General features: G+C 49.7%; 38 protein-coding genes, 1 tRNA gene, 1 pseudogene and 1 riboswitch (1 of these 41 cut by a window edge). Of the genes and pseudogenes, 6 read left to right on the top strand and 34 right to left on the bottom strand.

The window, feature by feature from the left end; all coding sequences use genetic code 11:
- The 3 genes and pseudogenes from CLFS41_RS04725 to gcvT all read right to left on the bottom strand — a co-directional run.
- Positions 1 to 853, bottom strand: a pseudogene (locus CLFS41_RS04725) (aminomethyl-transferring glycine dehydrogenase); the annotation flags it as partial.
- Positions 854 to 890: 37 nt separating this feature from the next.
- Positions 891 to 1,271: a glycine cleavage system protein GcvH gene (gcvH, locus tag CLFS41_RS04720; RefSeq protein WP_007862338.1), complete on the bottom strand. Its 381-nt coding sequence runs from the start codon at positions 1,269 to 1,271 to the stop codon at positions 891 to 893.
- A 25-nt stretch (positions 1,272 to 1,296) separates the two neighbouring features.
- A complete protein-coding gene (gene gcvT, locus CLFS41_RS04715) occupies positions 1,297 to 2,403 on the bottom strand; it encodes a glycine cleavage system aminomethyltransferase GcvT (protein WP_045091616.1) in 1,107 nt (368 codons plus the stop codon).
- A gap of 170 nt (positions 2,404 to 2,573) precedes the next feature.
- Positions 2,574 to 2,686, bottom strand: a riboswitch (glycine riboswitch).
- A 407-nt stretch (positions 2,687 to 3,093) separates the two neighbouring features.
- Here gcvT and CLFS41_RS04710 point away from each other — a divergent pair.
- The 4 genes from CLFS41_RS04710 to CLFS41_RS04695 all read left to right on the top strand — a co-directional run bounded on the left by CLFS41_RS04710 (position 3,094) and on the right by CLFS41_RS04695 (position 5,494).
- Complete coding sequence (locus CLFS41_RS04710; RefSeq protein WP_007862344.1) at positions 3,094 to 3,972, top strand: DUF3881 family protein; 879 nt, start codon at positions 3,094 to 3,096, stop codon at positions 3,970 to 3,972.
- A gap of 78 nt (positions 3,973 to 4,050) precedes the next feature.
- Positions 4,051 to 4,124: transfer RNA gene (locus CLFS41_RS04705), tRNA-Arg, on the top strand.
- A 125-nt stretch (positions 4,125 to 4,249) separates the two neighbouring features.
- Positions 4,250 to 4,891 (top strand): YcxB family protein, encoded by a 642-nt coding sequence (locus tag CLFS41_RS04700; RefSeq protein ID WP_045091615.1) that lies wholly within the window; start codon positions 4,250 to 4,252, stop codon positions 4,889 to 4,891.
- 30 nt (positions 4,892 to 4,921) lie between these two features.
- Positions 4,922 to 5,494, top strand: a complete 573-nt coding sequence (locus tag CLFS41_RS04695) for a YcxB family protein (protein ID WP_007862457.1) — start codon at positions 4,922 to 4,924, stop codon at positions 5,492 to 5,494.
- Here the strand turns inward: CLFS41_RS04695 and CLFS41_RS04690 are convergent.
- From CLFS41_RS04690 to CLFS41_RS04595, 19 genes are all read right to left on the bottom strand, one after another.
- Positions 5,484 to 6,029, bottom strand: a complete 546-nt coding sequence (locus tag CLFS41_RS04690) for a hypothetical protein (RefSeq protein WP_045091614.1) — start codon at positions 6,027 to 6,029, stop codon at positions 5,484 to 5,486. The two genes, CLFS41_RS04695 and CLFS41_RS04690, sit on opposite strands and share 11 nt — an antisense overlap.
- 1,147 nt (positions 6,030 to 7,176) lie before the next feature.
- Positions 7,177 to 8,889, bottom strand: coding sequence for a hypothetical protein (locus CLFS41_RS04675; protein WP_045091612.1), 1,713 nt, complete (start codon positions 8,887 to 8,889; stop codon positions 7,177 to 7,179).
- 32 nt (positions 8,890 to 8,921) lie between these two features.
- Positions 8,922 to 10,589 carry a hypothetical protein gene (locus tag CLFS41_RS04670; RefSeq protein ID WP_045091611.1) on the bottom strand — a complete coding sequence of 556 codons (1,668 nt, stop codon included), beginning with the start codon at positions 10,587 to 10,589 and terminating at the stop codon, positions 8,922 to 8,924.
- A gap of 5 nt (positions 10,590 to 10,594) precedes the next feature.
- On the bottom strand, positions 10,595 to 12,274 hold the full coding sequence (locus CLFS41_RS04665; RefSeq protein ID WP_242849215.1) for a hypothetical protein: 1,680 nt from the start codon (positions 12,272 to 12,274) through the stop codon (positions 10,595 to 10,597).
- Between the two features lie 104 nt (positions 12,275 to 12,378).
- Positions 12,379 to 13,461, bottom strand: a complete 1,083-nt coding sequence (locus tag CLFS41_RS04660; protein ID WP_007862468.1) for a tripartite tricarboxylate transporter substrate binding protein — start codon at positions 13,459 to 13,461, stop codon at positions 12,379 to 12,381.
- 33 nt (positions 13,462 to 13,494) lie between these two features.
- Positions 13,495 to 15,018, bottom strand: a complete 1,524-nt coding sequence (locus CLFS41_RS04655; protein ID WP_007862474.1) for a tripartite tricarboxylate transporter permease — start codon at positions 15,016 to 15,018, stop codon at positions 13,495 to 13,497.
- Positions 15,019 to 15,031: 13 nt separating this feature from the next.
- Positions 15,032 to 15,496 carry a tripartite tricarboxylate transporter TctB family protein gene (locus CLFS41_RS04650; RefSeq protein WP_007862475.1) on the bottom strand — a complete coding sequence of 155 codons (465 nt, stop codon included), beginning with the start codon at positions 15,494 to 15,496 and terminating at the stop codon, positions 15,032 to 15,034.
- Positions 15,465 to 16,046 (bottom strand): hypothetical protein, encoded by a 582-nt coding sequence (locus CLFS41_RS04645; protein WP_040416070.1) that lies wholly within the window; start codon positions 16,044 to 16,046, stop codon positions 15,465 to 15,467. The genes CLFS41_RS04650 and CLFS41_RS04645 overlap by 32 nt, the downstream gene beginning before the upstream one ends.
- Before the next feature lie 17 nt (positions 16,047 to 16,063).
- Entirely contained in the window at positions 16,064 to 16,831 is a 768-nt protein-coding gene (locus tag CLFS41_RS04640; RefSeq protein ID WP_045091609.1) for an SDR family oxidoreductase, read from the bottom strand.
- A 4-nt stretch (positions 16,832 to 16,835) separates the two neighbouring features.
- Positions 16,836 to 17,813: a calcium/sodium antiporter gene (locus CLFS41_RS04635; RefSeq protein ID WP_007862478.1), complete on the bottom strand. Its 978-nt coding sequence runs from the start codon at positions 17,811 to 17,813 to the stop codon at positions 16,836 to 16,838.
- Positions 17,814 to 17,856: 43 nt separating this feature from the next.
- Positions 17,857 to 18,930 carry a LacI family DNA-binding transcriptional regulator gene (locus tag CLFS41_RS04630; protein ID WP_007862481.1) on the bottom strand — a complete coding sequence of 358 codons (1,074 nt, stop codon included), beginning with the start codon at positions 18,928 to 18,930 and terminating at the stop codon, positions 17,857 to 17,859.
- Positions 18,905 to 19,081, bottom strand: coding sequence for a hypothetical protein (locus CLFS41_RS30020; protein ID WP_156200010.1), 177 nt, complete (start codon positions 19,079 to 19,081; stop codon positions 18,905 to 18,907). The genes CLFS41_RS04630 and CLFS41_RS30020 overlap by 26 nt, the downstream gene beginning before the upstream one ends.
- A 308-nt stretch (positions 19,082 to 19,389) precedes the next feature.
- Positions 19,390 to 22,743, bottom strand: coding sequence for an EAL domain-containing protein (locus CLFS41_RS04625; protein WP_045091608.1), 3,354 nt, complete (start codon positions 22,741 to 22,743; stop codon positions 19,390 to 19,392).
- A gap of 110 nt (positions 22,744 to 22,853) precedes the next feature.
- Positions 22,854 to 23,684, bottom strand: coding sequence for an AraC family transcriptional regulator (locus tag CLFS41_RS04620; RefSeq protein WP_045091607.1), 831 nt, complete (start codon positions 23,682 to 23,684; stop codon positions 22,854 to 22,856).
- Positions 23,662 to 23,919, bottom strand: a complete 258-nt coding sequence (locus tag CLFS41_RS04615) for a hypothetical protein (protein ID WP_045091606.1) — start codon at positions 23,917 to 23,919, stop codon at positions 23,662 to 23,664. The genes CLFS41_RS04620 and CLFS41_RS04615 overlap by 23 nt, the downstream gene beginning before the upstream one ends.
- A 75-nt stretch (positions 23,920 to 23,994) precedes the next feature.
- Entirely contained in the window at positions 23,995 to 25,437 is a 1,443-nt protein-coding gene (locus tag CLFS41_RS04610) for an aspartate ammonia-lyase (RefSeq protein ID WP_007862492.1), read from the bottom strand.
- A 340-nt stretch (positions 25,438 to 25,777) separates the two neighbouring features.
- Positions 25,778 to 26,392, bottom strand: coding sequence for a manganese catalase family protein (locus CLFS41_RS04605; RefSeq protein WP_007862493.1), 615 nt, complete (start codon positions 26,390 to 26,392; stop codon positions 25,778 to 25,780).
- Positions 26,392 to 26,694, bottom strand: a complete 303-nt coding sequence (locus tag CLFS41_RS04600; RefSeq protein ID WP_007862494.1) for a spore coat protein CotJB — start codon at positions 26,692 to 26,694, stop codon at positions 26,392 to 26,394. Before CLFS41_RS04600 ends, CLFS41_RS04605 begins: the two co-directional genes overlap by 1 nt.
- On the bottom strand, positions 26,687 to 26,902 hold the full coding sequence (locus CLFS41_RS04595) for a spore coat associated protein CotJA (RefSeq protein ID WP_007862498.1): 216 nt from the start codon (positions 26,900 to 26,902) through the stop codon (positions 26,687 to 26,689). The genes CLFS41_RS04600 and CLFS41_RS04595 overlap by 8 nt, the downstream gene beginning before the upstream one ends.
- 245 nt (positions 26,903 to 27,147) lie before the next feature.
- Between CLFS41_RS04595 and CLFS41_RS04590 the strand changes: the two genes are divergently transcribed.
- On the top strand, positions 27,148 to 27,642 hold the full coding sequence (locus tag CLFS41_RS04590) for a hypothetical protein (RefSeq protein WP_227161904.1): 495 nt from the start codon (positions 27,148 to 27,150) through the stop codon (positions 27,640 to 27,642).
- Between the two features lie 123 nt (positions 27,643 to 27,765).
- A complete protein-coding gene (locus tag CLFS41_RS04585) occupies positions 27,766 to 29,175 on the top strand; it encodes an MATE family efflux transporter (protein WP_045091605.1) in 1,410 nt (469 codons plus the stop codon).
- A gap of 58 nt (positions 29,176 to 29,233) precedes the next feature.
- Here the strand turns inward: CLFS41_RS04585 and CLFS41_RS04580 are convergent, their stop codons facing one another.
- The 12 genes from CLFS41_RS04580 to CLFS41_RS04525 all read right to left on the bottom strand — a co-directional run.
- Positions 29,234 to 30,097 (bottom strand): LysR family transcriptional regulator, encoded by an 864-nt coding sequence (locus tag CLFS41_RS04580; protein ID WP_045091604.1) that lies wholly within the window; start codon positions 30,095 to 30,097, stop codon positions 29,234 to 29,236.
- A gap of 176 nt (positions 30,098 to 30,273) precedes the next feature.
- Positions 30,274 to 31,734 (bottom strand): FAD-dependent oxidoreductase, encoded by a 1,461-nt coding sequence (locus tag CLFS41_RS04575; protein WP_045091603.1) that lies wholly within the window; start codon positions 31,732 to 31,734, stop codon positions 30,274 to 30,276.
- A 15-nt stretch (positions 31,735 to 31,749) separates the two neighbouring features.
- The gene (locus CLFS41_RS04570) at positions 31,750 to 33,183 is read right to left on the bottom strand and encodes an FAD-dependent oxidoreductase (RefSeq protein ID WP_045091602.1); all 1,434 of its coding nucleotides are present in this window, start codon (positions 33,181 to 33,183) and stop codon (positions 31,750 to 31,752) included.
- 32 nt (positions 33,184 to 33,215) lie between these two features.
- Positions 33,216 to 34,277: an alcohol dehydrogenase catalytic domain-containing protein gene (locus CLFS41_RS04565; RefSeq protein WP_045091601.1), complete on the bottom strand. Its 1,062-nt coding sequence runs from the start codon at positions 34,275 to 34,277 to the stop codon at positions 33,216 to 33,218.
- Between the two features lie 20 nt (positions 34,278 to 34,297).
- Positions 34,298 to 35,596 carry a TRAP transporter large permease gene (locus tag CLFS41_RS04560; RefSeq protein ID WP_052665618.1) on the bottom strand — a complete coding sequence of 433 codons (1,299 nt, stop codon included), beginning with the start codon at positions 35,594 to 35,596 and terminating at the stop codon, positions 34,298 to 34,300.
- A 2-nt stretch (positions 35,597 to 35,598) separates the two neighbouring features.
- Entirely contained in the window at positions 35,599 to 36,213 is a 615-nt protein-coding gene (locus CLFS41_RS04555) for a TRAP transporter small permease (protein ID WP_045091600.1), read from the bottom strand.
- A gap of 91 nt (positions 36,214 to 36,304) precedes the next feature.
- A complete protein-coding gene (locus CLFS41_RS04550) occupies positions 36,305 to 37,411 on the bottom strand; it encodes a TRAP transporter substrate-binding protein (protein ID WP_045091599.1) in 1,107 nt (368 codons plus the stop codon).
- 10 nt (positions 37,412 to 37,421) lie between these two features.
- Positions 37,422 to 39,125 (bottom strand): hypothetical protein, encoded by a 1,704-nt coding sequence (locus CLFS41_RS04545; protein ID WP_045091598.1) that lies wholly within the window; start codon positions 39,123 to 39,125, stop codon positions 37,422 to 37,424.
- Between the two features lie 275 nt (positions 39,126 to 39,400).
- Complete coding sequence (locus CLFS41_RS04540; RefSeq protein ID WP_045091597.1) at positions 39,401 to 40,276, bottom strand: LysR family transcriptional regulator; 876 nt, start codon at positions 40,274 to 40,276, stop codon at positions 39,401 to 39,403.
- 30 nt (positions 40,277 to 40,306) lie between these two features.
- Positions 40,307 to 41,209, bottom strand: coding sequence for a helix-turn-helix domain-containing protein (locus CLFS41_RS04535; RefSeq protein WP_045091596.1), 903 nt, complete (start codon positions 41,207 to 41,209; stop codon positions 40,307 to 40,309).
- Between the two features lie 73 nt (positions 41,210 to 41,282).
- A complete protein-coding gene (locus CLFS41_RS04530) occupies positions 41,283 to 42,374 on the bottom strand; it encodes an NAD(P)-dependent alcohol dehydrogenase (protein ID WP_045091595.1) in 1,092 nt (363 codons plus the stop codon).
- A 31-nt stretch (positions 42,375 to 42,405) separates the two neighbouring features.
- Positions 42,406 to 42,948, bottom strand: partial view of an SDR family oxidoreductase gene (locus tag CLFS41_RS04525; RefSeq protein ID WP_048929207.1) — the 3' portion only. It continues 288 nt past the right edge of the window; 543 of the gene's 831 nt are visible here — the last part of the coding sequence; the start codon falls outside the window, past its right edge — the gene reads right to left on this strand; the stop codon is at positions 42,406 to 42,408.

Below are 42,948 nucleotides of genomic sequence, written 5' to 3'. Positions count from 1 at the left end.
TGGCGGCTGTGGCCGCCATGAATCCAAGATAGGGACCGCCGAACGCAAGGGGCATTCCAAGGGGCTGTCCGTCCCCCACTGCAATGTCAGCGCCATATTCAGCCGGCGTCTTCATCACTGCCAAAGCCATGGGATTACAGGACATGATATATTTGGCTCCGGCTTCATGGGCAATACGCCCCAGACCTTCCCCGTCCTCCAGGTTGCCGTAATAGTTTGGCTGCTGCACGTAGAAGCAGGCTGCCTGGGGATCTGCCTTTATCATATCCTCCAGGGCCTGTGTGTCCGTGACCCCGTCCTTTTCCGGTACAATGACCACTCTGGTATTGCTGCCAAAACAATATGTCTTGATCACTTCGATCGTTCCCGGACTGGCTGCGGCGGAAACATACGCAGTGCTCCTCTTCCTGTCCCTGCACATGGCCACAGCCTCCCCCGCCGCGGTGGCGCCATCATACACCGATGCATTGGAAGCATCCATTCCTGTCAGCTCACAGATCATGGTCTGATATTCAAATATGGATTGCAGGATCCCCTGGCTGATCTCCGCCTGGTAAGGCGTGTATGCTGTTACAAACTCCTCCTTGGAGATCACGCTGGAGACAATAGCGGGTATGTAATGGTTGTAGGCCCCCGCTCCCCTGAAAATATGCCGGAACACCACATTCTTTTCCGCCATCTCCTCCATCCTGGACATTACCGCCTGCTCATTGAGGCCGGAGGGGATCTGAACGCCGTCCTTTAACATCACCTCACCGGGTATATGGGAAAACATTTCCTCAAAACTGTTAAATCCTATCTCATGAAGCATTTCCTGCTGTTCCTGCTTCGTATTCGGCACATAAGTACCCATGATATTACACCCCATTTCTAATGGAATAAAGATGCTTTTATTCCAGAGTCTTTACATATGCTTCATACTCAGCAGCGCTCATCAGCTCTTCCGTATCCGTGACACTTCCGATCTTCACCAGCCACGCATCATAGGGAGACTCATTGATGGACTCCGGCGCGTCCAAAAGCGCCTCATTCACCTCTTCCACCGTGCCTGTCACCGGTGAATACACATCAGAAACAGCCTTCACGGATTCCACATCTGCAAATGCCTCCCCTGCCGTCACCTCGTCCCCTGCTTCCGGCAGGTTAACAAACACCAGGTCTCCCAGGGCATCCTGGGCATAATCCGATAATCCTACCAAAGCGGTGTTCTCATCCACCATCTTGACCCACTCATGTGACTTTGAATACTTTAATTCCTCCAGAACATTCATCTCAATACCTCCTGTTATATGATACTCAACGTTTATAGAAAGGCAGCTTCACCACTTCTGCGGCCACCCGCCGTCCTCTTACCTCAACCTCCAGCACAGTGCCCGGTTCCTTATATCCAACATCCACTAAAGCCATTGCCACCGGATATCCCAGATAAGGACAATGAGTGCCGGAGGTGGTGATCCCAATCTGCCTGCCGTCCGCATAAACCGCCTGATGTTCCCTGATGATTCCCCGTCCCGTCACCTTTAAGCCGATCCGTCTCCTGGTCAGGGGGCCTTTATCCACCAGCGCCTGCTTTCCGATAAAATCCTCTTTATCCATTTTTACAAATATTCCCAGCCCGGCCTCCTTGGGTGAAATGGTATCGTCCATCTCGTGTCCGTACAAAGGCATGGATGCCTCCAGTCGCAGGGTGTCCCTGGCCCCTAACCCGCATGGGATCAGCCCCTCCTCCTGTCCTGCCTCCATGAGCATCTCCCACATGGCCGGCGCGTCCTCCGGGGCCAGATAGATCTCCACCCCGTCCTCACCCGTGTAACCGGTCTTGGAGATAATGCATTTGATATTCCCGATCATACGGTCAAAGAGACAAGTATAATATTTCTCCGGTATATCCTCCTCCTTTGCCAGTTTCCTGAGGATCTCCATGGCCTTCGGTCCCTGCAGCGCCAGCTGCGCCACTCTGTCTGAAATGTCCTCAAATTCCGCGTCCCCAAACTGGTGGGCCTTCATCCACTGGAAATCCTTATCCTTATTTGCTGCATTTACCACTATAAAATAGCAGTTGTCCCTTACCTTGTACACGATCAGGTCATCCACCACACCGCCATCTTCATTGCACATGGGGCTGTAGCGGGCCTGGCCATCGGCCATGACCGTATAGTCATTGGTCAGGATCATGTTCAGGTTCTTTTGTGCATCACTGCCTCTGCAGATGATCTCCCCCATGTGTGAAACATCAAACAGGCCGCACTTGGTGCGCACTGCCATGTGCTCCGCTATCACACCTGTGTCATACTGCACCGGCAGCAGATAGCCTGCAAACGGCACAATCTTCCCCTTGTACTTTACATGTGTGTCATAGAGCGGTGTCCTTAATTCAGTGCCGCCAGTTACTTCTGTGCCCATAAATCATTACCCTCCTTCATATGCTGTCCAGTGTCCCAAAATGCGCAGACATTTAAATCCGCGCTGAAAGACTGTTAAAAAAGCGCATGAACAAATAAACATGTTCATGCGCTCTGTCTTTGGACCTGAAAGATTTGGCTTCGTCGGTGCTCATCGCTTTCCAGAGTATCGTCCGGTATCCGGTCCTTTTGCCTGAGAGTTCTCCGCTTCCCCTTCGGCGCTGCCCTAAGTCACTGCCGGATCATCACTCCAGCCCCCGGACAGTCTCTCCCGAATCCATCATCCGATGATATGCAGTTGTCCGCAAACGTATGGCTCACCGCCCCGCCCTTGCTAAGTTCATACTAACACAGGTGATGTTTTCAGTCAATAGATAAAGGTTGTTTATAATTTAACGATAATTCAGCCTGATAAGATTGGGAATACTTGGAAGTATGAAGCTATACTGGACAGGGAACAGGTCTTTTCCTGCTCCGGCGCCGGGAACCGGATCGTCTTATATGAACGTTCTCTGAAGTAATCTATACAATTAACGAATAAATTAGCCTGTCCAAAGAAAAAATACTGGTAATCTGATATAAAGTAGTATATAATGGGCAAAGATGATGAGGCGAAGGTGTTCCTTTTGCCTCATTGTTGTCTGATAAAAAATACGGCTTATGATAATAGATTAGGAAAGAAGGTGACCACATGCATAAGTTTATGCGGACCATTGGGTTTAGCATGTACCAGAAGAAACAGGATATGGAAAAACTGCTGCGGCGTCTTGCAAAAGAAGCCAGGGAGAACGGACAGTTGTCCGAACGGGAAGGCAGTACGTTCTGTGAACTGCGGGTAGAGACCGCTCCCGGCATGGGTGTTGCCATGGCTGGTGAGATGAGTCCAAAGGGAACATTTAACCGCGAATATTATTTCCCCTATGTGAAAAGCACGGATATAAGTTCGGATGCGGAATGCTCCATCCAGCGTCACACGGAGCGGGAAACATTTGCCGGACTGCTGGATGAATACAGAGTGGGCATCTCTCTTATCTTTTATATAGAAAACTCCATGGAATACCGGCTCCGCAAAGCCGGCCATAAGCCTGTAAAACCCTTAGGCGCCGCCCTTTCGGGCCTGTGCGTGCAGGGCAGGATCCTCCTTCCCATACAAAAGACAGAAAAACAGGCCGAGGATTCCAGAATGGCTGCCAGAAAGAGGAGCAATCTGCTGGAAGCAGCCAAACGCGGGGACGAGGATGCTATTGAAACACTGACCATTGAGGACATTGACCTTTACTCCATGGTTTCCAGGCGGATCGCCCATGAGGATGTGTATTCCATTATTGAGACCTGCTTTATGCCCTGCGGCATTGAATGCGACCAATACTCCGTAATAGGGGAGATCACCGGAATTGAGCTGAGTGCCAACCGGATTACCAAGGAAGAGGTTTATGACCTGACCCTGGACTGCAATGACATGATCTTCCATGTTGTCATCAACCGCCAGGACCTCCTGGGAGAGCCAAAAGTAGGCCGCCGATTCAAAGGTCAGGTATGGATGCAGGGAACTGTGCAATTTGAGGCTTGATTTTTTTCCCAAGATAGGTTATTATATAATGCGGACCGTGTGATACGGTTCGCAGATATCAATGATACAAATTGATGTGTTTCTGTAGCTCAGCAGGATAGAGCGTCCGCCTCCTAAGCGGAAGGCCAGCGGTTCGAATCCGCTCAGGAACATTAGAACTTACAGCTCGAAAGTCTGACAGAATCAAGGCTTTCGGGCTGTTCCTATATCTATAGAGAAGTCGAATTCACAACAAAAAGAGTTGTTTTTGATTAGCAAATTATAACGGAGAAAGCGCTTGAATCCAGTCGCATGGGATGCTGTAATCATATTAACTCCGCAGGTAACACGGCTTATCGGAATTACGGATAAACTGTTGGAGGTACGCGTGGATATGGAACCGATTTTTAGAATCGTTATCAATGAGGATAATTCAAAACAAAAAGAGCAATTTATGCGTATATCTGATATGCTGTATTACCAGAAGCAACGGCGTTCCATCGGAAACTGGGTGTTTCTGGTCTGGTGGGGTATCGTTGTGATAAGCTCTATTCTCATGCCTGGCGAGTTGGGAGCCATTCTCTTTCTGATGGTAGCAGTATGGTTTCTTGCCTTGTCTGCGCGCCTTCGCCGCAAGGTGTTGCTGAACACCGGTTTGATTATTGGAAGGATTTTCCGGAAATTGAGAAAGACGGAGCTGGTTCGCAGCCAGATCGATTTTTTTGAGAATGATTTTACATATTATCCCAGTAAAGAATCACTGGTCTGGAAATATCCGGCTGTAGATAAGCTGGCAGAGGACCCGCAGGCCTATTACATATTCTTTGCAAAAGATCAAGGGATGTATTTTGCCAAACACTGCTTTACAGTCGGTGATTCCCTGAATTTTAAAGAATTCATTATGCAAAAGACAGGAAAAGATATGTCGCTAATGAAGTAAACATCAGCAGTTTAAGGGGGGAACCGGGATATGACACCGTTATTCCAAGTTACAATAGCCAGGGATGCCCAATCCCTTTATGAACTGGCAAAGTATCAGTTAGAACGCAGATACAGTGGAAAACGGCTGAGTCTGGATATAGCTGTACTGCTGGTTGTCATGGCGCTGCACTATTTTATGTACAGGCAGCTGTTCCGCACGCTAATCATAGGATGTCTGCTTCTTTTCATATTTATATGGCCTTATTTTAGCATCAGACGGGTAAGCGTGAAACACAAACAATGCCAGAAACAGGCGGAAAAACTGAAACAGCAGGCCAGCCTTGGTATTCCCTGCGAAAAGGCAGTGTATCAATTTCTGAAAGATAACATCCGTTGGGAAACCAGCTGCGTCAGCGGATATATGGAATACTCCCAGATCCGCAGTATAGAGGAATTTCCAATGTATTTTTTTGTAATCACAACGTCAAAACAGGCATTGATCATCTGGAAAAACAGTTTCACTGAAGGATGCCCCGATCAGTTTCTGCATTTTATACGGCAGAAACAGCAATCCGGTCCGGCTGTTCCCACCTCCACAGCGGGGGCTAAACTTAAAGGTTGAAACCGCCTCTTTTAACAGTCACGGTTTCCGATGGCCCTTCACATTCAATCTTTTTGGCGCGCAGGTTATTGTAGACATCCTCCGACTCGCATTCTTTTATATTGCAGAATTCTTTTTCAAATTCCAACAGATCCCTGTGTAAAGATCCCATTTCTAGATTCGACAGCATGATATCCTCTTCGGTACTGTCATTTCCTTCTATTTCAGCATATGTCAGGGAATTGCCGATTGTCACGTTGTTTACGGCAGTGCCGATTGACCTTATCATGCATTCATCGTCCATACTGTTCTCGATTTTCAGTCTCACGCTTTCCGGTACTATGTTGCCTGCGCCATCCAGTTCTGATACAAGTTCCAGCCTCAGACCGTCCTCTTCATAAGTATCCATTTGTTTTCCCACGCTGTTCTCCCCATCCTCTGTACCGTTTGGCAAGCTCTGTGTGATACCGGCCGTATCTTTAACGCTGTCCCCTGCCGTATTTGCACATCCGGTTAATGCCAGAAGAAGTATGATTAATCCACTCTTTTTCCACATTTTATTCTCTCTATATTGTAATGCTTAATAAAGTGTCACTGTTAGTTTGCTTCGCACCCAACCTATACATAGTCTTCGATTTTTTGGAAGTATATGCTTTTCATTTTCTTCTTTTCTAATATGTTTTTAACTTTTTCTGTGACTATGACATGCCCCCATACTAAATTCGTATAAAAGCAGATATCAGAGCCATCCCATTCATTTAAATCCACGCCATATCCATCCCGTTCTTCGCTGCGCCACAGTCTTACACAGATCACAGCTTTTTATTAATTCCTGCCTTTTGTTTCTCATATATCCGCAACGCCCCGTTATCACGAGTTCTTTATAATCATCGATATTTTTGTCTAAACGTATTTTGCCATTGCCGTTGTACCATCCTGATAATTCGATCTCCTTTACCATATTGCCTGTAGCTGAAACTTCTGACAGAGCGTTTAGAAATTTACTGCTGACTATAATCCCATTTCTGGAAGATAAATAATCATATTCATATTTTCCCAAATTTCGTACTATATAAGAGTAGGGAAATTATCCCCTATTCTTATTTTTTGTTATGATGAGTTTGATTGGTTAACGGCACAAATATGGGACATAGTTCCCGAAACTGAAAGTGTTAACCATCACTCATTATCTTTTATTCGATTAAGCAAGTTGGGATTCGCTCCCGGGTAACTAACGAAAATGAATAGATAACCGAGTGCTGGACCCAATCATATTAATTCGCAAAGGAGGATCCCCCCTATATGTTAGCTGTAGGTATCGATGTATCTAAATCCAAAAGCACCGTTGCAATTATCCGATCTGATAGGACTGTTCTATCAAAGCCATATGACTTTTCCCATACTATCAGTGATATCGCTCAGCTCACCGATCTGATCCGTTCATACCAAGAAGAATCTAAAATAGCTTTTGGATTCGCGGTCTAATCTGCAAAATATGCGTTCTTTTTATCTGGCCTATCAGAAATGCCGGTCACTGACTGGCAAATTGTCATGGACAAATGGAAAACAGGAAGCGCCGGATCGTGTAATGGATCCAGCGCTTCCTGTTTTTTCCCAAATTTTTCCTCTAAAACGTTTCTTTCCAAAGACAGCTGCCAGGTAACCGGCAGCTCAGTCTCCCGACAATTCAGTCTCCCGGCACTTCATTCTCCCGGCAGCCGGGCGTTCAGTTTCCGGTACAGGCAGTCCAGACGGTCCGGGTCCAGCAGGGTGTAGATCACATGGGGTTCATAATCCGTTTCCCGGAAAAGCTGTGTAAATTCCCCTTTCATCCGGCTTACGGCCAAAAGAGCCTGCCTGGCCCCTTCCAGGGCGCTCTGCCAAAACTCTTTATCCTGTTCTTCTGTCTCCGTCACATAGCGGGTCAGCAGGATCGCCTCCGTCCCGCAACGGTACATGTCCACATACCGGGCATTAAGCGCCAGACGCTCCTGAAACCATTTCACCTTATCCTGACTCAGCCCCTCCGGGTATTCCCCCGCCTCCTCGCAGAGGGCGCTGATCTTTTTAAATGCCTCCTCCTTTTCCCGGATCGCAGGCTCCAGGGATGACCTTCTGGGAGAAACACAATCCTGTTTTTGGGGGTCCCAGTCCTTTAAAGAGTTCTTTTCCTCCGAGAGCCATACCGCGTGCTCCAAAGAAATGGGAAGCACGCTGGAATCCGAGAATACACAGTCATTTACAAACACGGTCCCGGCTGTAATCTCCCATGTTTTCTTCATGATATTGCCGAACCATTTTGCCTGACGGCTGATACATCCAGTATCCTCTGACCATCCTTCCTCCAGAAGGAATCTGCGGTATATTTCCTGGTCCGGGGTATCCAGATCCCTGGTAAGGGCAGCCCCCGCATAAACATTGATCTTGTTGGGTGTAAAAAAGGAGGAATGTCCGTCCAGGCTTTCCCAGTCCAGGCGGAAAACTGCCCCTGATGCTCCCTTCTGCCTGGCGTCTGACAGTCTGCGCCGGTAGTCCTCTGTCAGGTCCGCGATCCCCACGCCCCATCCGAAATACTGTCCCATGGTATCAAACTCAATCCACTGCTCATGGTCTCCCACATGACCGATCCTGGGATTTGCCGGAAATGTGGGATAGTAATCATGGGGCGTATTCTTCAGGGAAATGATCACATCCGGCGGCAATTCCTCCATCACTGCGGATATCTCCTTCTGGGAAGCGGAATCAAACACAAAGTCACGCACAATCAGTTTTCTGCCAGCCTGGCGGATGGGTTCATACATGGATGTCAGTACCATCCGGTACCAGTCCTCCCTGGCGGCGGACTTACACCTGCCGCAGGTACAGCGGTTGGACTTGATGGAAACACGGCTCTCCCCTGTGGCCGGTGAGGTGATGATCCCCGCCACCTGGGGAAACTCCCGGAAAAACTCCCTGTATTTAACTCCTAAGAACTCCTGCCAGAAGGGGTCCGTGGCACACACATGACCGTCATGGACCAGGTGCGGGTAAAATTCCAGGATAATATCAGGGAAATACAATTCCTTGTTCTCAATATAGACCTGGATTCCCCTTCTGCCCGCCTCTTCCAGTACTCTTTTTAAAAAGGACCTTCTCTGGTAGGGGCAGGAGCGCCGCGTAGGTGTATACTGGTACAGCTTCCTGAAGATCTGGCTGTAGATATCAAATATGGAAGAATCACCCTCCTGTTCCTTATACCCGAAATAGGCTCCCGGGTATACGATCAGGTCCACAAAATCATTCCGGTGGAGTACCAGCGTGTTCATACCGTGCTTTTCAATAAAATCCAGGGCCTTGACCACCCACGGATAGTCCCAGGCATACAGGCTGTGCAGTTCCAGCCCCCGCACTTCAAAGTCCGCTTTTGCTTGGTCCATGATTTTCCTCCCTTCCCTGCCGTCTGTCTTTGTCAGATTGCGTCCAATACCCTGCTGACATCTGCTTTAAAGCGGATCAGCCGGTCTCCGTCCAGCATATATTCCACCACATGGGAATATCCCTTGTTTCTCACCAGGCTGTCATAGCGGGACGCCAGTTCTTCATACCCCGCCAGTGTCTCCCTCGCCTTCTGTACATCCCCGGGATCCTGTGAGATCTCCGCTTTCTTTGTATAGACCGTGGAAATGAGTTCCAGGCGAAAGCCCTCAATATAAGCCGGAAATCCCTCTGCCACAAATTCAAGATATGTCTTTACATTGTGGTTGACACCCGGGCTTGCGGCGGCGATCATGTCCCTCAGCTTCCGGGCCATGGCCAAAGCCTCATCCTTTTCCGCTATCATGACCGGAATATTCTCCCCGGTTGGTTCCACCCGCTTGGATGCATTAGGTTCCCACTGGTCCCGGCTGTGGAACACGGTCATAATATTGTAGGTCAGGTCGTACCGGTCAAAGATCTGGCAGTTCCTGTTAAACACATGGCCCCGCACATGGATCCCCTTTTCAAGGATCTTCCAGCACAGCTGCATCATTTCCCGGAACAGTTCCCGGTCCTTACCTTCCGTTATCTTACAGGGGATTTGGCTGTAGCTGTCCGGGATCAACGGGGACACCAGCCCATGATCAAACCATGCATCATAGACCGCATCCATGTCCGTGTTCACATCAAAGGAAATCATGGCGCCTGCAATCAGGTTTAACATATTAAAACCGCAGAACACACTGGACTGGGTCATATTTTCCCAGTCAGTCCTGAGCATGATTCCGGTTGCCCCCTTATCCAGGTACCGCTGCATCCTTCCTCTCATATCCTCCGATACGCTGCAGGGAAATACTCCCAGGCCAAAGAACTGTCCCCAGGTATCAAACTCCACCCACTGGTTCAGCTTTCCGCAGTTTCCAATGGCAGGATTGTCCGGGAACACCGGATAATAATCATGGGGAACCTTTTTCATGGACATGGTGATGTTGTCGGACACGCTGCCCGCCGCATCCACCATGGCGTACTGGTGGGCCTTGGTATAAGAAAAATCCCTGACAATCAGCTTCTTTCCGGCCCCGTCAACGGCCCGGTGCATGGCTGCCAGCAGACTGCGGTACCATTCATCCACATCATAGTCCCTGCAGCGCTGGCAGGTACAGCGGTTGGCTGCAAAGGACACCATGCTCTCCCTTGTTCCGGGGCTGACAATGATGCCTGCCACATCCGGAAACATTGCAAAGAACTCCCGGTATTTTTCCTCCAGGAACTCCCACCAAAACGGATCCGTGGCGCACAGTGCGCCGTTCTCTCCCCGCAGCTGGGGATATTTTGTGATCAGGTCATTGTGAAAATAGATTTCCTTTACTTCCCCGTAAAATTCCAGCCCATTTTCCCGGCACTTGTCCAAGACCGAACGCAGATAATAGCGGTAATTCTTAGTGACGCTGTTCCTGACCGGATTAAAACTCAGCAGCTCGTCCTTATCAAAATATTTATCCGGAAACACCACCTTGTCAATAAGCTCATTGCAGTGGAAGATAATTCCCGTAAGATTGCAGCTCTTTGCAAACCGGATCGCCCGGTCCACATGAAAGGTGTTCCACATATTGATCCCATGGATCTCCAACAGCCTGTCTTTGTAACTTGGTACACTCATTTCCTTCAGCCTCCCAACTCATCCAGTGTCCTGGAGCAGTCCTCTTTGAACCGCCTTATCCGCTCCGGATCCATCACATATTCCACATTGTTGGAGTAACCCCTGCCAGACACCACTGCGGCCAGGCGGTCCGCCAGCCCGTCATATTCTGCCAGGGTCTCTCCTGCGCTCCTTCGATCCTCCGCGCTGCAGCTTTGCTCCGCCTTCCTGATCCAGGCAGCGGTACGGATCTGGGCATCGAAGATCTCCACATAGACCTCATATACATCCAATACAAAGTTCAGGTACTTTTCAATGTCTGCGCTGACCCCCAGGGCTTCCGGTTTCAGCCAGTTCCTTAAGTCCGCGGCCATCTGACGCGCCTCTTGCTTTTCCCGGAACATGATCTCCATATGATCCCCCACGGGCTGCACCTTTTCTGAAGCCCCAGCATCCCAGTGATCCCGCGTATGCTGCACGGTCATAATAAAATAGGTGAGGAAATACCGGTCAAACATCTGGGCATTCCGGTTAAACACATGGCCACGCACATACAATGTTTTCTCCAGGATCTTCCATGAATCCTTCATCAGCCTCTTAAAAACGTCAAATGCCTGGGGTGCTTTGGGCACACAGGGCTCCTGGGGACAGGAATCGTATTCCAGGGGGCTGACCAGGCCAAACCGCAGCCATTCCCTGTAGGCGTCATCCAGATCCATATTTACGTCAGCCCCCAGCATTGCTCCGGCAATGAGATTAAAGATATTAAAGGAATTAAAGGTGCTTCCCTGAAGCAGACGCTCCCAATCCGTCCGGAGCATGATCCCGCTGGCCCCCTTTTCCAGGTAACGCTGCAGCCGTCCCTGCATATCTTCCGCCACGCTGCACGGAATGATCCCCAGACCAAAGTACTGTCCCCAGGTATCAAATTCGATCCACTGCTCCAGGTTCCCGCAGTTGCCCACAGAGGGGTTGTCCGGGAATGTGGGATAGTAGTCGTGAGGCGTTTTCTTTAACGCCATAATAATCTTTTCAGATACATCCCTGGCCGCATCCACCATTGCATACTGGTGGTCTGCCGTGTAGGAGAAGTCCCTGACGATCAGCTTTTTACCGGCAGCATCCAGGGGCTTAAACATGGCTGTGATCAGTTTTCTGTACCACAGATTCATGTCGCAGCACCGGCAGCGCTCACACTCGCACTTGTTGGCAGCCAGGGATACCATGCTCTCCCTGGTTCCTGCGCTGACAATGATCCCCGACACCTTTGGAAACCTTTGGACAAATTCACGGATTTTTTCTTCCAAAAATTCCCACCAAAATGGTTCCGTTGGGCAGACCGCCCCGTTTTCCTTTCTCAGATAAGGAAATTCCTGAAGGATCTCATGGGGATAATAGATTTCCTTTACCTCCACATAAAACTCAAGCCCGGCAGCCGTGATCTTGTCAATTACATTTCCCAGGTAATACTTGTGGTTCTTTGTGTCTCCATCCCTGTTATTGTAGGAAAGCAGGGACACATTGGGCGGAAAATATTTATCAGGCTTAATGGCACGGTCGATTATGTCATTGCAGTGGAAAATAATACCGGTCAGATTAAACTTCTTGGCAAACTCAATGGCCCTCTCCACATGGTATCCGTTCCACATATTAGTTCCGTGGATCTCCAACAGCCTGTCCTTATAGTCTGGTTGTCTCATTTTCATCCTTTCTGCTCTGTTAAAAAAGCCTATAAAAATAGCCGGACTTCAATTTATACCTTAAAATCCGGCTATATTCAGAATCAGTCAGTAGTTGTTTTCCTGCCCTGTTATTCGGTCAAACGGTCTCCCAGCTCCTCAAATGCGCTCTTATACATGTCAACTGAATCTGTCCATGTCTTTCCAAACTCCTCATGATCCTGGAAGGCCACGGTAAATCCATAGCTCTCAATGGCTGCTTTTACTTCCGGCACTTCGAGACAGGCGCGGTAGCAATCCTCATAATATTTGATCACTTCATCGGACACGCCCTTGGGAGCCGCATAGCCATGGAAGAAGCCGTTGGTCAGCCACTCATACCCCTGCTCCTTGGATGTGGGCACATCTTTGTAGATGTCACTTGTAAGGCGGTTTGGATCCAAAACAGCGATGGGCCTTAAATCGCCGGATTTTACATATTCCTGACCATCGGAGGGAGCCTGTACGGTTACTTCCGCATGTCCGCCAAGCAGGGCTGCAATGGAGGAGGCCCCACCGTCATAAATGACTGCCGAGATGTCGCCGCCATTCTTAAATGCAAAATATTCCAGTTCCCAGTGGGTCTGTCCGCCCCTGTTATTGCAGGCCATTACCACGTCCCGGCTGAGGATGGCATCTTTTAGATCGTCCAGGTTCTGGATATCGCTGTCCTTGGCCACATAGACCACGTAGGGAGCATAGCCAATCTGGCACAGAGGCTGCAGCTCCTCATAATACTGGTACGGGGTCTCCGCGGTAAGGCAGTTTACCACAACCGCTGAGTTGGTGTTGCCGATGGTCAGCCCGTCCGGTTTTGCATTGATCAGCTCCGTAAAACCAATAGCACAGCCGCCGCCGCTGATATTGTTGATCACCAGAGGTGTGGCAAAGCAGGAACCCCCTTCATTGGCAAAGGTCCTGGCCAGCAGGTCCGAGCTTCCGCCCGGTCCATAAGCTACTATGACCGATACGTCCTTATTCGGTTTCCACCCCTCCGCTTCCGGGGCCTTCTCCGTCTGTCCTCCTCCTGCCGCCTCTGTTGCCTGTGCACCACCGGGCGCCTCTGTAGTGGCCGCTGCTGTCTCGGTTTTGGATGAGCTGCCGCAGGCACCCATGGTCATGGTCATTGCCGCCGCGAGAACCGTTACCATTGCTTTTCTTAAGTTCTTTTTCATTGAATATTACCTCCTCCTAATAGTTTACAAGTTTTAAGCTTCCCCCTGATTTGCTGCCTTTTGTTTCCCGAAAAACTGTATCAGGCTTTTTGCAGTTGAGTAGACCAGCGCGATCATGGCAATGGAAAGGATCGCCGCCGCGATGGGACGGTCCATCAGCGCTGCCAGCAAATTGCCTTTATACAGCGTCATGGTGCCTAAAAATGAATTTTCCAGCGTGGGACTCAGGAACAGCCCTACGGCCAGCGCCGCCATATTATACCCGCAGGCGCTTAAGAAAAATCCGAAGATACCGCAGATCACCATAACCCCCATATCAAACACGCTGTTGTTAATGGCGTAACCGCCGGCAAACGTGATAAATGTGATCAGCGGCATTAAAATGGTAAAGTCCACCTTCAGCAGGCTTGCCCAGATCCCTACCAACGGCAGGTTGATAATCAGCAGCACGATATTGCCGATGAACATACTGGCGATCAGCCCCCAGAACAGATCCGGATGTTCTGAGATAAACATGGGGCCTGGTGTGATCCCATGTACGATAAAAGCACTCATTAAAAGCGCCATGGAACTGGTGAATGGAATGCCTAAACTCAGAAGGGGAACCATGCCCGCATACATTGCAGCGTTATTGGCTGCTTCCGGCGCTGCCACTCCTTCCAAAAGTCCGGTTCCAAAGGCATCCGGATGCTTGCTCAAGGAGCGCTCCATTCCATAGGCGAAAAAGGTGGCAAGGGTGGAGCCTGCTCCGGGCACCAGACCCACTCCGAATCCCATGATGCCGCATCTGCCAATGGTCTTATAGATCTGTCCGAAATCCTTCTTATTGGGAAATTGTTCCCTGAGGTTAAAATCCGCTACTTCACCCTGATTCTCAGGTATGCAGATGGCACTCATCAGTTCCGTGATCCCATACACACCCATGATAAATGTAACAAAGCTGATACCCTTGTACAGATCCACCACACCGTATGTGAACCGCAGGGTCCCATACAGGTCATCCAGTCCCACACAGCCCAGGATCACGCCAAGGCAGACCACGATCAGGCCTTTCAGCTGGTTTTTCCCGGATATGGTGGTGAGAAGGACCAGTCCGAACACCACAATCGCAAAAAACTCTACCTTTCCAAAACTCAGGGCAACCCTGGCCAGGGCCGATGCCGCAAAGGTCAGGCCGATGAGGCCAATGGTTCCGCCGCAAAAGGAACTGATAGCCGCCACGCTCAGGGCTTTCCCTCCTTTTCCCTGTTTGGCCAGAGGGTGCCCGTCAAAGCAGGTCACAATGCTGGTGGCCTCGCCGGGAATATTGACCAGTATGGAGGTGATGGCGCCGCCATACTGGGAACCAAAATAGATTCCCGAGATCATGATCAGTGCGCTGAGCGGCTGCATACCAAAGGTTACAGGCAAGAGGATGGCCACTGTTCCGGAAATCCCAAGCCCGGGCAATACCCCGATCAGCGATCCCAGGAGACAGCCGATCACCGCGCAAAAAATATTCATAAGTGTCAGACAGTCCAAAAAACCATGTCCCAGCAAACCCAATGTCTCAATCATACCCGTCCCCCCTTTAGAACCACGCTGCGCCAGGCAGCGGGACATTCATGGCATATGTAAACAGAGCCCACACCAGTACACTGAAAATTCCCGAAATCACCACTGGTTTGACATATCCCTTCTGTCCTGTCAGCTTCAGCATGATCACCAGACAGATGAATGTGTCCACCGCAAATCCGATCTTCTTGATCAGGAATACGTAAGCACCGCAGAGAAGGGTGTAGTACAGCCACTTCTTCCAGTCCACCTCCGCCAGCTTCTCAGGCGTCTTGTTCTCCTTAAACAGCTCAATCACCAGATTGATCACAGAGAAGATGATCAGGCCCACCGAGAATATGGTGGGTGCGAACCCGCCCTGAGGCCTTGCAAATGAACCAAATTTCAGATCATGACGCGATGTGAAAAAAGCCGCAATTCCAAACAGCAGGAGCGCCAGGGCCACAATCTTATTCATTCTGGACAATATTTTTTCCTTCATCTTCCTTCCCCCTTTTGTGCTTTACTTTCAGTTGTATGAACCGTTTTTTATGCTCTTGCAGGACGTTTGCCAGCAGATAGACATCGTCAAAGCTTTCCTTGTCAATGCGGATGGCCAGCAGGTTTTTAAAGACTTTATCATCAAAATACAGGATGTAGTCTTCCCCGCACCAATACTGACCGCGCAGGGCTTTATATCCCACCGTTACTTCAGGACAATTCCCCACCTTCACCAGTATATCCCTGTTCCTAAACGTTACCCACCCCCTCTGCCCTTCCAGTGACTGAAGCCCCTGTATTAATTGGGGCCTGATGGCTGCCGCGTATACCAGTAATGTTAAAAACAGGACCGATATGAGTCCGCTGAATATCATAAGCGGAGCTGCTGCTTCACTGCCCTTCATGGAGATTGCCAGGATTACTGTCATTGCCAGGGAGAAGATCAGGCTGAGGCTGATTTGTCCCAGATTCAGGATCTTTCCAAGCAGACCATTTACCAGCCGGATATCCCTCCCGTCCATTTGGAAACCAAGTTTAATTTGTTTTTTCATCCCCAATGTACATCCCCTCACTTTACCGTCTTACCGGAATCTATGATGATAACCTCGCCGTTTACAAAATCCGCGGCTTCCGAAGCCAGATATACCGCGGCCCCCACATAATCCTCAGGCTGTCCCAGCCGTTTGTACGGGTGGTTCTGAATGGTGGCTTCCATCCGTTCCGGATACTCCCTGTAGTAGTCTCTGGTAAAGCCCGTCTCCGTGGCAGTGGGAGCGATCCCGTTGACCTGGATGTTATGTGGAGCCCATTCCACTGCCAGGCATTTGACCAGGGCCGATACCCCTGCCTTACTGGCTCCATAGGCTGAAAAATTCGCCCCAAACCGGTATGCTCCTGTTGACAGGATCTGTATGATCTTCCCATGGTCCTGGCCGCACATCACGCGCCCCACCTCCCGTAGGAAATAATAAGCGCCATTGAGATTGATATCAATTACATCCCGCCACTGCGCGGTGGTAAACTCCAACATTGGTTTTCGGTTTGTCACCGCAATGTTATTCAGTGCAATATCGATCCGCCCATAGATTGCGGCAATCTCCTTTACCATGGATTCCAGAAACCCTTCGTCTGTGATGTCTCCACAGTAACTGTCCGCCTGGATCCCCTCTTTTTTCCATTCGTCCAGCCGTTCCCGTATTTTTCCGGGATCCCGGTCAAAGATAATGATCCTGGCCCCGTAATGCGCATATGCCCTGGCGCAAGCCGCCCCGATATCGCCGGCCCCTCCGGCAATAAGCGCAACCTTATCCTGCAAAGAAAACAGTTCTCTCTTCATATGATTACCCCATAGTAAACAAAAGAATTAACAGGTATATGATGTAGGTTCCCATAAGGACCACCCCGTGGACCCTGGTCAGCTTCCTCCTCCACACCCCGGCCGCCAGGATTATGCAAACCGCCATGGCCACCGGTATATCCAAAAGAAATAATTGGTATTGTCCTGCCAAACGCCCTGTTTCCGTTCTGATAAGAGGAAGCATGCCTGTGCTGGAAACCATGGTGGCCGTGGACAGCACCAGCGTAATATTGAGGACATTGGCGCCAATGATATTTCCCAGGGAAAGGGCATTCTCCTTCTTAATAATGGCCGTAATGGAGGTAACCAGCTCCGGAAGGGATGTCCCAAAGGCGATCAGTGTCAGGGAGATTACCTTTTCCGGTACTCCCATGAGCACCGCCAGAGCGCTGCCGTTGTCCACCAGCAGCCTGGCTCCTATTACGATCAATGCCGCTCCCAGTATGAATTTTGGCACCTGCATCAGCTGGAATGGTTCCTCCCCGCCTGTGTCTTCCTCCTGGCCGCCGTTCAGTTCCATGAGGTTCAGCCACACAAAACCGCCCAGCAGCGCGTACAGGACCAGGGCGCTCACCTTTCCCAGTCCATGGTTCAGCCATACCAACAGTCCGTAGACTACAATGGTGGTCAGCAGCAAAAGGCTCTTTTTTAATGCAAACAGGTCCGAATGTACGGTCTTTGTCAGGATCAGACACAAGCCCAGGATCAGTCCGGTGTTGCAGATAATGGAGCCGATGGCATTTCCAATGGCCATTTCACTGTGCCCGGTGGCTGCCGCCATGCTGGATACCAGCAGTTCCGGCAATGTGGTGGTCAGGCTGACGATGGTTGCCCCCATGATCGCCGTGGGTATCTTCATCTTCCGTGCAATGTAGAGCGCCGCATCCACAAAGACATCCCCGCCCTTTATAATCATCACAAATCCTGCCACAAAACCGGCAATGATCCACAGACCGCCCATTACCATCCTCCCTGTACTTTCATCTTCATATTATGCTTCTTCTTTACTGGACCGTATCATCCTGGATCCCATTGTATAATTCTTTGGTGGATTCCCTGGGGATGATCCTGGCCTTCAGCACTTTATTTTCCTCCACTGTCTCTCCCCCCAGCACCTTTAGAAGCATCTTCACCGCCTCCCCTGATAGTTCGTTGACACAGCTGTCAATGGAGGTCAGCTCCGGCACACAGTAATTGCCTAACTCCGAATTACTGTATCCAATCACCTGAATCTGATCCGGAACCCGGAGCCCGCGCCTCCGCAGATACCTCAGCACCCTGACGGCAAGGCTGTCACCCGAGGTCATGACCGCTCCGATCTTTGACAGATCCTCCGGATTCTTCATCAGCTTGTCCAAAACCTGGTCCACACGGTCCAGCGGACAGAGCGTAATGGAATTTTCAAAAACAGGCTGATCGCTCTCGATCATGGCTGTCAGGAATCCGTTGATCTTACACTTGTTGCTGTAGGATTCCCGGTTGTAGAGATAAATGGTGCGCTTTCCGTTCATTCCGGTGCTAAACAGCCGCTTAGCCGCCCGGTAAGCCGCTTCCTGGTCATCACAGTAAGCACTGTATATATTGGGCGCGTCCAGTGTTCCATTGATCCAGATAATGGGGACCTGCCCGGCGGCTTCAATGATGTACTTGTTATCATCTGCATCCACCTCATTGAAACTGGAACCTATGAGCACGATCCCGTCCACCCGTTTCTGAAGCAGAAGGCTCATTCCCTTTTTCTTATCCTCCAGCTCGTATCCTGTACAGTTTAACAGGGATGAATAGTTATACCGGCTCAATTCCCTTTGTACATTAAAGATTGCCCTGGTTATGTAGACGTCCATGGTATCCGGGCACATGATACCAACCGTCTTTGTGGAGTCCCGTTTCAAACTCTGGGCAAATACATTCGGCGTATAATTTGTCCTCCGCATCACATCAAGTACCTTTTCCCTGGTATGATCCGATACATGAGAGCTTCCATTTAAAACCCTTGAGACCGTTGCCGTGGACACATTCGCCAATCTGGATATCTCTTGGATATTTAACCGTTCATTTACACTCTGCTTTTCTTTCATTCCTTCTCCTTATGTAATCAATTTCATAAAGCGATTGTATTACATATTCGCCAAAAACACAATAGTATTTTTGCATTTTTGTCACTATATACACATATATCTTTTTATTTTTGTGCATTTTATTCGTCATTTTGTCTTTTTTATCATCCAATCCCTCCCCCTCCTGTTTTTTATGTAACCGATAACAACAAGGAAATCAAAAATCCAGGCCGGAATCTGGAATATCTGGCCGATATCAGATTTTTATCCTCTAAATTCAGGCAGTTTCTTAAATAACCGGCTCATTACTTCCAATATTTAACTTTTCAAATGCATCGGTCATGTTATCGATTACAATCAAGTGTGGCAAAGGGCCATAACGAACAGGTATAACAAGAAGACATGGGATGGGACCGGTCTTTCCTATATGCAAAAACCGGCCCCCTGAATTTCTCCAGGTTTCCGGTTTTTCATTTCCTTTTACACGCTTGTGTGATCCACAGATCCTTTGCTTAAAAACTGTCTCTCATATTCCTCCACCGACATGGGTTTCCCATACAGGTATCCCTGACCGATCATACACCTGCACTTCTTCAGGTATGCTGCCTGCAGTTCCTCCTCTATGCCCTCTGCAATGGTCTGTATCTTCATGTCATGACACATGGAGATGATATGCTTTACGATCTGTCCGCTCACCCGGTCCCTGTCGATCTTGTCCACCAGGCTTTTATCCAGCTTCAGGACATCAAATTCCACATCCGACAGGATATCCATATTGCTGTATTTAGTGCCGAAATCATCCAGGGAAATACGGTATCCTCTTTTCTTTAACTCCGCCAGGGCCCTGTAAACCATATCGCGCCCAAGCTCCCCGATGCTCTCCGTCACTTCCACTTCCAGCATTCCCGGTTCCACATCATATTTTTTTGCAATGGAGCTTACACTTGATACAATATCCGCATTGAGAAGGGTCATGCGCGAAAAATTAAAGGAGAGGATCTGTTCCCTGTACCCCAAAGATTTCCAGTTTTCCAACAGACGGCAACATTCCTCAAACACAAACAGGTCCACGTAGCTGATCAGATTCTGCCGTTCAAGGATCTGGATAAACCTGGATGGCATGATCATGCCCCTGTCCGGGTGGAAGTAACGCACCAGGGCCTCCGCCCCTGCACAGGTGCCGGTCTTAAGGTAGAGTTTCGGCTGAAGAACTACCTTAAACTCTCCTCGGTCAATGCTGTGCAGCAGCTTCTTGATCAGCTCCAACCGCCCATTTCCTGAAAGATCAGGCTTTGTCTCATAATACCGCTGCTTGTCAATACGCATCAGTTCCCCTGCCTGTTTAACCGCCCAGTCCAGATTCTTCTGCCTGTCATCCCACACCCTTCCCGCGGATATAGACAAATTCGGCCTTGCATTCAGCTCACCTATCAGACCCCCGAACCTGTGCTCAAACTCGGCCCTGGATACATTTTCCATGATAATATCAAACTCATTGCTGTTCAGCCGGAATACGATACAATCTTTGAATCTCTTCTCAATGATTTGGGCCGTCAGCCGTATCAGTTCATCTCCCGCCTCGGTCCCCATGGTGTCGTTGACGGATTTAAGGTCATTGATATCCACCATGATGACGCCTATGGAAACCACCTCATCCGCCTTATACGTCCTTCGGTACCCGTCATAGCTGCTCCTGTTAAGAAGTCCGGTCAGGGAATCATAGTAAATGCTGTGCTCCAGCTGCCTGGCATCCTGCCTCCGGCTGATCTCCTGGGCAATAAAATAGATCAGCATATTGATCAGTTCCAGGGAATGCCGGCTTCTGCACCCCATCATCACGATGTATCCCAGCTCACCCTTTTTGCTCACAACGGGGAATACCGTCATATTGTTGATCTGCTCCCTCTCCATGTCCTGATAAAGTTCAAAGGATTCCGGCAGGATATCATGGGACTCTTCTATGCTTCTGACCCCGCCCTGATGGTGCTGGTCCAGCCATCCTTCCAGATGGCATTCCAGATCCCGGCTGGCCGGCGGCAGATCAGGTTCATCTCTCCTGCAGGCACACTCATAGCCAAAGCCATTGTCCTTTTGAAGGAATATCTGGATATGGACTGCTTCATAGTGGTCCGCCAGCACATCCATAAGGCGGCGCAGGGATTCTTCCATGGTTTTGGCTTCCACCATGGCGTAAATACAGCTGATCACCGTATTGGCCACATCCGCCCCTGAACCGCCGCTTCCGTCACTCATTCCCCGGAAATAGCCATCCGCCTTATCTGACCGCTCCATCCCAATGGACAGGACGGCAGGCTTTCCTTTCCATTCCGCCAAGCGTGTCTTCACCAGCCGCTTTACACCGCGCACCGAATCCGGATTCTCCCAAAGGGAAAAGTGATCCCAAGCCCAGTTAAAGCCGTTGCAGAACGCGCAGGGGCTGCTGCTGCCACAGAACAGTTCATAACATTTGCGGTTCCTGCACTCCTCCCCGTTCCTGCCGACCATGGTGTAGTATGCCTGGTTTGCCGCAAGAAGCTCATACGTATCCGGATCAATGAGGCAGGCAGGATCTCCCTCAGACGACAGCAGACGCTCAAATTCACCGGACGATTCCGCCCTTTTCTCCCCGGCGTCCCCAGGTTCCCCCGCTGCTTCACTCCCCGCCCCATCCATATCCCACAGGCAGAACAGGCCGCCCACATGCCCATTATCCGGGCTCAGGTACAAATACCCTTCCATTCGGACAAGCCCCATCCTGCCGCCATCAGACATGCGCATATAAGGCAGGGAAATCCGGTCCCTGCCGGTTTCAAACCCTTCCACCAGCGTCTCCCTGCAAAAGGCCCTTTGCAAAGCTTCCCTTTCCTCAGGCTTTACAGCCTTCTTCGTCAACTGCTCCGTCAGGAGGGTGTAGCGGCACTCTTCCCCGCAGCCGGATAAGCACTTCCAGATTCCGTGAAGCCGCTTCACCCTGTCATCCGTCAGATCCACCTCGCCGTATGCCAAAGCATCTTCAAGGATCAGCTGATTGACCCTGGCCTGCCTGATATAGGCGTTCTCCAGTTCCTTACGTCTGGTTATATCCTCAAACCGCCCCAGAACAATCTCAGGTTTTCCCTCCTCGTAGGCCAGGACCTCCATTTCCACCGCAAACCAGCTGTATTCCCCTTTCCGGTTCTTGATCTTTACCTCACAGCGGGCATGATCCCCCCCATTTCGCAGGACATGGAATGCCTGCAAAAATGTCTTGCCAAACTGCGGATGCACGATCTGTGTATCCACCCAGGACTGGGGAAAATCCTGGATCTGTTTTTCTGTTCCATATGTAATCTTATGGTCTGTATATGTCAATGCCGTGCCGCTGGTCATGTTATATTCAAATACCTCTTCCCAGCTCACATTCAGGGACCACCTCTTCATCTGGTCCAGGTTGGTCATATTCTGGTGATATCCTGTGATCAGAAGCCGTCCATCCTGAAGCTGTCTGGTCCTGCCCCCGCACCGTACCGGGATATCCCCCCATTCAGGGTGGTTCCAGGTGTACTGGACTTCACAAAGCTTGCCGGAGTGGGCAATCCGGTCCATAGCCTCATTCACATAGGAATGGTTCCCCCTGTTGATCCGTTTGTACCAGAACTCAAAACAGGCTTCCGGGGATAGGTTTTCCTTTAACCCCAGCAGCCTTGCCATGGTTTGGTCAATATAAAATTTTACGTCCCGCATATCCGGGTCCGTTACCATGTTCCACAGTCCCAGGTCCGACATATGCAGGATATCATCCACCCACTCCATATTGTGAAATACAAAGCTTTTGCTGAAGTCTCTGTCGCTCATACACTTTTCCTCAAATCGTATTGATTGTCCTTGTATCCATACTGTATTCCTGCTTTTTATTATATCATCACTTCCTGGGGTTACCACAAACTTTTTTCTTAATTTCCCGGTCAGAACATCCCGCTTTTATCCATGTCAGGCAGCACAGCCTTGCCTCTGTCCGATGGCGCGCATCCGAACATCTTCTTATAAGCCCTAAAAAAGCTGGAATAATCCCCAAATCCCGCTTTGGCTGCCGCTTCAGCTGCCGGGACCCCGGCCGCCAGCCAGCCCTGCACCATCGCCATCCGCTTATATTGGATGTATTTGGCCACCGTAGTCCCTGTGGCCCTCTTAAACACGGCCGTCAGATGGTTTTTACTCATAAAAAATGTTCCGGCCAGCCCTTCCAGGGTCAGCGGCCCGCTCAGGTGCTCATTGATATAACGTATGATCTCCCTGGCCTGCCCTTCCTGGCCCGCAGCCGTTCCCGACCCTTCCTGGTATATTGCAAAAATCCTGGTTAAAACAGACAGGACCCGTGCGCTGATTGCAATGTCCTGTAATTCTTTTCCATAGGTCCCGCACTCCTCCAGCGCATGAAAATACCACTCCATCTGAAACTGCTCCTCATAACAGCGCCATTCTGAGGAAAACGGCTTTAATAAAAGCCCGCGCTCCCTGTCCCCCAGAAGATCCTCCATAAAATGCAGGCGTATGCGGTGGTACTCCTCACAATCCAGTATCCTCAGCCCGTGAAAACAGCCCGGAGGTATTATGACAAGGCTTCCCGGCCTGGGTATATAGGTTCTTCCCTCCACCATGTATTCCACATTTCCCGTTATCATATAATAGATCTCATAGCTGCCGTGGCAGTGCATCTTATACTCCATATCCGCCTCGTTGCTGCGGGTATGGGCATAGATCACCTTGCTTGTCTTAAAACTTTCCTCCTGGTACAATTCGGCCTCCCTGTGCTTCTGACTGTGTTTCTGACTGTGTTTCTATCTGTGTTTCTGCCTGTGTTTCCGGCATCCATATTTCCATTGTATCAGCTTTTGCGCGATTTGCAATATTTCTTTGGCTTATGGCAATGGTTTTTGCAATATAAATATCATATAATATCACCTGTAAGCAAGAGAAATACAGCAAATAAATTGTTGCAAAAACCGAAAGGGCCCTCCCCCTTTCACACATTTTATCCCCCTTTATACACAATACAATATAAGAACGGCCAGGCATCCCCAGTGCCTGGCCGTTCTGTTTTGTTTTCTATGATTCTTTATGATTTTGAATGGGCGCCCCGCCCATTTTGTGGTACTCCACCTGATGTCCCGGCTGGGTCATGTCCTTCAGGTTCAGACATTGGTCCAGCTGGGCCTCTGTCATCAGCCCCTCTTCCAGCACCAGTCTCCTTACGGGAATCCCCGTTTCCATGGAGCGCTTGGCTATTTCCGCTGATTTTTTATACCCCAGCGCAGGGCACAGCGCTGTTGCAAGGGCTGCGCTGGACTCCACCAGCTTACGGCAGTGTTCCCTGTTGGCAGTGATCCCAAGAATACAGTTATCGATCAGTGTCTCCACCGCGCCCTTCATGGTATCAATGGATTCAAATATCTTATAGAAAATCACGGGCTCAAATGCATTCAGCTCCATCTGTCCGGCCTCTGCCGCCATGGTAACCGTAACATCATTTCCAATTACATTAAACGCCACCTGGGAAACCACCTCAGGGATAACAGGATTGATCTTACCGGGCATGATGGAAGAACCGTTCTGCTTGGGCGGCAGGTTGATCTCCCCAAGTCCCGCCCTTGGACCGCTGGATAACAGCCTGAGGTCATTACATATCTTGGACAGGTTCACCGCGCATATGCGCAGAACAGATGAGGTATGTACAAAACAGTCCAGGTTCTGGGTCGCGTCAAACAGGTCGTCCGCCTGGACGCAGTCCGTACCGCACACCAGGTTGATGTTGCGGATGATATGGAACAGGTACACGGGATTCACATTGATGGCTGTTCCCACCGCGGTTGCGCCAATGTTTAAATACTTCAGTTCGTCCATCTGCTCCCGTATGCGCCTGATATCCCTTCCGATCACAGCCGCATACGCCTCAAAGGACTGGCCCAGGCGGATGGGCACCGCGTCCTGAAGCTGGGTCCTGCCCATCTTTACCACATCATCAAATTCAATGGATTTCTGGTGAAGGGCTTTCTGAAGCCGATCCAGTTCATCGGTCAGGCCGGGCAGCAGGCCAAGGATGGTGAGCTTGCCCGCACAGGGTATCACATCATTGGTGGATTGCGCCATATTCACATGGTCATTGGGATGCACGATGGAGTAATCTCCTTTCTCGCCGCCAAGGATCTCGATCGCACGGTTGGCGATCACCTCGTTGGCATTCATATTGGCGGATGTACCTGCCCCGCCCTGTATGGCATCCACGATAAACTGCGGGTGGAGTTTACCTCCTATGATCTCGTCACATGCCTGGACAATGGCATTGCCCGTGCGCTCATCCAGCACATGGGCTGTCATATTGGTAAATGCAGCCGCCTTCTTGATCCTTGCCAGATTCTTAATAAACTCCGAATGAAGCGGCCTTCCTGTAATGTGGAAATTATTCTTTGCCCGCAATGACTGGACCCCGTAATATGCTTTCTGAGGCACCTCCATCAATCCTATGGAATCCGATTCCTCCCTGGTAGCCATAACTTTACCTTCCTCCTGTTATCTTGTGTGCCGGCGTCCGAACCCCCGGTCCGGCAATTTATATAATTGGAGCATATCACTTTCTGCATCAAAAGGAAATACTTTGGAGAATTATTTGTTTTATTAACTATATTAAGTTAAAACCTTATTTTAACAATATTTTTATTCATTTCTCCTAATTAAATTAAGTATCTTCAATATGTACAGGTATCAGGGTTATCAGGACAGGGCAGCATAGGGCAGACAATGATCATAATGCCAGACCCCGATACCTGCCCCGATGCCCTATTGATGTCCTGTCAATGCCCTATCAATACCCTATCATTGGACTTTAGGAAATCTACTGCTCTTTTACAAACTGTTTATCAAACTCCGCATTAAAATAATAGAAGTTCTTCTCATCCAGTTTGGATTTTATCTTTTCCAGGGCCTCCCCAAACCGCTGGAAATGGACCACCTCACGTGCCCTTAAAAACTTAAGGGGTTCACGTACTTCCGGATTTTCGATCACACGGATCAGGTTGTCATAAGTGGTCCTGGCCTTCTGCTCAGCCGCCAAATCTTCATGGAGGTCCGTGATGGCATCACCCTTGGACTGGAATTCGCAGGCATTAAAAGGTACCCCTGCCGCTGCAGTGGGCCAAAGGGCAGTTGTATGGTCTATATAGTAAGCGTCAAATCCCGCTGTCTTGGCCTGCTCTGCGGTCAGGTTCTTGGTCAGCTGATAGATGATGGCGCATATCATCTCAAGGTGGGCCAGCTCCTCTGTTCCGATATCGGTGAGAAGTCCTCCCACTTCCTTGCATGGCATGGTATATCGCTGGGAAAGATAACGCATGGAAGCTGCAAGTTCTCCGTCAGGTCCGCCAAACTGGCTGATGATCAAAGAAGCGGTTTTGGGACAGGTCTGAGTGATGTTAACAGGAAATTGAAGTCTTTTTTCATAAGTCCACATTATACGGCACCTCCTTGATTATCCCAGGGAAGTGGTCCATCGGACCAGGTAAAATGTTTCTGGCCTGGGTATTTTGTCTTGCTTTCCGTTTTGTTATTTGTTTCAGGGCACACACAGTTTAATGTCAGAGGCTCGTACTCCTTGGCAAAGGTATCCAGAAGCTGCCTCCTCTGAGCCATGGCCTGGCTGAATGCGTCCAGGGCTTCCGGATCCAGAGGATGGGTATCCAGATACAGGTTCAGGTCATTTACCACAAAACTTACTTCATTGATCTGTTTGAGAAGCTGGCAGCGGTCAGGCATTTGTCCCACCTCCTGTTATAAAAAATGGAAGATCCAGGCCTGGGAATATGGTTCCCTGTTTCAGGGCCTTGGCTGGTTCATATGGTGTCTCCCATGGCTGCATGGGAACCGTAGCTATACCCAGCTGAAGCCCTGGTCCCGGCGCGGGAAGCTTATCCCCGCATCCGCAGGATGCAGGTGCAGGTTTGCTGCAATCGCATAAATTCATAATAACACTCCTTTCATAATGAACGTAACAACACGTGTCCTTATTATTATCTCTGGACCGCGGGTTTTTACCTTGCCAAATTTCTGTAAGATATCCCAGAATTTTTTACATGGATAAAAAATTACGATTTTATAACATAAAAAATATTGGCAAATCATTGACAGACAGTGCGTTATCTGGAGGAGGAACCTTTCTTTTTCCATATTTTCTTTTTGTTATTGTAATCGGGCTTTCCGGGGTGATCGGTGAAATGTCTTTTGGGGCTGGCCAATCAGGGCGGACCGGGGCTTATTTTCATTTTCCTGCCCAATCTGTTCCAGGCCATGCCGGGAAGCAATATCCTGATCATAGTATTTTTTGTGGCCGTGCTTTTTGCCGGGATCTCTTCCATGATCAACCTGTTTGAGGCGCCCATCGCCGCCATGGAACAGCAGTTTGGCTTAAGCCGCCGGATCTCCGTATCCCTTATAGTGGCCCTGGCTTTTCTCATTGGCATCTGTATCCGGGGGATCGTGGCTGACCGGATGGATTTTGTATCCATCTATATCTGCCCCCTGGGCGCCGGTCTTGCAGGCATTATGTTCTTCTGGGTATATGGATGGGATTTTGTGCAGAGTGAGGTAAGGAAGGGGCGCAGGCGGGAACCGGGGAAATGGTTTTGCTTTATGGCCAGGTATGTGTTCTGCGGATTGACCCTGCTTGTGTTCATTCTGGTAATCGTGTTTGGCGGTATTGGGTGAACATAACATCTTGACGCCTTCTCATGAATCGTAGTATACTTCTATCTATACGAGTGACTCCCTGTCACCTGATATCTGACAGGGAGTCCTTTGTTTCATTTCCACGAAAGATGAGGTAACAAAATGGCTTCTGAATCAACGCGCCAACCGCTCCGGGGGGATTCCGGCCAGCCGCTCCGGGAGAATCCCCTTGCTTCCACTCCCATTAACCCGCTTTTAGCCCGCTTTGCCATTCCAAGCATCATAGCCATGCTGGTCAGCGCGCTTTACAACATAGTGGACCAGTTTTTTATTGGCCGCAGTGTGGGCATGCTGGGCAATGCAGCCACCAATGTGGCATTTCCCCTTACCATCACCTGCACGGCCGTATCACTGATGTGCGGGATCGGCGGCTCCGCCAATTTTAACCTGTCCATGGGGCGGGGGGACCGGGAGGAGGCTGAGCGGTATGCTGGCAACGCGGTCTTCATGCTTTTTGCCATCGGTATCATCCTGTGTCTGGCCGTCCGATTGTTCCTGAGCCCCATGATGGTCCTGTTCGGAGCCACACCGGACGTGCTGGACTATTCCCTTACCTATACAGGGATCACATCCCTTGGTTTTCCCTTCCTGATCCTGTCCACAGGCGGCTCCAATCTCATCCGGGCGGACGGAAGCCCCAGGTACTCTATGATGTGTACCCTGACCGGCGCTGTGATCAACACCATACTGGATCCCCTGTTTATATTTGGATTCAACATGGGAATGGCCGGAGCCGCTTTGGCAACCATCATAGGCCAGTTTGTATCCGGTCTCATGGTGATCGGTTACCTGACCCGGTTTAAGACAGTGCACCTGTCCCTGCACTCCCTTAAGCCCATACCGTCCCATTTAAAAGCCATTGCCGCCTTGGGCATGGCCCCCTTCTTTAACCAGATGGCCATGATGGTGGTACAAATCGTGATGAACAATGTCCTGCGCCATTACGGAGCACAGTCCCATTATGGCAGCGAGATCCCCCTGGCCTGTGCAGGCATTATTACCAAAGTAAACATGATCTTCTTTTCCCTGGTCATCGGTCTGTCCCAGGGTCTTCAGCCGATTGTCAGCTTTAACTACGGGGCAAAAAAATACAGCCGTGTGCGTGAAGCTTACCTAAAGGCAGTCTGCATCGCCACAGCCATATCCGTATTTGCATTTTTGTGCTTCCAGCTGATCCCCCGCCAGATCATAAGCATATTTGGTTCGGGAAGCGAGGAATACTTTTACTTTGGAGAGGAGTACTTCCGTATCTTCCTGTTTTTTACATTTATAAACGGGCTTCAGCCCATTACAGCCAACTTTTTTACATCCATCGGCAAGGCGGCCAAAGGCATCTTCATCTCCCTGACCAGACAGATCATCTTCCTTCTGCCCCTGATCGTCACCCTTCCCATGATCTTCGGGATCGAGGGCGTCATGTTCTCTGCCCCTGTGGCGGATCTGATGGCCGCTGTATTAGCGGTTACATTTGTGGTGCGGGAACTGAGGCATATGAAACATCTTCCTGAGTAAATTCAAGGGACGTGCATGGGCGCGTCCCTTGGGCTTTTATGGGGGCTTTACCCTATGGTCAGCTGATATAGTTGGCAAATGCCTCACATGCCTTGGTATCATTTTCCATGACAAATGACAGTGTCAGTTTCTTGCTGCCTTCGATCATGACCATCACGAGATTCTTATCCTCGATCAGATCCTCTGCCATGGTCCTCATAAGGATTGTCACGCATCCGCTGGTGGAGATCAATTCCTTCATAGTCTCCAGGCGGATATCCATATTATATTCCTTAGGGACAAACCCCTCATCGATACAGAATTTGAGAAGCTGTTTATACAGCCTTTCATCCCCTTTCATAAGCACAAACTGTTCTGCCTTAAGTTCAGAAAGCTGTATGCTGTCGCGCAGGGCAAGGTGATGGTTCTTATTCATCACTGCTACCAGATAATCCTCCCGTATGGGCAGGATCTTCCTATACTCCCATTCCACCAGTTCTTTATAAGTAAAACCCGCATCCAGTTTTCCGGTACGGATCATTTCTTCCAGTTCATTGGACCGGTACTCATCCATGCTGATCTTTATATTGGGCTGTATGGTGCCGAATTCCTTTATGATCTGAAGGATGTCATACTGTTTTGTAAAATACAGGCTTCCCAGCTGAAGGCTTGCATTTTCACTGATGGAATATTCCTGAAGCCGGCCGATCATTTTCTCATACTCGCCATACATAAAAACAATATAAGGGTATAATACCTCCCCGGCTCCGGTCAGCTTTACCCCTTTTTTATCCTTATCAAATATCTTGATGAACAGCTCATCCTCCATGGCTTTTATCTGCTTAAACAAGGTGGACTGCATCATTCCCAATTTATCCGCTGCCTCTGAATACCTCTTTGTCTCACATATTGTCAAAAAACATCTCATCTGCGTTACTGTCATAATTAACCCCTTAATATCAAACCAATGCTATTCCCATCTGTTGAGTATATCACAGCTGATACCAACATGTAAAACAATAAGCCGGCATTCCTTATTTAAGAATGTCAGCTTATTGCCATATACTTTACCATTAACTTTGCCATTTACCTGAGAGCAGTTTTACTGCTCAAACATGTTTAATGTGTACCGTATAGGATCGCTCCCTGTTTTAACAGCAGGTCCTGAAGCTCGTTAACGGATTCCTCCAGCTGTCTGGGGGTGATCCCCTTCCCGGCACAGATGGCAGCAGCGCAGCCTGCGGCCTGTCCGGTCACCATGGTCTGCTGCAGGAAACGGTTATGGGAAGGTCTGTCCGTGGAAATGGCCTTTCCTGCTACCAGAATGTTCTCCAGTCCCTTGACCACCAGCGTCCTGTAGGGGATATCATTGGAACCGCCATCCTTTGGATGCCTTGCCACGGACGCAACGGTCAGTGTTCCGTTAGTGGTGTTCTCATCCGTGGGAAGCACATGCTTGGGCCCGGTGGGGAAGGAGCTCTTTCCGATTACATCCTCAAACTTCCTGGCCTCAGCCACATCCTCTGCGGTCAGGATATAGTCCCCGACCACCCTTCTGGTCTCCCTGATCCTGGCCTCAGGGCATACTCTGGTGATGTACATGGACTCAAAGCCCGGAACGTACTTTCGGAAAAATTTATATGCGATTTCATTCTGTTCCCTTGCCTCGATCTCCACCCTTGTAAGATCCCTTACATCGGTACAGTCCACATGCCCCACCTGGGAGGAGTGCTGGAAATGGGCCTGGATGCGTCCGCCTTCCCTTGGCATGATAAAGAATCCCACACCGCTGTAATTATGCCACTCCCCCACCTTCATTGCTTTTTCATGCAGGCATACAAAGCCCATGATCTCGCCCACATCTTCGATGGTCTTTACATTTTTCCGGATCTCGTCCCGGATCTCATCCTCGTTCATATTAATATAGGGATCATAAATATGGTTAAAATCAAACTCCTCCAGATGGTTCATGAAATATTCCATGAACCGGTCCCAGTCCACCCCATCGCAGGTAAATGCAACCGTGGCCGGTTCCAGGAGGTCTTTTGGCAGAATGTCTGTCTGGGCGCCGGCCATATGGCAGACCTCTCCCTCTCCCGTACAGTCAATGATCACCTTTCCAAGCACCATGGACCTGCCGCCCGGGTGTTCACAGATGACCCCCTTGACCTCGTCACCTTCCCGTACAACCTCTGTAACCAGGGAGTGGAGCATGAACTCACATCCGGCCTCGGTGAGAAGCTGATAGATGTACATGCCAAACCAATCCGGATCTATGTAGTTAAACTGGTAAGCGGCTCTCCACTTCTGATGGTGCTCCGCCATGGCATGTCCGTCCTCCAGCATCATGTCGTAAATCTCCTTGGATATTCCGCCCACGATCTGTTCATGCCTTGCATTATATAACCAGGCAAAAGAAAATCCTGGCGGTCCGGAATAATTCATCTGGCCACCCAATTGGCCCACACGCTCTATGATAAGGGTCTTTGCACCGGCCCTGGCCGCCGCAATGGCTGCTGATACCCCGGAGGTCCCGCCTCCGCATACAATCACATCATATTCGCCGTAATATCCTAACATCTCTCCACCTCCTGATTAATGTGTTCCGTATAATATAGCGCCCTGTGAGATCAAGATCTCCTGAAGTTCGCTTACATTCTCCTCCAGCTGCCTTGGGGTGATCCCGTCCCGGGCACAGAGTGCCGCCGCCACACCGGCCGCCTGACCTGTGACAATGGTCTGCTGCAGGAATCTTTGATGGGATGCCCGGTCCGCTGACACGGCCTTGCCTGCCACAAGGATATTTTCCAATCCTTTTACCACCAGTACCCTGTAAGGAATATCATTGGATCCCATATCCTTGGGAACAGCCATGTGCTCCAGGGCAAGGGCCCGGCCGTTCACTGCGTGTTTTGCCCCTGTGGGGAAGGCGCTCTTTCCGATCACGTCATCAAACTTTCTGGCATCCCTGATATCTTCAAACTTCAGCACATAATCCCCCATCACACGCCTTGTCTCCCTGATCCTGGCTTCCGGACATGTTCTGGTAATGTATGCGTTCTCAAACCCGGGCACGTACTTCTTAAAGAACCGCCATGCCATCATATTCTGCCTGCGGCACTCCACTTCTACCTGGGTGATCCCTCTTACCTGGGAGCAATCGCACAGATCCTCCTGGGATGAATGCTGGAAATGGGCCAGTATCCGGCCTTCCTTAGGCATAAGGAAAAAGCCTACCCCTGATTTATTGTGCCACTCGCCAGTCCATGTGGCCCTCTTTTTGAATCCCAGGTATCCCATCACCTCGCCGATCTCCAGAATATCGTCAATTTCCATGACCCTCTGTCTTATTTTTTCATCTGTCCATTTGCTGTAAGGATTGTAGATCTGATTAAAGATAAAGTCATCGATGTGCTCATGGATATATGTTACTACTTTGTCCCAGTCCACGCCGTCAGCTGTAAATGCGACCGTGGATGGCTCCAGGACCTGTATGGGTGCGGTCTCGCATTCCGCTCCTGCCTGATAACACACCTCACCCTCTCCGGTACAGTCTATGACTACTTTGGCCAGCACCGCCGATCTGCCGCCCGGATGTTCACATATCACGCCCTTTACCACATCCCCTTCCCGGATCACCTCTGTCACCAGCGAATGGAGCATTAGTTCCACGCCCTCTTCCCTACAGATCTTGTATACCAAAAGCCCCCACCAGTCGGGATCCACATAGGAAAATGTGTAATGGCTTCTGTGCTCAACCAGCATATGGGGTAATGCATGTCCCTCATCCAGCAGCCGTTTGTGGGTTTCCTCCGCAAATCCAGCAATGATCTGTTCCTGTCTTCCGTTAAACAAGTGGGCAAAGGAGAATCCCGGAGGGCCGGAAAAATTCATCTGTCCGCCTAACTGCCCCACCCTCTCGATCAAGAGGGTCTTTGCCCCGGTTCTTGCTGAAGCAACCGCAGCCGTCACACCGGAGGTCCCTCCTCCGCACACAACAACATCATAATTACCATATAGTCCTAACACTTCTCTATTCCTCCTCTCTCATTTTCCTCTCATCAATCCTGCAGATCTTCATTACACTGTATCAATATCTTAAGGCGCTTCCCTCCTGCGTGCTCATCAAAAGCCTCAGGCCCACGGCTCAGCGGGTACACCTCCCGGATAAATTCATCCAGGTCCAGTTCCTTCAGCATCTGCACGGCTCTTGGAAAACTGTATGGAGAAAGAAAACATCCGGTAAAGGTCAATTCTTTTTCAAAAAATGTCCGGTAAAGGTTGACCGGCATCTCAAAATCATCGGGATACATGGAGCCGTACTCTACTAAGCCTCCCTTTGCCGCGATCTGGGGCAGCAAACCTACTGCTCTGGCAGAACCGGAGCAGTCGATCACCACATCAAACCCCAGTCCCCGGGTGATCTCCATTGACCGGCCCACCACATCCTCAGATGACGGATCTATGGTGAATTCCGCTCCGTACCTGGCAGCCGCCCCGCGCCTTTCCAGCACAGGTTCTATCATGGTAAGGGAAGTTGCCCCGAAACGCTTCACGCACTGCAGTACCAGCTGTCCAATGGGACCTCCCCCACACACGGCCACTCTCTGGCCTATTTTTATACATGCCTTGTCAACCATTCTCACCGCAATGGAAACAGGCTCTAAAAGGCATCCCTTTTTCAGCCCCACCTCCGGCGGAAGCTTATGTACCATGGACTCGTGCCATACTACATACTCGGACATCCCGGGACTTTTGTAACGCTTAATATTAGGGCAAAACTGCTGCTGTCCGTTCTGGCAGTAGTAACAGGTTCCGCAAAAGGCGGATGGATTTCCTCCAATCCTGTCCCCTACCTTAAGTCCGCTCTTTCCAGCCCGGGAGCCAAGTTCCACGACCACGCCCGATACCTCATGCCCCAGTCCCCTGGGGCCTGTTATGGGGCCGAATATCCCCTCCACAATATGGGGGTCTGAACCGCAGATCGCGCAGTAAGCAACCTTGACCTTTACATCCTCCGGTCCCACATCCCTGTCAGGAAATTCGCACACCTCCAGCTTCCCCCTGGTATGTTGGTTCTTATCTTTCAGGCTTCCCTGTTTAATGGCACATAATGTTTTCATCTGGATTCCTCTCACTTTCACTATTTAAAAAGCAGGTTAGGCAATATTTCCACAATTTGAGGAAAAAACATAATCAGGGCAATAACCGCCAGCATACCCGGAATATATCTGACCGCCTCTTTCGTGACTGCCTTCACAGGCAGCTTGGCAACCCCCGAAACAACAAACAGGCATATACCAAAAGGCGGTGTTATGATTCCCACCATCAGGCTTAGTATCATCAAAACCCCAAAGTAAACCGGATCGATGCCCATACTCTTTACCACCGGCATGATGATCGGAGCCAGCAGCAGTACAGCTGCGGTTGTATCCATAAAACATCCTATAAGAAGGAAAATGATAACGCATATAAAGATAACTACGATCACACTGGAATTTTCCGCAATTCGCTGCATGGCTGAAGCTATCATCTGGGGCAGTCCCTCCCTGGTTATAATCCAGGAAAACATGCTTGCTGATGTCATAATAATAAACAGCGGCCCGCATGCCTCCGCAGTATCCTTGCATGTCTCCCACAGGTTCCTGATGGTAACTTTTTTATAGCAGATCCCCAAAAAGATGGAATACCACACAGCGATCACAGCCGCTTCCGTGGTGGTACAGATTCCTGTGAGAATGCTTCCCAATATAATGATAAATGTGAGAAGGGCGGGAAATGCCTGGGGTATGGTCATGAGAGCCTGCCTTGCAGGGATCGGTGAACACGGCATTGCCTTTCCCTTTTTGGTAAAATGAGCGATCAGAAATACCTGAAAGCACAAAGCGCTGCACAACAGCACGCCCGGGATCACTCCTCCAAAAAACATGCTGGCTACCGAAATCTGGGAAATGGCCCCCAAAAGTACCATGGCCGCGCTGGGCGGTATGATCGGCCCTATAATGGATGATGCGGCTGTCACACCGGCTGAAAAGGCGGGATCGTAACCGGCCTGTTTCATCATCTTCATTTCTACCAGGCCCAGTCCGCCTGCATCTGCAATAGCGGAACCTGACATGGATGCAAACATGGCCGATGCCACACAGTTTGCATATGCCATCCCTCCCCTGAAACGCCCTACCAGGGCAAGGGAAAGATTAAACAGACGGTCCGTAACACCGCAGGTGTTCATCAAACGCCCTACCAGCATGAACCCGGGAAGGCACAGAAGGGTAAATGAATTCAGATAGGCCATCATGTTCTGGGACAATATGGTAACCGGCATCTTTTCATTCATGGCCAGCCATATCAGTCCTGGAATTCCCAGTGCATACAGCACAGGAAACCCCAACAGCATCAGCACCAGAAAACTGATGATCACTACAATCATACTTGTACTCATATCTACTCCCCCTTCCCTTCCTCATTTCCGATTCCCATAAACGCATCAACCCGCTTTAGCATTTCCAGGTTTTCCTTCCTTTCCTGCTCCATACGCGCCTTTTCCTTTTCTTCCTTTCGCTGACCAAAATAATCATACCCGGGCACAAAATCATTGACCATATCCACCACGATGGCCAGGGCCATATACGCACCAAACATCAATACGGGAAGATAATACCAGTATCTGGGCAGCTTTAACGCTGCGCTGACATTGGTGAGCTTTGGCAGCAGTCGGATCACGCTGTAGGTCACAACCCCAAAAAAGATAATTTCTCCAATACGGATCATACTTCTTAAAACCTTCTGCATATTGGCGGGCAGGGAGCCGGATAAAAAATCTGCTACCACATGCTCTTTGGTCACAGTGGTCAGGGAGGCGCTCAAATAGCAAAGCCATACAAGAAGCAGGCAGCATATCTCCTCAATCCATGAAATAGCATGGGAGAATATGTATCTTGAAACAATACCTACAGACACAATCATGATAATGGCAACCATAACTGCTCCTGCAATATTTTTGATCACATCATAACTGACCAGTATAAACCGGTTCAAAGCCTTTGTGAGTGATTTCATTAAATCCTCCTTTCTACGTATTCAGGGTAGAACAGGGGCCTTCCATACGGATGCCTCTCATATGGAAGGCCCTTATCGAAGAGATTGCCTTTTATTTTCCTAAGATTTCTAATATTTCGTCATACGTCCCCACCGGCCATTCACCAGCTGCCTCATACTTATCAGCCATTGCCTCCATGGGCGCCTGCAGTTTTGCCACCTCTTCGGGAGGAAGTGAAATCACTTCTATGCCGGATTCCTTCATCTTTGCCACATTGGTCACAAGGGCCTCATCGGCCAGCTCTGAATAGTATTTTCCTGCTTCCAGGGCCGCTTCCACGATCAGATCTCTCTGCACATCCGTAATACTGTTGTACAGGTCATTATTCATGTACACATACATGGAATCAAAATAGGAATTAAGCTCTATGAGATACTGGGCCACCTCGTAAAATCCCATGGTGTAGGCAGCGTCCTCCGTACACCAGATCGCCTCCACGATTCCCTGCTGGAGCGCCAGCAACGACTCGTTATAAGCAATGGGCGTTGGATTCATGCCCACCTCTGAAAATGATTCCATGGTGATGTCCACCTGGGGAACCCTGACCTTTAAGCCTTTCATGTCCTCCACTGTGTGGATCTCCCGGTTGGATACCAGGGCCGTGCCATTCCTGTACCAGTTGTTTGCAATGACTTTAATATTGTTCAGCTCACAGAACTTGTCCTTCCATCCCTCGCAGAGTTCACTTTCATTTATTTTCCTGTAATCCTCTTTTGACGTACAGGTGAAGGTAAGACTCCCCACCTTTGCCTCAGTTACCCCGTTATTGGTCATGAAATTGGCTTCCAGGAACAGGTCAATGGACCCCTGTCCTGTCATTTCCAGCTGATCCACTGCCGCCCCCAGCTGGGAGGACGGGAATGTATTCACAACAATGGCCCCGCCGGACTTTTCCTCAATGTATTCCTTCATATAGGTCATTGCCTGGGTGGAGATATCATCCGCGGCTCCCGTGGATCCCATGGTCAGTTCCAGGGAACCGTAATCCACACCGCTGCTTCCGGTTTCATCGGTTTTTGCATCTGTTTCCACGGCGCTCTCTGCTTTTGGAGCTTTTGCAGGCGCCTCTGTCTCTTTGTTCCCTCCGCAGCCGTACAGCAGGGAAGATGATACTAACATGATCATAGCCAGCAATAAAGACCTGTTTTTTTTATACATGAGTACCTCCTTATGATTGTTTGAACTCCTCTATGCTTCTTGCAATGGTTCCGTCCGGAAGCGCAATGGGCTCGATGCATCCCTCGCTGTGCAGCGCCCATGGCAGGATGACGCCGGAATGGCCTCCCCTTCCTCCGATGGTAACTACCTCCACATCCTTTGGTGATCTGGTTACAGGCATGGGATGTTTATTCTTAAAGCTTGCAGGCCTTACCGGTACCAATCCCCTGTTCTTCACCATGGGTGTCTCATGATAGGCATATGTATGGATGTGCTCCTGAATCATTTCCTTTGTAAATCCGGCCTTTTTAAGCATCATTGCATGGTCCGGTGTAAGGCAGACGATCATGGGGCCGGGCATATATGCATTGTTGGAACCAAGGGTGGTGCAGCAGGCAGTGATGGTATCCAGAAGATCATATCCATCCAGGCTGAGAAAATCAATGATGTCATGGATGGGCTCTGCCTTCAGCACATAAACCGTGGTGGTATCCTTATCGTAGTGGTCCTCATTGATCATGTTCCACTGCGCCACATCCGGCTCTTCCGCAAAGCAGTAAGTAAATTCGGCCTGGGAAGCAATACAGTCCAGATCACACACCCCGGGAACTGAGCGGAACACATTCATCATTACCAGATTGACCGCCCTGCCGATGGTTGCGTTCATGGGCCAGCCAGGTCCCTGGCATCCCTGTTTGCCCGATATTCCGATCTCCTGGGCAATGGGACCGGACACAAGCACCAGATTCCCTCCCGGATGGGAGGTGGTGACTGACTGGTTCAGGTTATATAAAGGACTGTTAAGGGCCTTAAATGCTGCGATCAGCACCGGCATGGATTTGGGAACACACCCGGCCATTACCGCCGCCACTGCCACATCCCTGACCATTACGGTCCGCCCGCTGGGACCGCTGGCATCGCACAGCACCGTGTCCTCTGCATAAGGACAATACTCCATCATTGCCTCGTAGCGTCTTCTGGTGGGAGGAATAATGGGAAGCCCGTCACTGATATGCATTTCGTTAAAATATGCGTTTACCTCCTCCATATATGCTCCGGGTTCGTGAGACCGCTCCTCATCTGCGTCAAGCTCCAGAGGCAGGAGGCCATTTTCTGCCGGAGCCACCTTGTCCATCTTAAAATCAATATGGGCCAGTTTTTCCAACTGGTCCCCGTTGGATGTGAGGGAACTGATAATGTACTCCCATTTCAAATCCACCTGGGCCGCCACTTCCTCCACTGTGCTGGCCTGATAGATGTCCACTGAACACAGGCAGAGATGGCCTGCCCTGTATACTCCCACGCCCTCGGTTATGGCGGTTCCTGGAGGCGCCGTCATGTATACGGTGGGGATTCCCAGCTTCTCAAGGGCAATGGTCACCACTGTGGTGGAGGAAGAGGTACCCATATCCCCGAATGCCACAATGGCAGCCGTGGGCTTTTCTTTGGCCAGGACCGATGCATACTCATACAGCTTTTTTGCATCCTTGCCCCTGACGGTTTCCGTGTACTCCACAAAATTGGTAATGCCCAACTCTGTAAAGTGCTCTTTAATCCGGTCAAACACCGTATAATAATTACAGAATCCCAGTTTGGTGTTATTGTAAAACAGGATCTTCCCATTTCTCAGTTCATCCAGGGTAACCCTCCTGGCCAGCTCAATCACTTCTCGTTCCTGATGTCCTCTGGGGTCAAGCAATGCATCCAATTTCATTTTTTTGATCTCCTCTCTTTTAAAACTGTACCTACATTTTCCATTCGCAATCGGCCGATTGTATAATTTTCATCATTTAACTATAGATATTTCGATATTTTTATTATATTCTAACTATATTCAATAAGCAATTCCGCTTTAAGATGTATTTTTTGCCATTTTGGAATAGATATATCTGTATTATTTGTGCATTTTATCATTAACGCAAAGAAACCAGACTTTGTTTCCAAAGTCCGGCTTCCTGACAGTTGATCCTAAATTGAATTGTCTTTGCTTTAATGATTCTTGATATACCGTATAAAATCCACGATCACCTTTTTATTGTAATCGTATTTTGTGATCAGGGAAAAGTGAAATTCCGGCAGTTCATGGATCCGTCTATACACGATCCCGGTCCCTGCGATCCGTTCCGTCACCTTTTTTGGAAGCACGGATATACTGCTGCTCTGCTTCACAATGGTCCAAATGGCACTGATCCACACCCCGTATGCCCTGATCTTAGGTGTTATATCCCGTTTCTGGAACTCTTCCAGGATAAAGTTTTTAAAAAAGGGTTCATCCCGCTCCGAGATCAGGACCAGCTCCTGGTTCCCCAGCTGTTCCAGGGTCACGGTATCCCTCATGGCAAGGGGATGGTTTTCATTCATCACAGCCACCATCTCATCCTTTACAAGGGGATACTTATTATACTTATCCGTGGATACCAGCTTGCTGAACATCATACATGCATCCACCCGGTCCGTGTCCAAAAGCTCCATCCCATGCTGGGAATTGATCTCTTTAATGTTTACATTCACACCGGGGTTATCCTTAATGTACAGGGAAATGCCGTTCATCATTCCATAATAGGAGAGAAACGAGATGGCTGCAATGCGAAGCAGACTCCGGCCATCCGTGTACCCGGCCAGGGCCTCTTTCATCATCTCATATTCATTGGAAATATGGACTGCATACGGCAGAATCGCCTTTCCGGCTTCTGTCAGCTCAATGGTCCGGGGATGCCTTATAAACAATTCCATATCAAGTTTTGTCTCCAGGCTCTTGATCCGTTTTGACAGGGATGACTGGGACAGGTAGAGCTCCTCTGCCGCCGTTGAAAAGTTCATATACTTTGACAGGGCTGTAAAATAGTAAAATAAAGATAAATCCAATGTTCTCTCCTTCTTAAAACAGCTGCCATATCAACTATTACATTTACCATAGATCTTCTTAAATGCTGATGGGGTCATTCCCTCACTTAATTTAAAATACTTCTCAAAGCTTTTTAAGCTGCTGAAACCGCATGTTCCGGCCACCACCTCAAGGCTGTGGGGCGTAAGGCCCAGCAGTACCTTAGAATACCCCACCCGGTACTGGATCAGCAGTTCCCTGAAGCTTATATTATAATAAAGCTTTATGATCCGCTGAAGCTGCCGGGTGGAATAATTGAGTTCGTCCGCAACTGACTGGAGAGTCAGCTCCCTTGTAAAGTTTTTGCCAATATAATCATTGATCTGAATAGCCTTATTGACAAAATCAACCTCCCTGGCAGCGTCCTCCTCTAATCTCTTCCTGTTATTTCCAAATGCCTGAAGGGTACAGATAAAAAGATTGCCCAGGTGGTTCTTCAGTTTGGAGTACTCCCCCACTGTCCCTTCCCCAATCCCTTCACAGATATCGTCAATTATCCTGATACAGCTTCCCTTGTCTTCCGTCACCCCATGACGGCTGGACATAAGGGTTTTAACAAGCTCCTGCTCCTCCCTGATCCATTGGGGCGCGATCTGGCTGTCCTGCAAGGCGTAGGTAAGCTCAAATGACATTGTCAGGCATTCCACCGGTATATCCGGATAGATCTTCAGCTTATGGCGGATATTGCCTCCCATATACAGGATCTCATGTTCCCTGACTGTGACGATCTCCGTACCGATCCCTACCTTAATCTCACCGGACAGCACATATATGATCTCACTGAATTCATGGGAATGAAAGAAATGGACATCCGTCTGGTTGTAATAAGAGATATTGTTGACATGCAGATCAACCCCCAGCAGAGAAACCCTGGCGGAAAAGCCTTTGATACGCCGCAATAACTGATAATCCACCCCGCACCACCCTCTTCCTTATCCCAGCATACATATCATTTATTTTACCAAAAGCTGGAACAAGAAGCAAGTCTCATCCTGGCATAAGGAGCACTGCCTTAATTACTTTTCCGCTCAGGGAATCCGTAAATGCTTTGTTGATCTCCTCAAAGGGGTAGGTACGGATCAATCGGTCCACAGGATACCTCCCCTCCCTGTAATACCTGAGCAATTCAGGTATAAACAGGTCCGGGATCCCGTTTCCTTCCGACACGCCGTACACGGTCCTGTTGGCCATATCCCTTCCTGTGTTTACATTGATCTCACAATTAGCTGCAAAGGCTGTCCTTCCGCTGTACGCAGCGGAAAGAAGGGCCATCCTGGCAAATTCCGGCACGCCTGTGGTATCAATGGCAAAGCCGCAGCCCTGCCCGGTGATGTTCTTGATCCTATCCATGATGCGTGGGTTTGTCCTTCTGTTTATTGTGTGGGTTGCCCCCAGTTCCCTTGCAAGTCCCAGGCTTTCATCATTTCCTCCCACAGCTATGATGATCCTGCATCCCGCGATCCTGGCCGCCATCACTGCGCTCATTCCCACCGTACCGCAGCCAAATACAGCCAGGCTGTCCCCAAACCCCGGCTTCATCTGGTTTAATACGATCCCTGCTCCTGTCTGCACCCCGCATCCCATGGGCGCTATAACGGAAAAGGGGATGTCCCTGTCCTCTACCAGTACTGCGCTGCTTTCATGGACAACCGCATATTGGGCAAAGGAAGACTGGGCGAAAAAATGTGATATCTTCTTCCCGTTCCTGGACAGCCTGTGTGTTCCGTCCCGCATCCCACCTCCAAAATTAATCTTTACCATGTGGGTACATCCATAGGGCCGGGAATGCCTGCATTCCTCACAGGACCCGCAGGTGCCATAGGTCAGCCCCACATGATCACCTGACTTTACCTTCCTGACTCCCCTTCCTGTTTTTATTACAATACCTGCACCCTCATGTCCCAGCACTGCCGGAAAACCAAGAGGATACCTGCCCCTGACAGCACCGCTGTCCGTATGGCAGATTCCTGCCGCCCTGATCTCAACCAGGATCTCCCCTTCCCCGGGTTCCTGAAGTTCTACCTCCTCTATGGAAAATCCCTCATTCAATCCATTGGTGACCGCTACCCTGATCTGCATATGTTTTCCCCCTTTTCCTCTCCCTGTTCCATTACCACACGGTGTACCCGCCATCCACTGTAATGTCGGTCCCTGTCATATAGGAGGACAGACCGCCTGCCAGGAATGCCACCACCCCCATAATCTCATCTAAGCTTCCAAAACGCCTCATGGGAATCATCCTGGCAGCCTCGTCCATGATCGCGCGGTCCCACCCATCGTGGAGCCCTGACAGGATAATGCCCGGGCTGATGGAATTTACCCGTATTCCGTATTCCACATAATCCATTGCCATGGATTTGGCCAGATGCCTGACTGCCGCTTTTGTGGCCGGGTATCCGGGGGCGTACCTGGCCCCTGTCTCCGGTTTTTTATTGATAATAGCTCCAGACATGGAGGAAGTAAAAATAATGCTTCCTCCATGCCCGTCCCGTTTCATAACATTTGCTCCATATCTTCCGGTGAGAAGCATTCCTGTCAGATTGATCCCAATGATCTTATTCCAGTCTTCCATGGAAATATCAGAACCCCTGTTAACACCGCCCGCAATACCCGCATTGCTGAACAGGATATCCAGTGTGCCAAACTCCCTTAC

Origin of the sequence: Clostridium sp. FS41, from assembly GCF_000954015.1 — a bacterium.
Lineage (GTDB): Bacteria > Bacillota > Clostridia > Lachnospirales > Lachnospiraceae > Enterocloster > Enterocloster citroniae.
This window is presented reverse-complemented; position numbering and strand designations above follow the sequence as displayed.

Bases quoted from the DNA above. Each gene is read 5' to 3' on its own strand.
- CLFS41_RS04635 (WP_007862478.1), bottom strand. From the start codon at position 17,813: ATGGGCGGTCTGTGGATCATTGCCGGTTTTGTGGCAGGATTTGTGATG.
- CLFS41_RS04690 (WP_045091614.1), bottom strand. From the start codon at position 6,029: ATGTGGAAAAAGAGTGGATTAATCATACTTCTTCTGGCATTAACCGGA.
- CLFS41_RS04610 (WP_007862492.1), bottom strand. From the start codon at position 25,437: ATGGCTACCAGGGAGGAATCGGATTCCATAGGATTGATGGAGGTGCCT.
- CLFS41_RS04645 (WP_040416070.1), bottom strand. From the start codon at position 16,046: ATGAAAAAACAAATTAAACTTGGTTTCCAAATGGACGGGAGGGATATC.
- CLFS41_RS04545 (WP_045091598.1), bottom strand. From the start codon at position 39,125: ATGAAATTGGATGCATTGCTTGACCCCAGAGGACATCAGGAACGAGAA.
- CLFS41_RS04580 (WP_045091604.1), bottom strand. From the start codon at position 30,097: ATGACAGTAACGCAGATGAGATGTTTTTTGACAATATGTGAGACAAAG.
- CLFS41_RS04560 (WP_052665618.1), bottom strand. From the start codon at position 35,596: ATGAGTACAAGTATGATTGTAGTGATCATCAGTTTTCTGGTGCTGATG.
- CLFS41_RS04625 (WP_045091608.1), bottom strand. From the start codon at position 22,743: ATGAGCGACAGAGACTTCAGCAAAAGCTTTGTATTTCACAATATGGAG.
- CLFS41_RS04565 (WP_045091601.1), bottom strand. From the start codon at position 34,277: ATGAAAACATTATGTGCCATTAAACAGGGAAGCCTGAAAGATAAGAAC.
- CLFS41_RS04600 (WP_007862494.1), bottom strand. From the start codon at position 26,694: ATGCCTGACCGCTGCCAGCTTCTCAAACAGATCAATGAAGTAAGTTTT.
- CLFS41_RS04575 (WP_045091603.1), bottom strand. From the start codon at position 31,734: ATGTTAGGATATTACGGCGAATATGATGTGATTGTATGCGGAGGCGGG.
- CLFS41_RS04585 (WP_045091605.1), top strand. From the start codon at position 27,766: ATGGCTTCTGAATCAACGCGCCAACCGCTCCGGGGGGATTCCGGCCAG.
- CLFS41_RS04670 (WP_045091611.1), bottom strand. From the start codon at position 10,589: ATGAGTGTACCAAGTTACAAAGACAGGCTGTTGGAGATCCATGGGATC.
- CLFS41_RS04675 (WP_045091612.1), bottom strand. From the start codon at position 8,889: ATGGACCAAGCAAAAGCGGACTTTGAAGTGCGGGGGCTGGAACTGCAC.
- CLFS41_RS04555 (WP_045091600.1), bottom strand. From the start codon at position 36,213: ATGAAATCACTCACAAAGGCTTTGAACCGGTTTATACTGGTCAGTTAT.
- gcvH (WP_007862338.1), bottom strand. From the start codon at position 1,271: ATGAATGTTCTGGAGGAATTAAAGTATTCAAAGTCACATGAGTGGGTC.
- CLFS41_RS04660 (WP_007862468.1), bottom strand. From the start codon at position 13,461: ATGAAAAAGAACTTAAGAAAAGCAATGGTAACGGTTCTCGCGGCGGCA.
- CLFS41_RS04695 (WP_007862457.1), top strand. From the start codon at position 4,922: ATGACACCGTTATTCCAAGTTACAATAGCCAGGGATGCCCAATCCCTT.
- CLFS41_RS04650 (WP_007862475.1), bottom strand. From the start codon at position 15,496: ATGAAGGAAAAAATATTGTCCAGAATGAATAAGATTGTGGCCCTGGCG.
- CLFS41_RS04550 (WP_045091599.1), bottom strand. From the start codon at position 37,411: ATGTATAAAAAAAACAGGTCTTTATTGCTGGCTATGATCATGTTAGTA.
- CLFS41_RS04530 (WP_045091595.1), bottom strand. From the start codon at position 42,374: ATGCAGATCAGGGTAGCGGTCACCAATGGATTGAATGAGGGATTTTCC.
- gcvT (WP_045091616.1), bottom strand. From the start codon at position 2,403: ATGGGCACAGAAGTAACTGGCGGCACTGAATTAAGGACACCGCTCTAT.
- CLFS41_RS04710 (WP_007862344.1), top strand. From the start codon at position 3,094: ATGCATAAGTTTATGCGGACCATTGGGTTTAGCATGTACCAGAAGAAA.
- CLFS41_RS04655 (WP_007862474.1), bottom strand. From the start codon at position 15,018: ATGATTGAGACATTGGGTTTGCTGGGACATGGTTTTTTGGACTGTCTG.
- CLFS41_RS04595 (WP_007862498.1), bottom strand. From the start codon at position 26,902: ATGAATTTATGCGATTGCAGCAAACCTGCACCTGCATCCTGCGGATGC.
- CLFS41_RS04665 (WP_242849215.1), bottom strand. From the start codon at position 12,274: ATGAAAATGAGACAACCAGACTATAAGGACAGGCTGTTGGAGATCCAC.
- CLFS41_RS04630 (WP_007862481.1), bottom strand. From the start codon at position 18,930: ATGAAAGAAAAGCAGAGTGTAAATGAACGGTTAAATATCCAAGAGATA.
- CLFS41_RS04615 (WP_045091606.1), bottom strand. From the start codon at position 23,919: ATGTGTGAAAGGGGGAGGGCCCTTTCGGTTTTTGCAACAATTTATTTG.
- CLFS41_RS04640 (WP_045091609.1), bottom strand. From the start codon at position 16,831: ATGAAGAGAGAACTGTTTTCTTTGCAGGATAAGGTTGCGCTTATTGCC.
- CLFS41_RS04605 (WP_007862493.1), bottom strand. From the start codon at position 26,392: ATGTGGACTTATGAAAAAAGACTTCAATTTCCTGTTAACATCACTCAG.